56 protein-coding genes (2 of these 56 only partly in view) are annotated in these 56,317 nt (G+C 51.4%); 21 read left to right on the top strand and 35 right to left on the bottom strand.

Annotated features, from left to right (window positions below):
- From ACO08I_RS23640 to ACO08I_RS23610, 7 genes are all read right to left on the bottom strand, one after another.
- Positions 1-97, bottom strand: the 5' end (the start) of a protein-coding gene (locus ACO08I_RS23640) for a hypothetical protein (protein WP_421946934.1). It extends 131 nt beyond the left edge of the window; 97 of the gene's 228 nt are visible here — the first part of the coding sequence; it begins with the start codon at positions 95-97; its stop codon lies beyond the left edge, outside the window.
- A 274-nt stretch (positions 98-371) separates the two neighbouring features.
- A complete protein-coding gene (locus ACO08I_RS23635; RefSeq protein ID WP_421947309.1) occupies positions 372-923 on the bottom strand; it encodes a hypothetical protein in 552 nt (183 codons plus the stop codon).
- Between the two features lie 630 nt (positions 924-1,553).
- A complete protein-coding gene (locus ACO08I_RS23630; protein WP_421947308.1) occupies positions 1,554-2,633 on the bottom strand; it encodes an Rpn family recombination-promoting nuclease/putative transposase in 1,080 nt (359 codons plus the stop codon).
- A gap of 76 nt (positions 2,634-2,709) precedes the next feature.
- The gene (locus ACO08I_RS23625; RefSeq protein WP_421947307.1) at positions 2,710-3,258 is read right to left on the bottom strand and encodes a hypothetical protein; all 549 of its coding nucleotides are present in this window, start codon (positions 3,256-3,258) and stop codon (positions 2,710-2,712) included.
- A gap of 628 nt (positions 3,259-3,886) precedes the next feature.
- Entirely contained in the window at positions 3,887-4,918 is a 1,032-nt protein-coding gene (locus tag ACO08I_RS23620; protein ID WP_421947306.1) for an Rpn family recombination-promoting nuclease/putative transposase, read from the bottom strand.
- Between the two features lie 111 nt (positions 4,919-5,029).
- A complete protein-coding gene (locus tag ACO08I_RS23615) occupies positions 5,030-6,073 on the bottom strand; it encodes an Rpn family recombination-promoting nuclease/putative transposase (RefSeq protein ID WP_421947305.1) in 1,044 nt (347 codons plus the stop codon).
- 154 nt (positions 6,074-6,227) lie between these two features.
- The gene (locus tag ACO08I_RS23610; protein ID WP_421947304.1) at positions 6,228-8,090 is read right to left on the bottom strand and encodes a PQQ-dependent sugar dehydrogenase; all 1,863 of its coding nucleotides are present in this window, start codon (positions 8,088-8,090) and stop codon (positions 6,228-6,230) included.
- 172 nt (positions 8,091-8,262) lie between these two features.
- Here ACO08I_RS23610 and ACO08I_RS23605 point away from each other — a divergent pair, with 172 nt between their 5' ends.
- From ACO08I_RS23605 to ACO08I_RS23590, 4 genes are read left to right on the top strand one after another with little or no spacing between them, the layout of a single operon-like run.
- The gene (locus ACO08I_RS23605) at positions 8,263-9,162 is read left to right on the top strand and encodes a hypothetical protein (RefSeq protein ID WP_421947303.1); all 900 of its coding nucleotides are present in this window, start codon (positions 8,263-8,265) and stop codon (positions 9,160-9,162) included.
- Positions 9,163-9,164: 2 nt separating this feature from the next.
- Positions 9,165-10,079: a glutaminase gene (locus ACO08I_RS23600; RefSeq protein WP_282780159.1), complete on the top strand. Its 915-nt coding sequence runs from the start codon at positions 9,165-9,167 to the stop codon at positions 10,077-10,079.
- A gap of 11 nt (positions 10,080-10,090) precedes the next feature.
- Positions 10,091-10,915: an SDR family oxidoreductase gene (locus ACO08I_RS23595; RefSeq protein ID WP_282780161.1), complete on the top strand. Its 825-nt coding sequence runs from the start codon at positions 10,091-10,093 to the stop codon at positions 10,913-10,915.
- A gap of 4 nt (positions 10,916-10,919) precedes the next feature.
- Positions 10,920-11,909, top strand: coding sequence for a Gfo/Idh/MocA family protein (locus ACO08I_RS23590; protein ID WP_421947302.1), 990 nt, complete (start codon positions 10,920-10,922; stop codon positions 11,907-11,909).
- Here ACO08I_RS23590 and ACO08I_RS23585 read toward each other — a convergent pair.
- From ACO08I_RS23585 to ACO08I_RS23570, 4 genes are all read right to left on the bottom strand, one after another.
- Entirely contained in the window at positions 11,903-12,736 is an 834-nt protein-coding gene (locus ACO08I_RS23585) for a DUF6252 family protein (RefSeq protein ID WP_282780165.1), read from the bottom strand. The two genes, ACO08I_RS23590 and ACO08I_RS23585, sit on opposite strands and share 7 nt — an antisense overlap.
- Before the next feature lie 129 nt (positions 12,737-12,865).
- On the bottom strand, positions 12,866-14,158 hold the full coding sequence (locus ACO08I_RS23580; protein ID WP_421947301.1) for a hypothetical protein: 1,293 nt from the start codon (positions 14,156-14,158) through the stop codon (positions 12,866-12,868).
- A gap of 22 nt (positions 14,159-14,180) precedes the next feature.
- Positions 14,181-14,573, bottom strand: coding sequence for a hypothetical protein (locus ACO08I_RS23575; RefSeq protein WP_044215770.1), 393 nt, complete (start codon positions 14,571-14,573; stop codon positions 14,181-14,183).
- An 83-nt stretch (positions 14,574-14,656) separates the two neighbouring features.
- On the bottom strand, positions 14,657-15,181 hold the full coding sequence (locus ACO08I_RS23570; RefSeq protein WP_282780170.1) for a hypothetical protein: 525 nt from the start codon (positions 15,179-15,181) through the stop codon (positions 14,657-14,659).
- Positions 15,182-15,337: 156 nt separating this feature from the next.
- Here ACO08I_RS23570 and ACO08I_RS23565 point away from each other — a divergent pair, with 156 nt between their 5' ends.
- Both ACO08I_RS23565 and ACO08I_RS23560 read left to right on the top strand, forming a co-directional pair.
- Entirely contained in the window at positions 15,338-15,925 is a 588-nt protein-coding gene (locus tag ACO08I_RS23565; RefSeq protein WP_282780172.1) for a hypothetical protein, read from the top strand.
- Complete coding sequence (locus ACO08I_RS23560; protein WP_282780173.1) at positions 15,922-16,281, top strand: hypothetical protein; 360 nt, start codon at positions 15,922-15,924, stop codon at positions 16,279-16,281. Before ACO08I_RS23565 ends, ACO08I_RS23560 begins: the two co-directional genes overlap by 4 nt.
- A 2-nt stretch (positions 16,282-16,283) precedes the next feature.
- Here ACO08I_RS23560 and ACO08I_RS23555 read toward each other — a convergent pair whose 3' ends face one another.
- Positions 16,284-16,739 (bottom strand): PepSY-like domain-containing protein, encoded by a 456-nt coding sequence (locus ACO08I_RS23555; protein ID WP_282780175.1) that lies wholly within the window; start codon positions 16,737-16,739, stop codon positions 16,284-16,286.
- Between the two features lie 170 nt (positions 16,740-16,909).
- On the opposite strand from ACO08I_RS23555, the gene ACO08I_RS23550 reads away from it, so the two are divergent.
- Positions 16,910-18,073, top strand: coding sequence for a transglutaminase domain-containing protein (locus tag ACO08I_RS23550; protein WP_282780177.1), 1,164 nt, complete (start codon positions 16,910-16,912; stop codon positions 18,071-18,073).
- 189 nt (positions 18,074-18,262) lie between these two features.
- Positions 18,263-19,018, top strand: a complete 756-nt coding sequence (locus ACO08I_RS23545; RefSeq protein ID WP_282780179.1) for a glucose 1-dehydrogenase — start codon at positions 18,263-18,265, stop codon at positions 19,016-19,018.
- On the opposite strand, the gene ACO08I_RS23540 is transcribed toward ACO08I_RS23545, so the two are convergent.
- The 6 genes from ACO08I_RS23540 to ACO08I_RS23515 form a co-directional block, all read right to left on the bottom strand.
- Positions 19,015-20,082: a hypothetical protein gene (locus tag ACO08I_RS23540; protein WP_421947300.1), complete on the bottom strand. Its 1,068-nt coding sequence runs from the start codon at positions 20,080-20,082 to the stop codon at positions 19,015-19,017. The genes ACO08I_RS23545 and ACO08I_RS23540 overlap by 4 nt on opposite strands.
- Before the next feature lie 615 nt (positions 20,083-20,697).
- Positions 20,698-22,362: a PHP domain-containing protein gene (locus ACO08I_RS23535; protein ID WP_421947299.1), complete on the bottom strand. Its 1,665-nt coding sequence runs from the start codon at positions 22,360-22,362 to the stop codon at positions 20,698-20,700.
- Positions 22,363-22,372: 10 nt separating this feature from the next.
- On the bottom strand, positions 22,373-23,620 hold the full coding sequence (locus ACO08I_RS23530) for a M28 family peptidase (RefSeq protein ID WP_421947298.1): 1,248 nt from the start codon (positions 23,618-23,620) through the stop codon (positions 22,373-22,375).
- Between the two features lie 248 nt (positions 23,621-23,868).
- Complete coding sequence (locus ACO08I_RS23525) at positions 23,869-24,723, bottom strand: MBL fold metallo-hydrolase (protein WP_421947297.1); 855 nt, start codon at positions 24,721-24,723, stop codon at positions 23,869-23,871.
- A 35-nt stretch (positions 24,724-24,758) separates the two neighbouring features.
- A complete protein-coding gene (gene ribH / locus ACO08I_RS23520; RefSeq protein ID WP_044215788.1) occupies positions 24,759-25,277 on the bottom strand; it encodes a 6,7-dimethyl-8-ribityllumazine synthase in 519 nt (172 codons plus the stop codon).
- Positions 25,278-25,370: 93 nt separating this feature from the next.
- Positions 25,371-26,063, bottom strand: coding sequence for a tetratricopeptide repeat protein (locus tag ACO08I_RS23515; RefSeq protein ID WP_282780189.1), 693 nt, complete (start codon positions 26,061-26,063; stop codon positions 25,371-25,373).
- Positions 26,064-26,355: 292 nt separating this feature from the next.
- Between ACO08I_RS23515 and ACO08I_RS23510 the strand changes: the two genes are divergently transcribed.
- From ACO08I_RS23510 to purE, 3 genes are read left to right on the top strand one after another with little or no spacing between them, the layout of a single operon-like run.
- On the top strand, positions 26,356-27,072 hold the full coding sequence (locus ACO08I_RS23510; RefSeq protein WP_293568695.1) for an NUDIX hydrolase: 717 nt from the start codon (positions 26,356-26,358) through the stop codon (positions 27,070-27,072).
- A 24-nt stretch (positions 27,073-27,096) separates the two neighbouring features.
- On the top strand, positions 27,097-28,281 hold the full coding sequence (locus ACO08I_RS23505) for a WG repeat-containing protein (RefSeq protein ID WP_421947296.1): 1,185 nt from the start codon (positions 27,097-27,099) through the stop codon (positions 28,279-28,281).
- A gap of 29 nt (positions 28,282-28,310) precedes the next feature.
- Positions 28,311-28,814 carry a 5-(carboxyamino)imidazole ribonucleotide mutase gene (gene purE, locus ACO08I_RS23500; RefSeq protein WP_421947295.1) on the top strand — a complete coding sequence of 168 codons (504 nt, stop codon included), beginning with the start codon at positions 28,311-28,313 and terminating at the stop codon, positions 28,812-28,814.
- Positions 28,815-28,985: 171 nt separating this feature from the next.
- Here purE and ACO08I_RS23495 read toward each other — a convergent pair whose 3' ends face one another.
- The 5 genes from ACO08I_RS23495 to ACO08I_RS23475 all read right to left on the bottom strand — a co-directional run bounded on the left by ACO08I_RS23495 (position 28,986) and on the right by ACO08I_RS23475 (position 33,623).
- Entirely contained in the window at positions 28,986-29,867 is an 882-nt protein-coding gene (locus ACO08I_RS23495; RefSeq protein ID WP_421947294.1) for a T9SS type A sorting domain-containing protein, read from the bottom strand.
- A 115-nt stretch (positions 29,868-29,982) separates the two neighbouring features.
- The gene (locus ACO08I_RS23490) at positions 29,983-31,572 is read right to left on the bottom strand and encodes a T9SS type A sorting domain-containing protein (protein ID WP_421947293.1); all 1,590 of its coding nucleotides are present in this window, start codon (positions 31,570-31,572) and stop codon (positions 29,983-29,985) included.
- Positions 31,573-31,759: 187 nt separating this feature from the next.
- Positions 31,760-32,269 (bottom strand): T9SS type A sorting domain-containing protein, encoded by a 510-nt coding sequence (locus ACO08I_RS23485; RefSeq protein ID WP_421947292.1) that lies wholly within the window; start codon positions 32,267-32,269, stop codon positions 31,760-31,762.
- A 6-nt stretch (positions 32,270-32,275) separates the two neighbouring features.
- Entirely contained in the window at positions 32,276-32,911 is a 636-nt protein-coding gene (locus ACO08I_RS23480; RefSeq protein ID WP_044221961.1) for a hypothetical protein, read from the bottom strand.
- Positions 32,912-32,936: 25 nt separating this feature from the next.
- A complete protein-coding gene (locus tag ACO08I_RS23475) occupies positions 32,937-33,623 on the bottom strand; it encodes a hypothetical protein (RefSeq protein ID WP_421947291.1) in 687 nt (228 codons plus the stop codon).
- A gap of 208 nt (positions 33,624-33,831) precedes the next feature.
- Here ACO08I_RS23475 and ACO08I_RS23470 point away from each other — a divergent pair, with 208 nt between their 5' ends.
- Positions 33,832-33,963 (top strand): hypothetical protein, encoded by a 132-nt coding sequence (locus tag ACO08I_RS23470; RefSeq protein WP_421947290.1) that lies wholly within the window; start codon positions 33,832-33,834, stop codon positions 33,961-33,963.
- Positions 33,964-34,609: 646 nt separating this feature from the next.
- On the opposite strand, the gene ACO08I_RS23465 is transcribed toward ACO08I_RS23470, so the two are convergent.
- Positions 34,610-35,389, bottom strand: coding sequence for a hypothetical protein (locus ACO08I_RS23465; protein WP_421947289.1), 780 nt, complete (start codon positions 35,387-35,389; stop codon positions 34,610-34,612).
- Positions 35,390-35,879: 490 nt separating this feature from the next.
- Here ACO08I_RS23465 and ACO08I_RS23460 point away from each other — a divergent pair, with 490 nt between their 5' ends.
- Entirely contained in the window at positions 35,880-37,019 is a 1,140-nt protein-coding gene (locus ACO08I_RS23460; protein ID WP_421947288.1) for a transposase, read from the top strand.
- On the opposite strand, the gene ACO08I_RS23455 is transcribed toward ACO08I_RS23460, so the two are convergent.
- A complete protein-coding gene (locus tag ACO08I_RS23455; RefSeq protein ID WP_421947287.1) occupies positions 36,963-37,403 on the bottom strand; it encodes a hypothetical protein in 441 nt (146 codons plus the stop codon). The two genes, ACO08I_RS23460 and ACO08I_RS23455, sit on opposite strands and share 57 nt — an antisense overlap.
- 187 nt (positions 37,404-37,590) lie before the next feature.
- On the opposite strand from ACO08I_RS23455, the gene ACO08I_RS23450 reads away from it, so the two are divergent.
- Positions 37,591-37,959, top strand: a complete 369-nt coding sequence (locus ACO08I_RS23450; RefSeq protein WP_421947286.1) for a hypothetical protein — start codon at positions 37,591-37,593, stop codon at positions 37,957-37,959.
- Positions 37,960-38,132: 173 nt separating this feature from the next.
- Here the strand turns inward: ACO08I_RS23450 and ACO08I_RS23445 are convergent, their stop codons facing one another.
- The gene (locus ACO08I_RS23445) at positions 38,133-39,575 is read right to left on the bottom strand and encodes a hypothetical protein (RefSeq protein ID WP_421947285.1); all 1,443 of its coding nucleotides are present in this window, start codon (positions 39,573-39,575) and stop codon (positions 38,133-38,135) included.
- A 193-nt stretch (positions 39,576-39,768) separates the two neighbouring features.
- On the opposite strand from ACO08I_RS23445, the gene ACO08I_RS23440 reads away from it, so the two are divergent.
- Together ACO08I_RS23440 and ACO08I_RS23435 are read left to right on the top strand one after the other, a co-directional pair.
- Positions 39,769-43,530 carry a cohesin domain-containing protein gene (locus ACO08I_RS23440; RefSeq protein ID WP_421947284.1) on the top strand — a complete coding sequence of 1,254 codons (3,762 nt, stop codon included), beginning with the start codon at positions 39,769-39,771 and terminating at the stop codon, positions 43,528-43,530.
- A 74-nt stretch (positions 43,531-43,604) separates the two neighbouring features.
- Positions 43,605-44,195 (top strand): carboxypeptidase regulatory-like domain-containing protein, encoded by a 591-nt coding sequence (locus tag ACO08I_RS23435; RefSeq protein ID WP_421947283.1) that lies wholly within the window; start codon positions 43,605-43,607, stop codon positions 44,193-44,195.
- A 212-nt stretch (positions 44,196-44,407) separates the two neighbouring features.
- Here ACO08I_RS23435 and ACO08I_RS23430 read toward each other — a convergent pair whose 3' ends face one another.
- Positions 44,408-44,848, bottom strand: a complete 441-nt coding sequence (locus tag ACO08I_RS23430) for a winged helix-turn-helix transcriptional regulator (protein ID WP_421947282.1) — start codon at positions 44,846-44,848, stop codon at positions 44,408-44,410.
- Between the two features lie 114 nt (positions 44,849-44,962).
- Between ACO08I_RS23430 and ACO08I_RS23425 the strand changes: the two genes are divergently transcribed.
- The 3 genes from ACO08I_RS23425 to ACO08I_RS23415 are packed head-to-tail and all read left to right on the top strand — an operon-like array spanning position 44,963 to position 47,304.
- Positions 44,963-45,847: a hypothetical protein gene (locus tag ACO08I_RS23425; RefSeq protein WP_421947281.1), complete on the top strand. Its 885-nt coding sequence runs from the start codon at positions 44,963-44,965 to the stop codon at positions 45,845-45,847.
- Positions 45,834-46,409: a hypothetical protein gene (locus ACO08I_RS23420; RefSeq protein WP_421947280.1), complete on the top strand. Its 576-nt coding sequence runs from the start codon at positions 45,834-45,836 to the stop codon at positions 46,407-46,409. Before ACO08I_RS23425 ends, ACO08I_RS23420 begins: the two co-directional genes overlap by 14 nt.
- Positions 46,410-46,434: 25 nt before the next feature.
- Positions 46,435-47,304: an SDR family oxidoreductase gene (locus ACO08I_RS23415; RefSeq protein WP_421947279.1), complete on the top strand. Its 870-nt coding sequence runs from the start codon at positions 46,435-46,437 to the stop codon at positions 47,302-47,304.
- Positions 47,305-47,675: 371 nt separating this feature from the next.
- On the opposite strand, the gene metK is transcribed toward ACO08I_RS23415, so the two are convergent.
- The 3 genes from metK to trpS all read right to left on the bottom strand — a co-directional run bounded on the left by metK (position 47,676) and on the right by trpS (position 50,728).
- Positions 47,676-48,929, bottom strand: a complete 1,254-nt coding sequence (gene metK, locus ACO08I_RS23410; RefSeq protein ID WP_282782025.1) for a methionine adenosyltransferase — start codon at positions 48,927-48,929, stop codon at positions 47,676-47,678.
- A gap of 155 nt (positions 48,930-49,084) precedes the next feature.
- Positions 49,085-49,705 carry a fumarylacetoacetate hydrolase family protein gene (locus ACO08I_RS23405; RefSeq protein WP_293569231.1) on the bottom strand — a complete coding sequence of 207 codons (621 nt, stop codon included), beginning with the start codon at positions 49,703-49,705 and terminating at the stop codon, positions 49,085-49,087.
- A gap of 9 nt (positions 49,706-49,714) precedes the next feature.
- Entirely contained in the window at positions 49,715-50,728 is a 1,014-nt protein-coding gene (gene trpS, locus ACO08I_RS23400; RefSeq protein WP_282782028.1) for a tryptophan--tRNA ligase, read from the bottom strand.
- 183 nt (positions 50,729-50,911) lie between these two features.
- Here trpS and ACO08I_RS23395 point away from each other — a divergent pair, with 183 nt between their 5' ends.
- Positions 50,912-51,283 carry a hypothetical protein gene (locus tag ACO08I_RS23395; protein ID WP_421947278.1) on the top strand — a complete coding sequence of 124 codons (372 nt, stop codon included), beginning with the start codon at positions 50,912-50,914 and terminating at the stop codon, positions 51,281-51,283.
- A 1-nt stretch (position 51,284) separates the two neighbouring features.
- Here ACO08I_RS23395 and ACO08I_RS23390 read toward each other — a convergent pair whose 3' ends face one another.
- Genes ACO08I_RS23390 through ACO08I_RS23380 form a run of 3 tightly spaced genes read right to left on the bottom strand, consistent with a single transcriptional unit; the run spans position 51,285 to position 53,528 of the window.
- Positions 51,285-52,646, bottom strand: a complete 1,362-nt coding sequence (locus ACO08I_RS23390) for a DUF4403 family protein (protein WP_421947277.1) — start codon at positions 52,644-52,646, stop codon at positions 51,285-51,287.
- 40 nt (positions 52,647-52,686) lie between these two features.
- Positions 52,687-53,331: a cytochrome c oxidase subunit 3 gene (locus ACO08I_RS23385; RefSeq protein ID WP_044215828.1), complete on the bottom strand. Its 645-nt coding sequence runs from the start codon at positions 53,329-53,331 to the stop codon at positions 52,687-52,689.
- Positions 53,332-53,372: 41 nt separating this feature from the next.
- Positions 53,373-53,528, bottom strand: a complete 156-nt coding sequence (locus tag ACO08I_RS23380) for a DUF2256 domain-containing protein (protein ID WP_072013636.1) — start codon at positions 53,526-53,528, stop codon at positions 53,373-53,375.
- 129 nt (positions 53,529-53,657) lie between these two features.
- On the opposite strand from ACO08I_RS23380, the gene ACO08I_RS23375 reads away from it, so the two are divergent.
- Positions 53,658-54,395: a hypothetical protein gene (locus ACO08I_RS23375; protein WP_282782036.1), complete on the top strand. Its 738-nt coding sequence runs from the start codon at positions 53,658-53,660 to the stop codon at positions 54,393-54,395.
- Here ACO08I_RS23375 and ACO08I_RS23370 read toward each other — a convergent pair.
- Together ACO08I_RS23370 and ACO08I_RS23365 are read right to left on the bottom strand one after the other, a co-directional pair.
- Positions 54,376-55,233 (bottom strand): zinc ribbon domain-containing protein, encoded by an 858-nt coding sequence (locus tag ACO08I_RS23370; RefSeq protein ID WP_421947276.1) that lies wholly within the window; start codon positions 55,231-55,233, stop codon positions 54,376-54,378. The two genes, ACO08I_RS23375 and ACO08I_RS23370, sit on opposite strands and share 20 nt — an antisense overlap.
- 33 nt (positions 55,234-55,266) lie before the next feature.
- A protein-coding gene (locus ACO08I_RS23365) for a 2Fe-2S iron-sulfur cluster-binding protein (protein WP_421947275.1) crosses the window boundary here: on the bottom strand, positions 55,267-56,317 show its 3' portion. It continues 23 nt past the right edge of the window; the window shows 1,051 of its 1,074 coding nt (coding positions 24-1,074); its start codon lies off the right edge, out of view — the gene reads right to left on this strand; the stop codon is at positions 55,267-55,269.

Below are 56,317 nucleotides of genomic sequence, written 5' to 3'. Positions count from 1 at the left end.
GGAGGGGCGTGGAAACGGTGGTGCTGTCCGGGTCGCCGTTGAAGGCGCTGAGGCGCGTGAAGGGCGTGCCGTGTTCTTGCAGCAAGCCGGTAGACAACCCACTTAAATCGAGGTTAGCAAAGACCCAGTCCGGCGTGTAATATCCGGGGGGGGGACGTATCTATGGTCTGTTGCGCGCAGAGCGCAGGCGCTGTCAGGATGAATACTCCAAGCATCAGGTTGTTGAAAATAGCGGTTATACCGACGACGAAGTAATTTGGTTCCAAACATGACTTCGTGTCGGCATATACGCGTGCGTCGGGTTTGTGCCTTAGGCCCAAACCTCTCCGTTCCGAGTATAGTCGCATGTGATCAAGATTAAAATAGGTTAATTAATTGGCCCAGTCGTAGTCGAAACGGCCATCGGTGATAAAGAGCGTGTCGCCACAGTTATCATCGACCACTGTGCACTGAAAGGTGCCAGAGACGATAAATTCTTCAGTGTCCAGGTTGAGAATTTCTACCCAGTTGTCAGCACCTTCCAACAGACGTGAAGGGTCACTTGACTCTTGACAAGGATGATTTCGATCGTTATAGAATGCATCGTGCAAGCTATATCTACCTACACTATCTACATACGCAGCGATATAAACCGAATCATCAAAGCCCTCACAGCTTCGTCTCATCCCAGAAATCTGAAAAATCTTATAATTCGGAGACCAGTTTCCAAGTATACTACTCTGGAGGAAGCCACCCCCACAGCGCTGCCAGTTCACCCCATTGATTTTGCAGGCGAAGTTGCCCTCCCCGGTCGTGGTGATGGGCGGCAGCTCATCGGGCTGTGCGATGGAACCTCTGTCGGGCTTGAAGAGTGGCTTGTCGCACCCGCCCCACAGCAGGGGCACGGCGAGCAGCCAGGTGAGGAGTAGGAATTTGTTTTTCATAGGTGAAGGTTTTTATGTGTTAAAAAATAGGAATTGACTTGGATCCACCCCCGCCTTTCGGGCACCCCGTGTCACGGCGCTGTAGCCAGTAGCGCTGCCGGAAGCGCCCAGCGGAGTATAGCACAGACAGGGGATTCAGCTACTGACTGTCCCAGGCATATCTGTTTAATGCCAATATCATTGATACCCCTATAGCGCAAGGCTTTAGTGGTGCGGTTATGTTTTTTGTTCAAGTAAGTGTGGCGGTCACACAGGGAGCGCCGGTTTTTGTTGCTGCGCGCAGTGATTCGTGCAATGGATTGGTAATATACGACTTGGCTGTGGTAATGTCAAGGTTGCAGCGTAAAAACATTGTTGTTTTTTGGGGGCTTGGGTGGGGGTAGGTGGAGCGTTGGTCTTGGTTTGGTTGGGAAACATGCGACTTCTACGAAGTCGGGCTGCCATAGGGGCCCTGAGAGACTAGGATGTGACTTCTACGAAGTCGTTTGTCCGTTTTGTCCGGGTTATTAGGCAGGCTACACTTCCTTTGAGTAGCTGAAGGTGTCTGCGCCAGACTCCGGAGGAGGCGCTATAGGTTGTGCTATAAGATTGGGTGTAGAAGATGCGTTGGCAAAGCTTTTCTTCATGGCTTTATCTACCCGCCAACTGTACAACAAGCCGGTCCAGCTTTTCCTCATCTTCCGCGCTCAGTGGGATATTGGCAAGCAGATCCTGACGGACGTACCTGCTTAGCGCTGCCGAATCCCCCTGCGATTTGACAGACAGGAAGGTAGCAACAACCTCCATGCTCAGCTCTGTGAAGTCTGCTAATTTTTTAGCGGGCCAGTCTGGGAAGTGCACAGCGGTTTTGAGCAGGTTGAAGATACTATTTTTGTATACCCCCCTGTCCATACCTTTTTCTATGCCGTTTTCTATGCCCTTCTCCAGCCCTTCTTTTCGGCCTCTCTCCAAAATTTGCTCCAACGTACTCATGACTTCTGGTTTTATCGTGAATGTTGTGTCTTGGATCTGCTTTAAGAACTCTTCTTCCGAACGCTCTGCCACCCCCAGGATGTAGGTCGTCACTGCGCTGACTTTTTCTTTCCCGTCCGTCCCTTCAAAGATAAGCTGAAGGTACTTGAATATCAAGTGCTGCCGGTGGCGGAAAGCCATCGACATCAGTACGCTGCGGAAATAGCTCAGGTCGAGCCGCAATAGCTCCTCCGGGCTAAGGCGCGTAGCATCCTGAAATAAAAAACGGAAATTAGGGATATAGGGTTCCAAAACAGCGTAATGCGGATGCCCCTGAAATAGCTCGCTCAGCGTTTGCGGCATCCATTTTTCCTTACCGTTATAAAAAATGAGGGGAAGCACGGGCTCCAATTCCCGGCCTTGCTTTTTCACCATATTGGACAGGAGTTCCATAAGGTATAGACCAACCTGCACCGCAACATACTTATCGGGCTTGGACTTGTGCTCAAATAGTAAACAGAAATAGAAGTGGTCCTCTGCCTCTCCCTGAAACCGGCAGCGGTAGATGACGTCCGCCTCGAACCGCTTCAGGTTGGGGCGCAGACTGACACTGTTTTCCAGCTTCAAGCTTGCAAGATCTGCAATAGCAGCAATATTAGGATAGAAATGCTGAAGATAAGCTTTGACCACCTCCGGGTCGCTCATAGCCGACTTGAAGAAGCGGTCATCGGGTTGATGGACATTCAGATTTTGGGGCATAGTACAGAGATTAAGCACACCCTAAAGATAAATAGCCTTGTATTGAAACCAAAATAAATTAAACAAATAAATTCAATCAATTGGCCCAATCGTAGTCGAATCGGCCATCGGTGATAAAGAGCGTGTCGCCGCACCCCTCATGTACTAGGGTGCACTGAAAGGTGCCGGAGACAATAAATTCTTTGGTGTCCAGGTTGAGGATTTCTACCCAGTTGTCGGCACCTTCAAGGAGCACGTAAGGATCTAAGACATCTTGGCATTCTAAATTAAAGTCATTAAAATCGGCCATTTCTAAAGGATAAGTACCCGCAGAATCTACTATAGCGTTGATACTAATCGTTTCATCGAAACCACTACATTCTCTTTTAGCTCCCAACTGAAAAATCTTATAATTCGGAGACCAGTTTCCAAGTATGCTACTCTGAAGGAACCCGCCCCCACAGCGCTGCCAGTTCACCCCATTGATTTTGCAGGCGAAGTTGCCCTCGCCGGTCGTGGTGATGGGCGGTAGCTCATTGGGCTGTGCGATGGAACCTCTGTCGGGCTTGAAGAGTGGCTTGTTGCACCCGGCCCACAGCAGGGGCACGGCGAGCAGCCAGGTGAGGAGTAGGAATTTGTTTTTCATAGGTGAAGGTTTTTATGTGTTAAAAAATAGGAATTGACTTGGATCCACCCCCGCCTTTCGGGCACCCCGTGTCACGGCACTATAGCCAGTTGCGCTGCCGGAAGCGCCCGGCGGGGATAGGACGGGCGGTGCCTTCAACTGCCGGCTGGGCGGCTGTTCGGGCATGCCTGTTTAATGCCAATCGGTACCGCTATAGCGCAAGGCTTTAGTGGTGCGGATATGTTTTTTTGTTCAAGTAAGTTTGGCGGTCACACAGGGAGCGCCGGTTTTTGTTGCTGCGCGCAGTGATTCGTTCAATGGATTGGTAATATACTGCTTAGCCTTGGGAATGTCAAGATAAGGGGTGAAAACATTGTTGTTTTTAGGGCTTGGGTGGGGGGTAGGTGGAGCGTTGGTTCTGGCTGGGTTGTATATGCGACTTCTACGAAGTCGGGCTGCCTTGAGTGCCTGAAAGATCAAGATGTGACTTCTACGAAGTCTTTTGTTCGTTTTTTTCGGGTCATTAGGCATGCGACTCGCTCTTTGAGTAGATGAAGGTGACGAAGCCAGACTCCGCAGGGAGCGCGATAAGTTAAGTTCTATCAGAATAGGTAAAGAGGCTGTTGCAGCTAAGTCTTTCTGCCCGGGCTTATCTTTCGGTCAACTGCCCGATCAACCGGTCCAGCTTCTGCTCATCTTCCGCGTTCAGCGGGATGTAAGCCAGCAGGTCCTGAAGGACGTACTTCCTCAACGACGCGGCATCACCTTGTGATTGGACGGACAGGAAAGTCTGGACGGTCTCCAAATCCAGTTCTGTAAAGTCGGATAGTTCACTAGCCGACCAATCCTGAAAACGAACGGTCGCTTTGAGCAGGTTGAAAACACTATTTTTATGTAGGCCTTCTTTCCTACCCATCTCCAATAATTGTTCTAACGTACTCATTACATTCGGTTTTGTCGTGAATTCAGTGTTTTCCAGTTCTTCCAGGAATCTCTTGGGGGAGCGCTCGGCTACGCCCAGAATATAAGTTATAATAGAAAGCACCTGATCGCTGTCTTCCGCCCCTTCAAAGATAACTTCAATATACTCAAAGATCAAGTCTGGCTTGTGCCGCAGCGCCATTGATAGTACAGTGGAGCGGAAATAGCTCAGGTCTAGCTTTAGCAGCTCCTCCGGTGGCAGGCGGTACGCATCTTCAAATAAAAAACGAAAATCAGGCAGATAGGGTTTCAGGACTTCATAACCGGGGTGCCCCTTAAAGATTTCCCGGACGCGTTTGGGTTGCCACTTAGTTTTCCCATTGTAAAACAGCAGGGGCAGCACGGGCTCCAATGGCTGCTTTTTAGCCTTCACTTGCTCACGCAGCAGTAGGAAAATGTACAGCCCTATTTGTACCGCTACATGCTCGTCCGGCTCTGATTTGTGCTCGAATAGCAGGCAGAAATAAAAATGCTCCCCACTTCCGCCTTCCAACTGACACCGGTACACGACATCAGCGCTGAACAGCTTCAAATTAGGGCGCAGGGACTGCACTTTTTGCTGCTGCAGCGTACTAAGGTCAGCAATAGCTGCAATTTTAGGATAGAAATACTCAAGATAGGCTTTTACCACCTCCGGGTCGCTCATAGCCGACTTGAAAAAGCGGTCGTCCGGCTGATGGATATTTAGATTTTGGGGCATGGTACAGAGATGGCGAATTAAAAAACAGAGACTCCTCAAATGAATTGCGCGAAAGAGAGATTACGTACAATAAGATGATGCTGTGCCAAGCTTCTTGCTTTAGCTAAAAAGCTAAGCCACAACCAGCTCCTCGATCAACCGGTCCAGCTTCTCTTCATCTTCATTGTTCAGCGGGATATCGGCCAGCAAGTCCTCAAGGACGTACTTTCTCAACGCAGCAGCATCACCCTGGGATTGGACGGACAGGAAAGTTTGGATGGTCTCCAAATCCAGCTCTGTAAAGTCGGATAGTTCCTCTAAATTAAGAGTTGGGAAACGTATAGCAGTTTTGAGCAGATTGAAGATACTCTTTTTGTAGATACCTTTGTCCAGGCCTTCTCTGCGACCTCTCTCTAAAATTTGCTCTAACGTACTCATAACTTCTGGCTTTATCGTGAATGTTGTGTCTTTAATTTGCTTCAGGAATTCTGCTTCCGAACGCTCTGCCACCCCCAGGATGTAGGTCGTCACTGCGATAATCTTTTCTTTCCCGTCCGTCCCTTCAAAGATAAGCTGAAGGTATTTGAATATCAAGTGCTGCCGGTGCCGGAAAGCCATTGACATCAGTACACTACGGAAGTAGCTCAGGTCAAGCTGCAACAGCGCTGCCGGGCTAAGGCGCGTAACGTCCTGAAATAGAAAACGGAAATCAGGAATGTAGGGTTCCAAAGCAGTGTAATGCGGATGCCCCTGAAATAGCTCGCTTAGCGTTTGCGGCATCCATTTCTCCTTGCCGTTATAAAAAATGAGGGGCAGGACAGGCTCCAGTTCCCTGCCCTGTTTTTTCACCATGCTGGATAAGAGTTCCATGATGTACAGCCCAACCTGCACGGCAACGTACTTATCGGGCTTGGACTTGTGCTCAAATAGCAAACAGAAATAGAAGTGGTCATCTGCCTCTCCCTGAAACCGGCAGCGGTAAATAACATCTGCTTCGAACCGTTTCAGGTTAGGGCGCAGACTGACACCGTTTTGCAGCTTCAGGCTTGCAAGATCTGCAATAGCAGCAATTTTAGGATAGAAATACTCAAGATAGGCTTTTACCACCTCCGGGTCGCTCATAGCCGACTTGAAAAAGCGGTCGTCCGGCTGATGGATATTTAGATTTTGGGGCATGGTACAGAGATTGCTTCAGCCCTAAAATACATAAATTATTTTTAAAATCCAAAACATAAAACATATTAAACAATTTTAAAATTCTGACCTTCCCACAGGAAAAGATCAGGCTGTACTTCCCAAACCCTACCCCGGAAAGTACAGCCTGTTTTGTTTACTCTCCTTTCACCAACTTCCGGGTGTACTGCTGCCCGTCCCGGCTAATCTGAAGCAGGTAAACCCCGCTTGCGGTGCGGCTCAGGTCGACTTGCTGCTGCCAGTCATTTTGTACCATGGCTGCGGTTTCCCAGACCAGCTTACCGTCCAGGGTGAAAATACGTAGCTGATAGGTGTCGGCTACATTAGCTTCCAGGTAAAGATCGAGGGTAGTGCGGAAAGGGTTAGGCGTGGCGCGGACCTCCGCCAGTCCCAGGTCGAGCGTGGTACTGACGATGGTTAGCGCTTCCGATTCGCGGGTACAGCCATTCACATCGGTGATTTCTACGGTGTAGGTACCGCTGGACACTGGCGTGTAGGTAGCTGATGTAGCGCCCGCTATGGGCTCCCCATCAAGGTACCATTGATAACTTTCAAAACCGGGTGCGGCAGACAGGTCGTCGCCTTGCGTGGAAATAAGGTCTTCCGGAAAGTCGGCTGTGGTCACTTCGAAAGCAGCAGATACCAGGGAGTTACAATTGCCCGCTTCGAATCCAGCCAATATAACATGGTAGATGCCTGGCTCAGTAGCCGACAGCGTCCCATTCAGCGTTTCCTGAAGGTAGGTACTGTCGCGGTACCAGCGGTACAGGTAGCCGTCGGGCGTATCTCCTGCATTCAGCACAGCGGGGTCGTTTGGGCCACAGACGATCGCGTCTCCGGAAATAGCGGGAGCAGGCGGCGATTGGTTGCAAGTGGCCTCCACCCTGTACAAACGGCCGTTGATCAGCTCTGCCAGATAAAGCTCCCCATCACTGTCCTCCCCAAAGGTGGCGTACTCTCCTCCGGGGCCGTCAAAGACTTCGGTGTTTACCCAGTTGCCGGCGAAGTCCTGCTCCAGGGTCCAAATTTTACCGGAGCAAAAATCTGCATAGACATACTTTCCGTACAAGGCCGGAAACGCGCTCCCCCGGTAGACAAAGCCGCCGGTAACGGAGCAACCATCACTGCTGCCGGTATTGTAGGTGTGAATGGGGGGCGTATAGGCACTTTCGGGCTCACAGCCCCCGGTATTGTAAGCCTCAAATCCTTCATAACAGCGCCAGCCGTAGTTCTCTCCACCTTCACTGTCGGCGGGCTGAAAGGTAATTTCCTCCCATTCATTCTGGCCTACATCGCCAATCCAGATGTCGCCGGTTTCCCGGTCGAAGCTAAAGCGCCAGGGGTTGCGCAGCCCGATCGCCCAAACTTCGTCCAGGGTGAAGTCGTCCTCCGCGTAAGGGTTATCGGGGGGAATGGCGTAAGGGTTGCCGTTGTCCACATCAATACGAAGCATCTTTCCAAGGAGCGACTGCCGGTTCTGGCTAAAGTTTTGAGGATCACCGCCGGAACCACCATCACCCATGGGAATGTACAAATAGCCATCGGGGCCGAAGGCCAGGTCGCCGGCGTTGTGGTTGCCATAAGGTTGCCCAATGTCGAACAGGATGACTTCGCTGTTGGGGTCGGCGGTGTTCGGATTGCCTGCATTCACCTGGAATCTGGCAATGCGGGTATCGCCGTCATTGGCGGTGTAGTTCACAAAAAAGTAGCCGTTGTCCGCGTAATTGGGGTGGAAAGCCAGGCCCAGCAGCCCCCGTTCGCCGTTAGCAGGACCGACCCGGTCGTTGATATCGAGGAAAGGTTCTGGCAATAATTGCCCGTCCGCATCCAATATCCGGATACGGCCAGCACGTTCTACCACAAACAGGCGGTCATCTCCGGCATTCGTAATGTCTGCGGGCTGCGACAAGTCGTCATTGATCAATTCCAGATTGAAGATGGGCTGAGCTTGCAAGCTGAAGCTGATGGCAGCCAGCAATAAGAGGAGTAGGGTACGCATGGATGTTTTAATTTTGAAGGTACGAAAATACAACTGCCAGTGCAGCAGGTTGTTTTAAAAACTTCGGCTTTGTCTGTGCCCCGGCAATTGATTTTGATGGCGCTACCTGTACGGTAAACTTTGCCATGCCAGCCTTTAGTCCTAACTTTACCAGCAATAATACCGATAAGCAATGCTCAAGCAATTTACGATCATTCTGTTTTTCGTCGCTGTAGCCATTGGCCTGCAGGCTCAGCCGGAGTACCCTAAGTCTAACCTTTACCTCTTCAAAGTCAATCAGGAGGACGATGGCAGCATCAGCTTTACTGAGCCCCGCTACCTGACCGCTTTTAACTCCGAGGGCTTCAACAACGACCCTTTCTTTTTTAGCAATACCGAGCTTTACATTTCCGTAAAGGAGCCGGGTGCAACCCAGTCCGATCTTTACAAGCTTGACCTGGAAAACCAAACCAAGCTGCGTGTGACGGAAACACCGGAGCCGGAATTTGTACCTGCCCGTATGCCGGAGTACTACACCTTCTCGGCTGTGCGTACGGAAAAAGACGGACAGGATGATGTCTACCGACTTTGGCAATTCCCTATTGATCAGCTGACTAACGGGAAGCCCGTCTTTAAATACCTCAGCGGCATCAAGGACTACCTCTGGCTCAACAGCCGGGAAATCGCCATCTACAAGGAAGAAGACCCAACGACGCTTTCCATTGTCAATACCGCGAATGACGACATTCAGACCCTGGCCACCAACGTAGGCCCCTGCATGTTGCGCCTGCCCAATGGCAACCTCGCTTATGTTCAGAAAAGCCGGTACGACGACTGGAAGATCATGGAAAAGAACCTCTACCGTCGCCGGGAGCCGGCCCGTACCCTCATTGAAACCCTGCCTAATGCAGATCATTTTGCCGTACTGCCCAATGGTTCTCTGATTATGGGCAAAGGCAGTAAGCTGTACCAGTACAATAAATTCACTGACGATAACTGGACGGAAGTGGCGGATTTGCGGTTTTACGAAATCCGGAATATCACCAAAGTCATCGTCAGCCCTGACTTTCAGGTGGTGGTTGTAGCGGACTAAGTATGGACTATCAGGGGATTATTGAGGAGATTGCGGAACTGGTGCGGTCAGAATTCGGCAAAGGCAAGGTGGCGGATTATATCCCGGCTTTGGCGAAGGTGCCCGCCAGCAAGTTTGGCATAGCGGTACGTACGCTTAACGGAGACACTTTTCAGGTAGGAGATGCGGAAGAGGCTTTTTCCATACAGAGTATTTCCAAAGTTTTTGCGTTGGCGCAAGCCTACCCGATCTACGGGGAAGCGCTGTGGGAACGTGTGGGCATGGAGCCTTCCGGCAATCCGTTCAACTCCCTGGTACAGCTGGAGTATGAGAAGGGCATTCCCCGCAACCCTTTCATCAATGCCGGGGCGCTGGTCATTACGGATATGCTGATCGAGCATTTCCCAAAGCCCAAAACACAAATGCTGGACTTCATCCGGGAGCTTTCCGGGTCTGATGATGTGTACTATGATTATGAGGTGGCCCGGTCGGAGCGGGAGTTTGGGTTTACGAATGCCGCGCTGGTCAATTTCATGAAAAGCCATTACAACATCAAAGCGCCGGTGGAGCAGGTACTTGATGTCTACTTCCATCAGTGTTCGGTGGCGATGAATTGCAGGGAGCTGGCCAGTGCCTTCCTACTGCTCGCCAATCACGGGGTGCACCCCCGCAATGGTCAGCGCATATTGACCAAAAGCCAGGCCAAACGCATCAACGCCATTATGCTGACCTGTGGCTTTTACGATGAGGCCGGGGAGTTTGCGTTCTGTGTGGGCCTGCCGGGCAAAAGTGGCGTGGGCGGCGGTATCGTTGCGGTAATCCCCAATGAGCTGTCCATCGCCGTATGGAGCCCTGAGCTGAACGAGCACGGCAACTCACAGGCGGGCATCAAAGCCCTGGAGCTCTTCACGACGATGACCGAAATGTCTATTTTTTAAAACGCTTGCCTATGCCTGCCGCCCAAGTTTACGGAAAGTCTTTTATCATTACTGGTGCTGCGAGTGGCATTGGGCGGCAGCTGGCTACAGGATTAGCACAGCAAGGCGCCCGGTTGCTGTTGGCAGACCTGAATTCCGAGGCCCTGCGAGCTGCTTTTAGCGAAAGCGATGACCTGCTGCTCCGGCAAATGGACGTCACCTTGGAGGCAGACTGGGCGAAATTGGTGGAGACGGCAGTGAAGGCTTTCGGGCAGCTTGACTATTGTGTGAATAACGCCGGGGTCATTCGCCCGGGGTTCCTGTTGGACAGCACGCCGGAGCATATCCGCTACCATATGGAAGTCAATGCGCTTGGGGTTATGTACGGCACCCACTTTTCGGCCAGGGTAATGGCGCGACAGGGGCATGGGCACATCATCAATATGGCTTCTCTGGCGAGTATCGCTCCGGTGCAGGGGCTGAGCTTGTATTCCGGGTCGAAATTTGCAGTACGCGGCTTCAGCCTTGCTGCGGGGTATGAGCTGGAAGATAAGGGCGTCCACGTCAGCCTGCTTTCGCCAGACCTGGTGCACACCAATATGCTGGATGTGCAACTGCAATACCCGGAGGAAAGCGCCCTGAGCTTTTCCGGCGGCGCCCAACCGCTTACCGTGCAGGATGTGGAACGGGCTTTCTACCAGGTCTTACGCCAAAAACCGCGCGAATACTGCCTGCCCTCGAGCCGTGGATGGCTGGCGAAAATCGGAAGCGCCTTTCCCGGCCTGGGGGCGAAAATTGGAAAGATTGTTAAGCAAAAGGGACTGAACCGAATCAAAAAGCGCTATCAAAAAAGATAACACCATGAGTAAAACCTGGAATTGGGGCATTATTGGCCCCGGAAAGATCGCCCATAAATTTGCACAGGACATTGCCAAACTGGACAATGCGCGCCTGAGTGCCGTAGCCAGCCGCTCTCAGGACCGGGCCGACCAATTTGCCCGGCAGTACGGTGCCCCCTACGCTTACGATAGCTACGAGGCCTTGCTGAAATGCCCCGAACTAGACGTCGTCTACATTGCCACCCCTCACAGCGAGCACTACCGCAATACCATGGCGTGTATTGAGGCTGGGATACCGGTGCTTTGTGAGAAGGCCTTCGCATTCAATGCCACCGAGGCAAGGGAAATGGCAGAACTGGCGCAGCGCAAAAAGGTTTTCCTTATGGAGGCCCTCTGGACCCGGTTTTTGCCCACCACTCAAAAGATATTGGAGCTCATTCAATCGGATGCCATCGGGCGGGTGGTTTCTGTGAAAGCTGATTTTGGCTTTAAAGCCGATTACAATCCCCAAAGCCGGCTATTCAACCGGGAGCTCGCTGGTGGTGCACTGCTGGATATTGGCATCTATCCGGTCTTCATTGCCTACCTGATGATGGGGCGCCCCGAGCGCATCCAAGCCATTGCCCGCATGGGGCAAACGGGGGTAGACGAAGAGCTGGGCGTACTGTTCCAAATGGGAGACGGACGTATGGCTCATTTGCATGCGACCCTGCTGGCGCACACCAAGACAGAAGCTTTCATCTACGGGGAAAAGGGGACCATTCACATACACACCCGATGGCACGAGCCTACGCACTTCAGCCTGATTGGAGAGGACAGGCGGCCACAGAATTTCCACTTTGACTATGACACCAATGGCTATTCCTACGAAGCACAGGAAGTGATGCGGTGCCTGAACGAAGGGCTAACGGAGAGTCCGCTCTGGCCACTGAGCCGTACCCTGGAACTTATGGAAACGCTGGACCGCATCCGGGCAGAGATTGGGCTGGTATATCCGGGCGAACATCAGTAGTTGATCTCGAAGCGGCCATCGGCAAGGGAGACCACTTGCTGACTGCCGGTAGCTTCGAAGTTGAAGGTGCCTTCCAGCCTGCGCCGGTCTTCATTAAGCAGATCAATACTAATGGTTCCTGATTCGGCACTCAGTGTATCACTCTGCATTGTGATGAAAATAGCGCTGAATGCTCCGGTGGGGTCCAGGTCATAGGTGCCATGGTCTGCATTTTCCGGAATCCGGAAACGGATCTGCCGGCCATTTTCACCCAGTGATTGCACCCGAATTTGCCCATCGCTAAGCGCCGTGGCGACGGAATCGGAAGTCCAGGTTGCCCCATCAATAACTGCCCGCACACCACTACTGAAAATGGGCGGAAGGGTGTCCGTGTAAGGGACTTTAGTGAAAACCCCTTCTGTAATTTCAACGCCACCACCTTCCTGCAGGCGATAGCAGCGGGCTTCGAAGCGGCCACTGATCCATTCCCGGGCAGTGTCTACTGCAGTAATGCGCAGAAAGCCATCGCCACCCGCTGTGTTAGACACATAAGTGCGTGCCCCTCCCACAGAGGTGTACGTCAGGCCATCCGGGCTGCCGGGGAGGAAAGCTACCGTTTGGGGCTGCAAATCGCCGATGGTAGCCCCCATGACGATGGCGCGTTCGTCCAGAGTGCTGCCACTGAGGGTCAGCTCGCCATCTACGTAAGCTGCCTCCAACACATCAGCCTGCCAGGAGCTGCCGTCAATGGCAGCTTTCATACTACCATCGGGGTTCAGGGTGGGTACGTCATCCCGGCATTGTGTAAATAACATGGCTAAAAGCAGCATAGGAAAAATATACTTCATGGATTTATTTTACGATCCTGGAAAAGCGGGGTTTGCCTTTCTTTTTTAACCGGATTTTGAGAGTCATGTTCTGCAAAGGAGAAAATTGGCAGGAGCTTACATACAGACCAATGCCTGCCGGCTAGGCGCTTAGTCCCTTTCAGTTGTAACCAGATAAGGGCGCAGCTCTATGCCCTTGAGATTGCGAAAGCGGCGGGAAAGTTCCAGTTGCTGAATCTTTTCCGGCTTTAGCGTTGCCATAAAGGACAAGCGCTGCCCATCCGGACTGAAACCCAGGTATTGATCAATCCGCAGCACATGCGTTTCTCCCAAAGGGCCATAGTCGAAGCCCCGGTACAGGGTGTCCATGGGCGCTGAGAAATGGACGGTGAAGCGATGGCCATCCTGTTCCACCTTCGTGACGGTTGGGCGGGCTGCTTCGTAGGCCTCTTTGAGCTTTGCTAAGGGTTGTTTGAAGTACCCCATTTGATCTACGAAAGACGCCACGGCAGCGGCAGCGCTGTAATCCAGTTCAATCAGGTCGGCGATGGCTTGTTGTTTGTCAGGGGCTTGGTGGTAGTAGTGCTCAGACAGTGCATAGCCGATGTAGTAGCCCATGTCCCGCTGCCCGAAGGGATTGGGAGCACCCGACCATACCCACCATGCGGGATGCTGATTGAAAAGCTCCTGCTTAAAGCGCTGAAAGACGGTATCGCGGTGATTCTTCCCGTAGGCAATAGCAGGCACCACCGATGGCGACTCCATACAAAGCGATGCGATGAACTCGGCGCTGCCTTCCCGCAGGACGATCGCAAGCAGGCTCGTATTGTAAGCCTCAGCCTGCTGCGTATGCACAAATTCGTGCGCCGCCAGAAATCGGACATTGTGAATGGGGTCGTAATCCCTGATATAGTCTTTGAAATATTGGTAGGAGGGAGGAAACTCGGAAGTATGGACAGTGGAGTCTGTGAAGGCCATCTCCGCCCCAAACAACACCATGGAATCGACGGTAGTACCGTTGGTCCGGAAATTGCCCATGCCGAGATAGATTTTCCCACGCTGCATGGGTGGATACAACTGCCGGAATTTTTCCAAGGCGGCACGGATATCTGCTTCAATAGGCGCACGCTGTTCCAGTAAAGGTCGCAGGGAGGCATAAAACCTGGGGTAAGCCCGGATATTGGCCAGGTACTCCTCCGGGGTATAGTTGCGTATGGCGAACAATTGCTGCTGCCCTTCGCTGGCCGGGCTGATGAATACGTCTTTGAGGATTTGGAGGTGCCGGGCGGTATCGGGTTCTGCCAGAATCTGATCATAAGCAGACCAAAACCGGTCGATATCGGCGGATACCAGGCGCTGTTCCTGATGGATTGGCCCGGGAGTGCTACAGGCGTTAAAGAGCCCTGCCAGGATAATTGCAAGAGCGAGGGGTTGCATTTTCATGTCGTGAGGTTTTAGGTTATTGCTATGCTTCCAGCCATGCTCTGATCTGCTGCATCTTCCCTTCCCGCTCAAAGTCATACACCTGCTGTACCTGATTCAGGTGTTGGTATAGCGACAAGGCTTTGCTTAACCTTGCCCGGGCGGCTTCTGCTTCAGTGGCGCTCATTAGGATTTCCCCTTCCGCCGTGAGCAGATCGGCAAGCAGGGTGAGTTGCCCTTCGTCGTAGCGCTGTGCCAGTACTTCCACCGGGTATTTGACCAGTATTTCACTTTGCTCCTGAAGCTGCTTTTGGTACTGCCCGTCCAGTAATTCCAGAGCAGCTTTGGCGTCGCCGCTATGCGATAATTTGAGCGCCCGGGCGATGACCTGCGTAAGTTGTTGCAGGACTTTGAGGAAGTAATCTTTTCGGATCATAGGGTTAAGCTCGGACTTCTCCCTCAGTTGAGCAGTTTTTTTCGACGAACTTTATCCCTCTATCGGAAAAAGGCACTCCTGAGCTATTTTGCAGCTTTCCGAAACCGCCTCAGCACCTTTCCGCCCCGGTTGCGAAAGCCGGCAGAGCCATATTCCAGCTGGCTTTCAATGGCCAGGCAAACTTCTTCCTGCAATTCAGGAATACCCGCTGCTATTTTGGCGGCAAGCGAGATGGAGAACACACGCACAGCCACGCCAGCTTTGGGGTCGAGTATCCAGCGGATAGCCCGGTCGTAAAGCACGCCCTGATGATCCTCGGGGATATCAGGCAGGCGGTCAAAGCCCTTGAGCAGCATACGGTACACTGCATCGTGCTGTGGCTGTAGCAGGGCAGCTACGGCATCATCCAGGATGGTATTCAGCAACTCCGGTTGGCGCTCCAGCGTGTGGTCCATGGCCCAGGCGGCCCGTTGGGGCAGCGGAGGTTCACCGGTTTTGATGATGTGCCACAGTGCTTCGAAGGGCCAGGCGCCTTGGACTACCTGAGTGGCGATTCGTTCCATCCCGGCTTTGCTGTAGTTTTCGTAAAGGGCGTCCGTGAGTTCCATAAGTACTGCATTTTGCGGGTTTTAAAGTACGGAATTAGCGGAAATCATTTTTGGACTTGTCCTATCCTGCTATTTTAACTCCTGCCGTGACCCGTTTTTCACACAGGGATGTTGGATTTTTTGTATCTTATTTCCGCATTGGTAACCTTATGAGTTATGCATAAATTCTACATTTTCCTGCTTGTTTGCTGTCCGCTCCTTGTGCAAGGCATGCCATGGCCAGGTTACATTGTGAGTAAAAACGGGAAAAAGCTGACTGGCCATATCGGGGTCATGCAGCACCAGTCCAGGACCAGCACCATTGTATTCATCAATGGATTTGGCGATACTTATGAGATTGAAGCCGAACGCATCAAGGGATTTGCGTTTGAAGCCCAGGGCAGGCTGTTTGCCTTTGAGAGCAAAGACCTACAGCACGCGCACCGTTTTTTGCGGATTTTGCATAAGAATGGGCCGATGGAACTGTTTGTACTCACTTATGATTCGGGCGCGACCTGGGAGTACACGCTCCAAACTTTACCGAGTATTCAGCGGTCGTACTGGATCCGGCTGCAGGGAGAAGAGACAATGGTAAAGGTTTCACGCTGGGGGTTCCGGCGCAAGCTTAGGCGGTTGCTCGGCCCAAAAGCGCCTGCACTGGCAGAAAAGATAGGACAGAAAGGCTACAGATTTGATGATATGCCGCGGATTGCCGAAATTTACAATCATTTACTGACCCCAAGGCCAAAGCCAATCGAGTTATGAAGAAAAAGTGTGTGGAGTGTGGAGAGTCCTTCCACGGACGGGCGGACAAGAAATTTTGCTCGGCCCACTGCCGTAGCAGCCATAACAACCGGCTGAACCGCGACTTCAACAACTTCATGCGCAATATCAACAACATTCTGCGCAAGAACCGCCGCATTATGGCAGATTTAAACCCTAATGGAAAGGCGTATGTCCACCGCGACAAGCTGCTGGAGCAGGGGTTTAAGTTTGCCTACTTCACCAATGAGTACGTCACCAGAGCAGGCAAGGTCTACCGCTTTTGCTACGATCAGGGGTATATCGAAAAGGATAATGGGTTTCTCACCCTGGTGGTCAGGCAGGAGTATGTGGAATAGAACTACCAGATATCTAGCCCTTCTGTAAAGGACAAGCGCTTAGATTCCAGTACACCCCCTTCCGGGCTGATTTCTTCAATGTGTACGGCTTCGTAAGTTTCCCACTCGATCCGGTAGGATTCCGAACCATCAGCATACTGTACGCTACCGATGAAGGAAACGTCTTTGTCTTCATGATTCGCTTCGTAGTACAGGCGCACGGGGCGGGGCAACTGAGATGGATAAAGGCGGGTATGGGTCTCCTCCCATTCGCCTTCGGCAGAGAAAAAGGCTTTCGCCAGGCGGTCACGGGCATCAAGGAAGGTCGCTACGAAGTCTTCTTCTTCCACGCCCCAGGTCACTGCAGCAGTCGGCACGTCCATGTACTGACGGCTGAAAGCATCTTTTACCTTGGGAGGAACGGCGTCTCCCGCTACAAAAAGCGAACAGCTAATCAGTACGCTAAGTAAAATGGTCATAAATTACATTTGGCTTTGTTGCACCAATGACAATAAGTACGCTAAGGGGTGACAAATGTTTTGGCTTTAACGCAAAAAATTATTTAAGGAGGTGCACTTTCCAGCAGGCAGGATTATGGACCTTTTTAGCGAGAGGAGTGTTGTTTTCAAAGAATTGAACCTGAACTGCAATGCACACCAGCTTTTCAAGACCACTTTACCGGCTCTTTTTATTGGCTTTCCTTTTGGTTGTTAGCGTTTGGCCAGCCCATGCGCAGTATGGGGCTATTGACCGGCATGCCCGGCAGGCACCGGACAGTCTTAGCCGTGACTTACCGGGCTTGGCGGCATATCTATCGGAAGGCGCTCAAAATGAAACGGAAAAAGCCCGGGCAGTCTACACCTGGATGTCCGGGTATTTGCAGTACGACCATCAGGCTGAGCGCAAGGGGCAGCGCATCAATCAGAACCTGCGGGACATCCTGGACCGGCGGCGGGGCCTGTGTATGGACTACGCTTTATTATATCAGGCCATTTGCCGTTATGCAGGCCTGCAGTGCGAGAAAGTCGATGGCTATGCTGCGCCCAGGCTTGCTGAGGGGCGGCAGGTTCCGGAAAAGGCAGATCATGCCTGGAATGCCGTTTGGGCAGATGGACGATGGCATCTGCTCGATGTTACCTGGGGTGAGGTGCAGGATGAGTCTCATCTGACTTACAGCACGTCCTACTTCTTCACTCCTCCGGAAGTTTTCATACTCACGCATCTTCCCGAGCAGCCGATGTGGCAGCTTCTGCCCTGCCCGGTTTCCGTGGAAGCTTTTGCTCAATCCCACACCATGCTATACCGTCAGGTCACCCAACAGGATACCTGCTGGTCGGCCATGGACTCCATTGCCGCCACCCTTAGCCTGCCTCCTGCCGCGCGCCGGCTTGCCCTTGCCCGTCAGAGTTATGCATTTAACACTACGTCTTACACCAAAAAGCAGTGGGCGGCTGCGCTATTCGATCAGGCAGTGGCTTTTGATGAACAAACCGAAGGCCTCCCCTACCCTGATAGTGCCAATACGATCGTCCGGCTCAGGCAGCAGGCCATTGAAAACGCCGAAACAGCACTGGATCTAAGCGAACCACAGACCTGGCAGCGCGAGCTTTACGCACAGTTGCTGCTCAATCAGGCGATTGGCCGGTATCAACTTCCGGATGGGCATCCTTTGTCTGCTGATGCGGAGGCTACTGTGGATATTTTGGAAACTGCTAAAGCTCAGTTGTTGCTGCTGCCACCTGAGGGGTATTTCCGGGGCTACGCGTTGCAGCAGTGTAATCGTTTGCTGGAGCAGCTCTCGGGTGGAAATTGAAGATTTTCACTACATTTATACTGACGATTAAGTGGTTTGCCACAGCAAACCTACTCAATGTCAGCATTTACGCTGGGAAGTGGCTTGCTCCGATGTCGCAAATCCAAGATCCCAGACGATGAATGTCTGGATCAGTGACCCGACATTTATCGTCGGTGACCACTTCGTATTGCGTATAATCCTAAAAACATGCCCATACAGGACCAATTTCAGCTCAACGGCAAGACCGCCATCATCACCGGTGCCAGCAAAGGCATTGGGGAAGCTATCGCCCATGCCCTGCACGAAGCAGGTGCCAACGTCGTCGTCTCCAGCCGCAAACAGGAAGCCGTGGACCAGGTCGCTCAGACGCTGGGCGAGCGAAGCCTTGCTGTTGCCGCTAATGCCGGAAAGCCCGACGAACTCCAAAACCTGATCGACCGCACCCTTGAAGCGTTTGGGGGGATTGACATCATCGTCAATAATGCCGCTGCCAATCCGGTATTCGGACCGGTGGAAAATACGGAGACCTGGGCGTACGACAAGATTATGGATGTCAACGTCAGGGGCCCGTTTGAGCTGTGCAAGCGGGCACTGCCACATCTGAAAGCTGGCGGGGGCTCCATTATCAATATTAGCAGTGTGGGCGGACTGAGCCCGGAGCATCAGCTGGGCATTTACAGCGTGAGCAAGGCTGCACTGATTTCCCTTACGAAGGTAATGGCTAAAGAATGGGGCCCGCAGGGCGTCCGGGCGAATGTCATCTGCCCCGGGCTGATAAAAACCAAGTTCAGCGAAGCGTTGTGGAGCAACGAGAAAATCCTGAAGTATGCCCTGGCGCAACTGCCTATTCCGCGGGTGGGCTCGGTGGAGGAGGTAGCCGGGCTGGCTCTTTTTCTGGCAGCGCCCGCCAGTAGTTACTGTACCGGCGGGGTGTATACGGCGGATGGTGGGTTTACGATCTAACTCCGGCTATTCACCTCCGCAATCACCTTGCGCACCCGGTCGAGCTGCACCGGGTAGTCCAGAATATTCTGAAACAGGTACTGCTTTTTGAGGTCCGGGTAGGGCTTCAGTACTTCTGCGATCAGCTCGTCAGTCACGATCTGAGGCATGCCAGTCTGCATATCGATGAGGATGCCAACGGTTTTGCCAGAGGGGATACCCGCGTCCACAAAGGTAGATTTGATGGGGAAGTGGACCCGGTCGACCAGGAAAAGGTAGCGCCCTTTCTCCAGCACGCGGGTATAGTAATGAGCGCCTCCGGGGTAGGCATTACCGCGAATAAAAAGCTCATTGCCATCTTTAAGGGCATAAAAATTATGGCGCTCATGCTGATCGCGGTTGCGCAGCCGGTAGCGCTCCAGCCTGCCCATCAATCGCTTAAGCTTGCCAGGGAAGGCGTTCGTCCGCCCCTGCTTGAGGTCCAGGAAGTTGCTGGCTGTTTGCAAGCCCCGGGAATCTGATGCCCAGGCCTCTGTTTGGCTCATTTCACGGAAATCTTGATTCTCCCAACGCTCCTGATAGTACTGCAGGCAACGAAAGAAGGCGTCCTCCATACGTGGGGAGTGCCCTTTGGCTACGGTGAGCTGATCGCCGGAAAGGGTCACCGCCACTTCCTGTGTGGGCTTGCCAGGGGCGTCAAACAACAGGTGCAGGCGGATGTAGCCCTCACCATCCTCCAGCTCGCGGCGTAAGTCCTCCCAAAGGTAAAGTTGCTTTACCCGCAAAACCACAGGTACGGCTTCGGCATCATGCATGAGCCAACCATTCATGCGGGACTTGAGATTGGAGAAAAATTCGGATTCAGCAATCAGCGGACGCTTGATATCACAATCGGCTCCCCGGTTTACGATACCGAGGTTGGCGGTAAAATTGCGCTCATCCTGGATTTCGGCAATGTAAAAATCGCTTTCCATTATCTTATCGATGCGCTGGGCGGCACCGATTACGCGAAATTCGACTTGCGCCTGCAGGGCGGTACATCCGGTCAGCAGGAGGATAAATATGGGTAAAAGTCTGGGCTTCATGAGCAGTCATTTCAGGTATTCATGGAATTGCCAATAAAAAATATGGCACCACGTAAGTTACAAAACAATCTACTTACAAATAGCTGGCTTTCGGTACTTGTTTACCAGAATGTCCGGTATCTAACAGCAAGACCTGCATTTTCATAGGGCAAACGCACCACAATTTGAATGTAATTGGAGCAATTTTGGAACATGTCGCGAAACTCGTAAGAGCGGGTGGCGGCTGCCGAAATTGTATGTTCGACGGAGGAGTCCCGCAAATCGGCCGTGCCCTTGGTAGGCGGCACCTGGGTGCTCAGCCTCGCCCGGCGCTCTCCTTTCGCCGGGCGTGCTTGTTAGGTTGGTCTTGGGTTTCGAGCGTTGCCGGTGGGTTTGGCTTTGGGCAAATCTTCCATTTTCTTTTGCCTTGACGCAAAAGAAACAAAAACTCAAGGCTGTGGCTGCTGAGTGCGGTCCTGGGTTTCGAGCGTTGCCGGTCGGTTTGGCTGGCTCGCCCGGCGCTCTCCTTTCGCCGGGCGTGCTTGTTAGGTTGGTCTTGGGTTTCGAGCGTTGCCGGTCGGTGTGGCGCTATTTTTGGGTAATGAAAACTTAGTTTGGTGCGTTTGCCTTGGTGCCTTATCCCTTTCTAATGGCTGCCGCAAAACCTTCCGTGTCCAGTGCGTTCATACACTCCGCAGCGGTAAGCCCGCCCTTCCTGCCGGCTAAGACGCCGTAACGGATATCGTGCATGCCGCTGGTGCTGTGGGCATCGGGGTTGATGCTGAGCAAGATACCTTTCTCCAGCGCATAGGGCACCCAGGTCCAATCCAGGTCCAGCCGGTAAGGGTTGGCGTTGATTTCCACGCTCACGCCATTGGCCGCGCAGGCATCCAGGACCTTTTGATGGTCGATGGGATAGCCGGGGCGGGACAACAGCAGCCGGCCGGTGGGGTGGCCGAGCATCGTGGTGTATGGATTTTCAATCGCCGTGATGAGGCGCTGTGTGGCCTTGTCTTCGTCCATACGCAAGTTACTGTGGACGGAGGCGATGATAAAATCAAAGGCTCTAAGCACATCCTCCTCGTAGTCCAGGCTGCCATCGTTGAGGATATCACTTTCTATGCCTTTGAAGATGCGGAAGGGTGCCAGTTCCTGATTCAGGGCATCCACTTCCTCCATTTGTTCGAATACACGCTCCGGCTTCAGCCCGTTGGCGTAGAACGCAGACTTGGAGTGGTCGGTCAGGCCGAGGTACTGAAAGCCCCGGGCTTTGGCGTATTCCGCCATTTCCCGTAAGGTGTGGGCGCCATCGCTATAGGTGGTATGGGCATGTACAACCCCCTTGATGTCCGCCTCGGTGATGAGCTCGGGCAGGTCGTTGTTGCGGGCGCGCTCCAGTGCCCAGGCCTGCTCGCGCAGCTCCGGGGCGATGAAGGGTAGTTTCAGGATATTGAAAACGGCGGGCTCGCCGGCTTGCCCGGCCCAGTCTGCAGCGGGGGCTTTTGCAGTTACAGCTTCCAGGAAGGTATCACTGGCGGTAAGCGTGAAGAGCTGAGTGCCAAATTCGGCGGCCGGGCAGGTGTAAACCTTAACGGGTACCTCCGCTTCGGTGGTGGTTTTGGCGGCATGGGCGGCACCTTCGGGGCTCACCTCCTTCAGCACGCCCAGGTCTGACAGTACTTCAGCGGCTCCCTCCTGCCCTACCAGGATCTCTATTTCATCGATGACCACCGCCTTTCGGCGAATCGCACCGCAGCAATCTACAGGCACTTCGGGCAGGACTTTTTGAACGGCTGCGAGCAGTTGCTCTGCTTCCGCCTCGATGGCGGCGTAGTGGAACCGGTTTTTAGACTTTTGGTAGTATTCCAGCTTTTTGCGGAGCTCTTCCTGCGTCTTGGACCCGAAGCCTTTGAGTTCCACAAGGCGGTTTTCGTTGACTGCATAGAGGAGCTCGCCTACGGACTCCACGCCCAGTCCTTCCCAGACCGCCATGATTTTCTTGGGCCCGAAGCCTTTGATGTTAAGCATTTCCTGAATGCCTTCCGGTGTCTTGGCCCGGTATTTTTCCAGGGTAGCCATTTGCCCGGCATCCAACAGCTCCTGAATTTTGCCGCTGATGGCTTTGCCTACGCCCTTGATGCTGCCGATCTCCTCGGGACTGAGCTCAGAGAGGGGTTGCTCATAGGCGCGCAGATTGCGGTAGGCACTCTGATAGGAACGGATTTTGAACGGATTCTCCCCGTGCAGTTCCATCAGCTGCCCGAGCTGCCGAAAGTGTTGTGCGATTTCTTTGTTGGTCATTGGGGTGCTTTTAAAACTCGACTTCCAGTTCCAGGGTCTCTTCGCCCCGCTTGACGACCACATTAGTCTTGTCGCCTTTCTCAAATTGGCCCAGGCCTTCCATGTAGCCGTAGATGTCTTTGACCGCTGTATCACCAATTTTCAGGATGATGTCTCCTTTCTTCATGCCCGCATTATCCGCTGTGCGCCCCTCCATCACACCATCGATGCGCATGCCGGTGCCCTGAAAGACATAGTCCGGCATGACACCGAGCGTCACTTTGTATGCTGCCGGGCGGCGGCTTTCCTGCTCGTCCTTGGTTTTGGTGAATGCAATTTTACCTGCATCGTCCAGTTCCTCGATCAGTGCCAGGATGTAGTCTGTGGTGAGCAACAGGCCTTTGTAGTTGACCAGCTCGGAGTCGTCTTCCGGCTTGTGGTAGTCTTCATGCTGGCCGGTGAAGAAATGCAGCACGGGGATATCCTCCAGGTAGAAGGAAGTGTGATCGCTTGGCCCAATGCCAGACTCTGAAACGACCGTGGAAATACCTCCCACGGATAAATCTGCGAGCGATCCATCCCATTCGGGTGAAGTACCGGCACCGTTGACGGACAGGGTCTTTTCTTCATTAAGGCGGCCCACCATGTCGAGATTGAGCATGTAGTTGACTTTCTTCAGGTTGATGGTGGGGTTTTGGACGTAATATTTCGAGCCAAATAAGCCCATTTCCTCACCTGAAAAAGCGATGAACAGGTAGTTGTTATTGGTGGATTTGCCTTCAGAGAGCACCTCTGCCAGGCGGAAAATCCCGGCTACGCCGCTTGCGTTATCATCTGCCCCATTATGGATGGCCGGGTCGCCTGTGTGGCGGGACCCCATGATGCCGTGCCCCAGGTGGTCGTAGTGCGCGCCGATGACGATGGTGTAATCTGCGCCGTTGTCGAGGTAGCCAATGACGTTGCGGGCGGTGCGCTCTTCCGTTTCTTTAGCATGAGGGTGCGCTTTGTACTGCACCTCAAAATCCTGATACCATTCGCCCCCGTACCCTTTGGGCTCCAGCCCTATTTCTTCGAAGCGATAGGCGATGTAATCGGCGGCCATGCGCTCGCCCTTTTTGCCGGTCTCCCGCCCCTGCAGCAGATCAGAAGCCAGGTAAACGACATCGACCTGCAGTTGGAGGGCAGGGTCGTGCTGCGCGGTTGAAGTCATTGGCGAAAGCCCCAATACAAGGGCTAAAGCGAGGGCGTAACCTATCTTTGAAGTACCGTTCAGAATCATTGGTTGATGTTTTTGTAGCGTTTATTTGGAGTGAACAGCCAAAGCGGTATTCCGGCTGTCACCCGGTTGTCAGAAAATCAAAATTTATTAGACTTGTTCAACTAGAGCCTCAAACAGCTGCAAGTGGCAAATTTTATCTTGCTCGTCGTTAAAAAGCCTCGCCGATGCTTAGGCATCGCCTACGTTTTTTGCCTGGATCAAAATAAAATTTGCTACACTTTCGCTCGTTCAGGCCTAGCTGAACAAGTCTATTGGAATAAAGCCTCCACATCCACATCCGCTCCTTTGGCGATGTGGCTCCGGTCATTGCGCTCTACCTGTGCGCAGGCGGTGAAAGGGTCATGCTCAAAGAACAGATAATGCCCCCGGTCTACGCCATCTTCCAGGATACGCCCCTTTTCCCGCATGGTATCGAGGGGGCGCAGGTCGTAGCTCATCACGTAGGGCATACCAATGTGGAAGGAGGAGGGGATCACATCCGCACAGTAGACGAGGGTATGATCGCCCTGATGGAAAATCGGCACCATCATCGCTTCCGTATGCCCGTAGACGAAGCGGATATCGATACCGGGCAGCCATTCCAGATCATCTTTCTGTACGTCGATGAACTGGAGAACGCCCGCCTTTTTCAGGGGCACAAAATTTTCTTTCAGGAAGGAAGCCTTTTCCCGTGGATTAGGATAATAAGCCCAGTTGTAATGCACCTCGTTAGACCAGTAGGTGGCATTGGGGAAAGCAGGCACAAGGTTCTTATCCGCATCGTACTTCACCGCTCCGCCCACATGGTCAAAGTGCAGGTGGGTCAGCAATACATCGGTGATGGACTCGGGCTCGAAGCCTGCTTTTCGAAGGCTGCCCAGGAGGGAAGCTTCTCCGTGCGGCTCAAAGTGGGAGCGAAATTTCTCGTCCTGCTTATCGCCAATACCGGTGTCTACCAGTATACGGCGCTCCCCGTGCTCAATGAGCAGGCAGCGCATAGACCAGGTGCAAAGGTTATTTTCGTCGGGCTTGTTTTTCTTTTGCCAGAGGGTCTTGGGCACCACGCCGAACATGGCGCCGCCGTCCAACTTGAAATACCCGGTTTCTATGATGTGGATGGTCATTATATGGTGTTTTGGGTGTAATCAGTAAAAGAGCATTAAGAAAAACCAATACGGGACTGCCCAGCTTTCAAAGAGTCCTTCAAAGCCGCCATACGGATAGCGGTTACGGCCGCTTCCACGCCTTTATTGCCGTGCTTACCGCCCGCGCGGTCCCGGGCCTGCTCTTCGGTATTTGGCGTAAGGACCCCAAAAATGAACGGTTTACCGTATACCATGCTTAGGTTGGTGAGCCCGCTGGCCACCGCCTGATTGATGTACTCATTGTGGGAAGTTTCGCCTTTAATGACGCAGCCCAGGCAGATGACGGCATCGAGTTTGTGCTTGTCGATCATCATTTTGGCGCCAGCCGGCAGCTCAAAGGAGCCAGGCACCTGAGCGGTATGGATATTGGCTTCCTTCGCGCCGTGTTTGATAAGGGTGTCGTAGCAGCCCTCGTAGAGCGCGTGGGTAATTTCGGGGTTCCAGTCGGCCACCACGATACCAAAGGCAAACTCCTCTGCGGAGGGCAATTGCGCTTCGTCGTAGGTGGAAAGGTTCTTTAATGCACTTGCCATAATTGATGTGGATTAGGGGACAAATTAGAAAAGGTAAGGCTCTCATCAAAGAAGAACCTTACCTTTCCGATAGTAGTTTAATGCAGCGGGAAATTATCCCTGAGAAGCGCGGACGATATACTTTTCGATATCGCGGCTTACCGGAGAACCAGGGTATTCTTCCTTGATACGCTCGTAGGAAGCCCTGGCATCGGCCATATTGCCGTTGCGCTCGTGCAACATTCCAATCTTCTTCAGGTAGTAGGGCGTCAGCACTTCGTTATCGCCGGCACTGACTGCCTTTTTGTACTGCTTCATTGCCGCATCGAAGTCACCCAGCTCGGAGTACGCATCGCCAAGGGCGCCATGCTTCATGACCGGTGTCACTTCACCCGCCGGGCTGTAGTCCTTCAGGTAGTCGAGTGCAGCCTCGTACTTGCCCAGGTGCAGGTAAGAAACGCCAGCGTAGTACTTAGCCATATTACCGGCATCGGTACCGCCGTAGTTGTCGATTACATCAAGGAAGCCCATGTAGCCGCCACCGGGGTTGGTGAGTGCCAGTGCAAAGGAATCCTGTTCGAAGCGCTGCTGCGCCCGGAACATCTGCTCCACCGCTTCCTGCTGCTTCGGCTTCTGATAAAAATTCTTATAGGCGAGGAAGCCGCCTACGATGAGAACGAGCGCCACCAGGCCACCAAAGATATAATTCTGATTGGCGTCCATGAAGCCCTGCGCCTGATCGCGCACCTCCACAATATCTACCAACGTCTCGTCTGACTGCTTCTGATTTCTTTTTCTTCTTGCCATTATAACTTACAGTTTTTGAAAAGCTGGGCAAAAATAAGGTAAAGTTTGATAGCGGCAAATTAATTTCCTTAATTTCACCCAACGTAATATACCGACGATAAAGTGGTTTGCCATAGCAAACCGACTTGATGTCGGCATTAACGCTGGAAAGTGGCCTGCGCCTGTCCTGACAAGCTACGCTTCGTCAGTGGCCGATGTCGCAAATCATAGATCCCAGACGATGAATGTCTGGACTGTAAGCCCGACATTTATCGTCGGTGACCACTTTGTTAAGCGTAAACAACCCGTTGGCATGGCTTATACTTATGAGTACCCACGGCCGGCCCTGACCGTGGACTGTGTGATTTTCGGACTGGATGAGAGCCATCAGCTGAAAGTGCTGCTGATACAGCGCAAGAATGACCCGTTTGCCGGGCGCTGGGCCCTGCCGGGCGGCTTTGTGGATATGGACGAGAGCCTGGAGGCAGCTGCCCTGCGCGAGCTGGAGGAAGAGACCGGCGTCCGGGATGTGTTCATTGAGCAGCTTTTCACCTTTGGTGCGCCGGAGCGCGACCCCCGGGGCCGGGTGGTCAGCGTGGCTTACTACGCGCTGGTCAACCTGAGCGAGCACCCCGTTGAGGCGGCTTCTGATGCCCGGCAGGTGGAATGGTTCCCGGTGCAGGAGCTCCCGCCACTGGCGTTTGACCATGACAAAATCCTGCAGATGGCGACCAACCGCCTGCGGGCCAAGGTACGCTATCAGCCCATTGGCTTCGAGCTGCTGCCCGAGCAGTTTACCCTTTCTCAGTTGCAGCAATTGTATGAGACGGTACTGGGCGTGGACGAGCTCAACAAGCGCAACTTCCGCACCCGCATTCTCAAAATGGGCGTGCTGCGCGAGGTGGGCAAACAGGAAAACGTGGCCCACCGCCCTGCCAAGTTGTATAGTTTTGACAAGGAAGCCTACGAGCAACTCTTCCGGGAGCGGTACGACGACTTACTCCGCCGGGGAGTAGACTTCGAAATATAAATTGATTCAGCCGAACTGCCTGCTATGCCTGCCGCACGTTTCTTCACCGGTACTTCTACCATGATTTTGCTCAGCAGCCTTTTGCTTTTGCCAGGTTGCAAGGATGACCCGCCACCTGCGGAAAAGCACGCTCAGGATTCGACGGCAACCTTACCCGGCCGGGCGGAGGACTTTGATAGGGCAGAACAGCCCTGGGGCTTTATTGGGCGAAACGGGCGTTTTCGCATCCCGCCCCGCTTCGACGAAGTACGGGCTTTTTCAGAAGGGCTGGCGGCGGTGCGCCTGGGCGGATACTGGGGTTATATTGATCCGGAAGGGCGTATGGCCATTGAACCGCAGTTTCAGGCTGCTTTCCCTTTTCGGGAAGGGCTGGCACGGGTGCTGACCTACCCCGACAGCAAAATGGGTTTCATCAACCGGAGTGGCGAATGGGTGATCGATCCGGGCTACGATCAGCTGAATGACTTTGAAGAAGGGCGGGCCAGGGTGCGCGTTGGAGCACAATATGGTTATCTTAATGGTCAAGGCGCCCTTATCATTGGACCGACCTTTGAGCGGGCTTCCGATTTTCAGAATGGCACAGCCGCAGTGAGGTCAGGAGGCAAATACGGACTTATTGATACCCTGGGGCAATGGATAATACCCGCCGCTTACGCGAAAACGGACCCCATGTCAAACCGGCGTATCCGGGCACGGCAGGAGGGGTATTATGGTTTTCTGCGCCCGGATGGCCAAACCGCAGTCCCCTTTGAATGGCTGGATGCCCGGGACTTTACGAATGACCGGGCGGTAGTCAGCCGGGATAGCCTGTACCAACTCATTGGCCCCAACGGACAGCTCATCACGGGCAACGCTTACCAGCAACTCTGGTACGTAGGTGAAAACTTCTGGGCCTTTGAGCAGGAAGGGCATTACGGCTTCATCGACCGGAACGGCGAGGAGATCGTGCCGGCACAGTTTGACCAGCTGATGTCCTTTAGCGAAGGGCTCATCCCCTACCGGATGGGGCGGCGCTGGGGGTACCTGCATCAGGACGGGCGGGTCATTACCCCTCCTGAGTTCTTTCTGGCCTGGGGCTTTTCGGAGGGGCTGGCACGGGTCGCCACCCGCAACGGCATGGCCTTCATCGACACGACCGGAGCGATTGCGATCCCCACCAACTTTCAGGATGTAAGAGATTTCTCCGAGGGGCTGGCACCGGGACGATAATTTTGACAGGAAAAAACAAAATAAAAGATATGATTAGCATTATTATGGGATCAGACTCCGACTTGCCCGTTATGCGGCAGGCCGCCGATGTGCTAAAGGAACTGGACATCCCCTTTGAAGTTACCATCGTTTCGGCCCACCGGACGCCGGAGCGGATGTTTGAGTTTGCCAAACAGGCCCACGGCAGGGGCATCAAAGCCATTATTGCCGGAGCGGGCGGGGCTGCTCACCTGCCGGGCATGGTCGCCTCCCTGTCGCCACTACCCGTGATTGGCGTACCGGTGAAATCCTCCAATTCTATTGACGGTTGGGACTCGGTCCTGTCTATCCTCCAAATGCCCAATGGCGTGCCAGTAGCTACGGTAGCCCTCAATGCTGCTAAGAATGCGGGCATACTCGCGGCTCAGATCATCGGTGCGCAGGATGAGGTGGTACAGGGGCGTATTTTGGCCTACAAGCAGGGCCTCGCTGAAGGGGTCAAGGTGAAATATACACGCCTTGAAGCGGAGGGGTATGAGGATTACCGGAAATGAGTTGGGCTGGAAGATAGGCTTCATTATTTGAAGTCCGGTGGCGGCTTTGGAGCTGCGACCGGACGCCCGTTCTACTCGGGCTGCGATTCCACAATCACCGCCTGAGTAGGTGCCGCACGGTAACCATACTTCGAGCCTAATCACAGCCTGGCACTTTCCCCTTTCTGTACACTACTGTTTCACGAACCTTGCCCGTCCAGTAGACCCATCTTCAAAAATAATGGCGACGACATATATCCCCTTTGAAAGCTCCCGCACAGATAGGGGTTGGCCACCCTGCAATATAGTTTCTGCAACAGGCCTCCCATCCAGGTTAAAAATGGCCACCCGGTCGATAAGGTGATCACGGGGAGTCGAAAGAAAAAGCGCATCGGTAGCTGGGTTGGGATAACATGTAATCGCCTCCGCAGGTACCTCTTCAGTTTTGGTATTCGTCAACATACAATCCCCCAGCTGCCATTCCACCATGTCGTCCTGATGGAAGCAGTTCAATTCCACCCAGGTGTCTAAGAAAAAGGTATATATAGGGTTCATTGGCGACGATGCACCCCCCACGCCTTCAATCCAGTAGGTGGTGCGGGGGGGAGATATTGCAAATGCCATTTCCAGCCTTTTCCGCTTTTCCCCGGAAATGAGGGTCACCGAATCTATGGACAAGACCTCCAGTTCTATGCTGTTATTGGAATCGTCAATGAGGAACAGGTCGCCTACTTCCAGATTGAAGTCATAGATGGCAAATTCTTCTGTGTTGTCATCCATTTTCATGAAAACAACACCGGCTTCCTCCCGGTAGTAGGCCCCCACTTCAAAGACAGGATCGGGATCATTGGTTCGCAGCTCATAGTAAACCGTTGAATCGATGGTCACAGTGTCTTCAAACCAATAGCTTTTTGTATCGCAAATAGTCGTCATCTGTAAAGGAGCGACATAACAGTCGTCTATGTACCATTTATTGGAAGGGCTAACGAATGTCTGCCCCATCACCTGATTAGGTGCGATAAGTACAAAAAGAAGCAGGGTCGATAGCGAGTAGGCGTATGTTGTCTTTTTCATATTTTATGTTTAAATGGTCTGATGATAAACGACAATGTCAATTTAGCTCATGCGGTGCAGGATTCCTAAATGTGCCCTGCGGTAGTAGGTAAGGTAAACTGCAAAACGATTTTTTCTACCGCACCACCACCCGCTCCGCCGCCAAAACCTGACCGTCCGCTATATAGCGCAGCACGTAGGCGCCGGCAGGCAGGCCCCGAACCGGCAGTATGCTGGTCACCTCATCAATGCGGCCGACGGGGTGCGACTGCAGGATGCGCCCCTGCAGGTCTAGCAGTTGCAGAGTAGCGCCCCGGCGGTGGACAATGCCCGCATCCCGGAGCAGCACATAGAGGTACTCCTGCGCCGGGTTGGGATAGAGGTGGAGCGACAGGGCCGGGGCAGCAGCCTCCTCCTCCGTACTGACCAGGTGGCAGCCGGGCACAAGGCAGCCTTCTTCATCCACCCGCAGCAGCCAGCCGCGCTGTATGGGCCCGGAAGGCTCATTGCCGTATATGGTCTGCCCGCCCATGATGTAGCCGCCGCCGGGCATTTCTTTTAATTCAAATATTTCGTGTGTTTCTCCATCCACTCCTTCCTCAAAGAAACGGTAGTGGCGACTCCAAAGGCTATCGCCCTCTGGAGAAACCTTAACCAACCACCCGTCTGAATCGGCATTAGGGGGCTGAAATGAAATTACACGGTGGATATTCCCGGCAGCTAGGTACCCAGTCCCATCTGAAGCTTTAATGATTTTCGTGAGGCTGCTACCGAACATAGTTGGAAAAGGCTCATGAAACTCCACTTCCCACTCCAACTGATGCTGCGGGTTGAGCTTGTAGATGTAGGCCGGGCTCCAGTTGATCGCCCCCGAAACCGCATTCACAGAAAACTCTTCGCCTTTGAAGCAGGCGGCAATGACGCTGCCGTCCGGCTCCGCGTGGATCGCCATTTGTTCGCTCAGCAGCTCATCAACCGGGCTGAGGTAGTTCCATTGGACGTTACCGAGGGTGTCGATGGCGTAGATGTGGTGTTGGTAAGTATAATTCTTGTTGACTTTATTAAAATTGGCATGTAACTCTCCTATTACAAAAAAACTGTCTACAGCACTTGCAGAAACTGGCGCATCCCACAAATCAAAAGCACCAAAATTATTCCGCCAAATTAATTCCCCCTCTTTACTAAACAATTGGAGTACCGTTTCTGTGTTATTAATTCCCTGAGGATTACGGTCATAGGTAGGCAATAGTATTGTAGAATTGACGCCAATTATGGGTTCATAGGTAGTTAAGAAAGATTGGTCATGTGGAGGAAAAAAGCTCTGAAAATCAATTACATTAGCAATTTGCCCTGTTGAATTTAAGAAAAGCAAAGCAGCCCTAAAATTGGTATCTCTTATCATAGCGCTGGTAAGGAAACCTTCACCAAATGCCTTCAGCCCACCTCTCCAGTTTTCAATAATCTGCCCTTCCGGATGGGCAAAAGCTGTATGTTCGACTTCCCCATTCAGGTCCAGCTTAGCAAAAAACAAGCCTGAAGGATAAAAGGGCGGTATAGTATCAGCGGCCAGCCCCGTGATGTAAATGCAGCTGTCTGTAGGGTAGACCCCATTGATAATGGCCGCAGCATAACCAAAGTAATAGCGCTTATTGAAAGACTCCTCCTGTGCAGGCAGCAAGGAAGCGCTGCTGAGGATCAATAAAATCAGGAGTATTCTTAGTAGCATAGGGCAATTTTCAGCAAAATAATGAACATTGAGGGCTTTGAGCGCCTGACAATGTGATGAATATGTACAGCAGATTGCATTTGTCAAACCAGAGTACCCCCGGCGAAAGTACCGACTTCCCATACGGGCCAGTACTGGCGTTGTATAACTATGTCGGACAGTGCTTGCGCCGGGGGGATGCTCTAACCTACCGTAAGATAACCAATTTTTGGGTCGCTAAACGATGATTGGGCAGGTGAAGGGTATAAAAGTACAGCCCGGCGGGGTAAAGCCGGCTGTCCCAGGAGGCCGTCGCCTGTCCCGGCACGATGGGCAGCACGGCTATTGTCTGCCCGTTTACGTCTTGTATGCTAAGCTCCGCCTGTTCCGTGCCTTCCGGCAAAGTACACCGGAAGGTGACCGACTGCCGGGCAGGGTTAGGAAATGCCTGTACCTGAGCCGGCACTTTGGGCGCTTTCGTGGTTTCAGCCCGGTTACTGCCCGGTGTGGATAGAGCTTGTAGGCCAGTAGGGAGAATGGGCTCGTGGTAGTGCCCCGACCCGTAAAAGGCATTCAGGATGTTCTGGGCGCGGACTCCTGCCCCAGTGCTCCCGTAGTAAGCGATGCCCTCCAGGGCTTTCAGCTCTGCTTCGCCCAGTTCATGCCACCCTTTGCCCTGACTGATCCGGGCAATATCCACCTCCTTGTGGGTTTTCATCAGTTTCTATTCCTCAAAACGGTCCAGCACCCACATTTCTCCCTCCCAGCCTTCGAAGCCTACGACACCCAGCTCTATCGTGTAGTATAGCCGGGAAAAAGAGGTGACATCCTCCAAAACCACCCCGCTGGTGTAAACGTCTGCGAAAGTCTTGCCCAGAATATCGACTGATGGCAACAAGTCACACATCAAGGGCGACTTGTCGGCTGATATGGATATCGAAGATAAAGCAGTAGAAAGACCATTATTAACTGTTGTGTTTATCAAGCTCGTGACGAACTCATTGGCTCCTCCTTCCGTATAGTTTGCTGATGCAATGGTTTTCAATTGGTAAGTCCGGTCACTTTCGTCCAAATACCAGATGGCAATGTGCTCTGATTCGTAAGTACGGTTGCCGTATGCCTTCTCCTTTTCTTCTTCCAGCCAGTGAATCTGAAGCTTTTTTTCTTCTCCATCGGCATTCTTAAAGACTACTGTGCTGTTTTGCCTGACCAAATCCAACGGCAGGTAATCTCTCACAATGCCGATCGTCAGATTTGCCAGTTCACCGTTGGAGTTGTTCCCAGCAGTATTCACGGTGTCCTTTTCACAAGCGGCAAGCATCAGTATGGCGAGTGCTGCCAGAAGTGTTATCTTTTTCATGTTTTGTGGGTTTTAAATTAGTAAATTAACCAATAGATACGCACTCTGCATTGATGAAGTGACAGCAGGTGCCATCGTCGTAGGAGATTTCCAAGAATGTGAAGTAACAATAACTATAACTTCCTGATGGAGTATTCATCAAAGATACACTTATTGTTTCCGGAGGAGCGCCGTTATTTTCACTTTGAAATATTTCGTCAGGATCCCCAGTAAATGAAGGTACGAATCCAGTGGCATACCATACACCTATCCGATATTCATATTCTACAGGGCGCCTCAACTGACTATAGTTACCACAGTCTGATAAACAGTCATAATAATCCTGAAAAGGCAATTCATCACAATAACCTAAACAATGGTGATATGAATTAGGATCATTAGGGAACTCATCTGCACAATCTTCGATACAATCATTTTGTATTTCATCAATAAGACTTTCCGGGGGAATCATGCGCTTACAATCCTCCCGGCAGATGCATCTGTTGCGGTTCTCGCCAACTCCAACCCGGCAAGGTTCACAACTTATCTCAGATATGGATAGCGTCGAATTAGCGCTATTCAAATTGGCGGTTAAAAGATTAGGGTATACACTGCACTGGGTGTAACCTTTTTGGGAAGTGGCCAGCAACACGAGACCTACCATGCAAAATCCGCACAAAATCTTTTGACATGCTAAACGAAGGTAGAGCAAATTCAACAGTGATTTTTTCATACTACATGATATTTTGGTTTGAAATAGCTACGCTTAACGTTTTCATTCAAAACTGACTTTTTTGCACTTCCGGCGCACCGGTGACGGTATTCAATACAACAACAGCGGCCATCACCATTAGGCATAGAACGGCCAGGTACTAATCTGTACACAGGATACATAACCATCTTTTAATGCCGGACTTGTAGCCGGTTAGTCGTGCAAAAACATGAATAAAAAACCTGGTGCAATTAATCAAAATGAACGGAGCGCCCCAACGGCACAGCGTGCTGCAAGCAACACAAATACTGCAAAAAATTCAATTCTTGTTTTATTATGTGCTTTTATATTTGAGCGATGATCAAATTTACCCCCCCCGCAATATTTCCAAATTTTTGAGCTTTTTTATCAAAAAAACATTGTAAGTAGTACAAAGCTTGGTGATTCAGGGACGCGGGTTACAATGGGTTTGCTGTGACCGTGCAGAAGGTGCGGGGCTACTGAGCACGGCCCGGGGGAGCGGCTGGTTAACATTTTGCAGGTAGACTACCTCTGGGCAAGGGCTCCTGTCGGGTCCCGGGTTTTACCGGGATCCGGCAGGTTTCCCAGGATGAAGCTGGGGCAGAGCTCTTAGCATGGGTTCTGGATTAAGCGCTACACCAGCAGGGCTCGGCGAAGCTGGGGCAAAGCTCCTGGAAATGACCTGGCTGAAGCTCTACACCAGCAAGCCAAGAGCTCCTGTCGGGAAGCTTTCTCCCGGTCTTTCCCGGGATCCGGCAGGTTCTCCCATAAAGGGATAAAGGGGCTATCAGACTTTTTGAGGATGCCCTATCTATTGCCCGTTTTATTTTCGGGTAGTACCAGTTCATGCGCAACTTCCTCGTGCGACTAGACTGAAATATTTGATAGTCCTTTCACGACTGACCTCTTAACGGCCCGGTTACCTGCCGTGCCAACGAATGGAGGCATAGGCAAGTAGGCTTTGTTGGGCGAGTACCACAAGTTCATCATTCAACTTTCAAACCTGGATAATTCGACCATTGCACCCGAATTACCCCAATATTTATTCCATTTGATTGCTCAATTATACTGCCAATCCCTCTTCCCATATATAGAAAAACTCTTTCTCCACTAAGGAAATTAGAGAATTCTTCGCTTGGAATTGTAGCGCTGCCAGTATCCTTGAATTCTTTGATAATGCAAGGTAGTCCCGGTGTGCAAATAGAGACATACAGTACATCAGTCTTTTCATCAGTTTCCCATGTTAAAACTAAATCGCTGTTTTTGGATAAAGTCTCGCTGTCTCCAATAGAAGATTCGGCGCATAAACTTGAAGGGAAACTAAATGATTCCGAGAACGAAGCATATTTGCTTGGTATTTCAGATTCTAAAACACAAAGTATGGATTCTGTATCAGTTATTTGATTGATATCAAAGCTTGAGCCTGAAACCGTTTTAAGGTAACGAACACTTTCTCCATCCTCCACTTTGTCTAGCCCCAAACCTTCTACAAAAAGATTTCCCGCTTCATCAGTTTTATTATCAAAACTTCCAAAAAAAGTCAACTCGCTGTGATCACATGAGCCTATTCGGCCTATCAATTCAACAACTAAATATCCTTCTACATCATCAATAGAGATGTCCTCAATTGATCTGAATTCAACTTCAGCAGGGTCTATTATTTGACCGATTTCTACTTGTCGCTCAGTAGGTTTGTTGCAGGAAATCATCACTAATGTCACAAGTAATGCGGCAACAACAGTTGAATTTGATATAAAATTATTCATGATTTTTTAATTTTTGGTTAACAAATTAGCAATCTACATCACAGCCACAAATACATTGTCTCACTACAAAACCAGAAGTCTCAAGTTCGAAATTAAAGTTTGGAGGTGGTCTGTTTTCGGTTGTAAAAACCCTTTCATATTGCAGTCTAGGTAAGCCTGCCTCGCATTTTCCGTTACTCTTATCGTCGCCACACTGTTTATCTGAAGTACCATGGCAACAAATTGAACATTGGCTAAGTTCCACCTCATAAAAAAGAGCATATCCTCCTGTTTCAGGTACAGATATTTCTATTTGCGTTCCATCATTAAAACCCGTGTTGTTAAAAACAATAGTCCGTGGGGAAAATGACGCATAGGCATAAAAAAGGGGAAAGTTGTAATTTGGGAGTTCCTACACACTCAAACCAACTTTGCCCCTATGAGCGTCAAAGCACTCACGGAACAAATATTACGAAAAATTTCTACAAATAACCGTTGGCAATACCGATTTATGCTGCACTTGTTTCCATTATGGCTAGCTGTGCGAGGCCGGTACAACTTCACCAACCTTTCGCGCTGGGGCGAATACGGGGAAGATACCTACCGTCAGAACTTCGCCCGCCCCTTCGGTTGGCTGGAGTTCAATGCTGAGCTGGCTTCGCAGCAGCTTGGGCAGCACTTGGCTATTGCTTTTGACCCTTGCTTTGTACCAAAGAGCGGCAAGCATACAGCGGGTATAGGCTACTTCTACTCTGGCTGCGCCGGCCGCGAGCTGCGCGGCCTGGAGTTTTCGGGTATAGCTGCTGTGGACCTGGCGGACAAAGCAGCCCTCCATCTCGAAGCCGTCCAGACAGTAGGCCTGAAAGAGGGGGAATCGCAGCTTGCTTTCTATGCCCGTATCCTTTGTGAGCGCAAAGAAGCCCTGTTGAGGCTTTCCAAGTATGTCACTGCGGATGCCTATTTCGCCAGGGAGCCTTTCGTGGATACGCTGCTTGGCGAAGGTTTCCAACTGATCACCCGCCTGCGCAAGGATGCAAGGCTGCGCTACCTTTATAATGGGCCAAGGCTGAAAAGAAGAAGGGGGCGCCCTAAAACATATGACGGCCGGATCAATCCTTATGCCCTTCGCGAAGACCATTTCACGCCATGCGCACAAGCAGAAGACGGTTCGTGGGTTGCTTACCAGGCCACTGTAAATGTACAGTCTTGGAAGCGCAACGCTAAAGTTGTCATCGTACATCACTTGGACGATCAGGGGCAAGTAAAATCCGCGAAGATTTATGCCTGCACCGATACGGGCATGGATGGCGCAGAGGTACTGCACGCTTATCAGTGCCGCTTTCAGATTGAGTTCCTGTACAGGGATGGCAAGCAACATGCAGGGCTGGCCCACTGCCAGGCACGCAGTCCGCAAAAGCTGCACTTCCATCTCAACACGGCCCTCACAGCCGTATCGCTTGCTAAAGCAGCATACTACCTCAGCGCCCCGCCGCAGGAACGCAAAGCGTTTTCTATGGCAGACGTTAAAACCCAGTATGCCAACGATTTATTGCTGGACCGATTTATTGCCACGTTCGGCATCGGCGCACAGCTTTCAAAAATTAATTCCATCCGCGAGCGCTTCAGGGCTATAGGCAAAATTGCAGCCTGATTTGCCACGGACTATTGTAAAAAATGAAACGTTAAGAAAGATGTCGTCAAAATACGGAGTAGGGTCAACAATTATTTGCTCGTTCACTAAGGAAGCCGTTCGTACCTCAATGTTTACCCGTGCTACAAAGTTAGAACTTCCTAAGCAATCATAACCAAATCCACGCGATACAGAGGCTGCACTCGAAGAAAGCGCATTTCTCACTTCTGTCCCCCAGGTCTCTATAATCAAAATCTCTGGATCATCGTTTCCATTGTCTAGGTTCTCGGCAATCTGTTCTGGAGTACATCCTTTACATCCTCCAACTAATAGAAGGATTGTAGAGAAAATAATCCACAACGCCATCCTTGGTGTTAAATCAATTACTTTTTTGATACATAGCATAGTTTTAATTTGATACCTACTCTTTTTGGGATTTTCGGTATCTACAGATTTTTCTCCCTGGAATAGCAGTTTTCTAAAGCGAGTACTTTCCTAATCTCCCGCTGAATAAAATGGTTTATCTATGTTTCGCCCAACTGGTGCTATGCGTTAACCGTTAAGCATCTACGGCTCAATCCACTAGACAAGCATGACCGGTGCAACTTCAATTTTGAACGCTGAAATCGTAGCCTTTACCCGTACAAAAACTTTAAAAACCCTAGTGCAATTAGTCGAAATGAACGGAGCGCCCGAACAACAGAGCGTGCTGCAAGCAACACTAATACTGCAAAAAATCCAATTCCCGTTTTATTATGTGCTTTTATATTTGAGCGATGATCAAATTTACCCCCCCCCGCAATATTTCCAAATTTTTGAGCTTTTTTATCAAAAAAACATTGTAAGTAGTACAAAGCTTGGTGATTCAGGGACGCGGGTTACAATGGGTTTGCTGTGGCTGCGCAGAAGGTGTGGGGCTGTTGAGCAAGGCTCGGAGGAGCGGCTGGTTAACATTTTGTAGGTAGGCTACCTCTGGGCAAGGGCTCATGTCGGGTCCCGGTTTTTACCGGGATTTGGCGGGGTTGCTCAAGAAAAGCTGGAGCAAGGCTCTTGGAGAAGCCCTGGCTTAAGCTCTACACCAGCAGGGCTCGGCGAAGCTTAGGCAGAGCGCCTGGAAAGGCCCGGGCTCAAGCGCTACGCCAGCAAGCTCACCTTCCGCCGCAGCCAGCTCCGGTTTGCCAGCTCGGGCTGAGCATCGATGCGGTGCAGCAGGTCATTCAGGTTGTCCGGGGGGGCGCTGCCGTACTGTGCCTGACGGCTGCGCAGTTTTTGCAGTCGGGCGATCATCTTGAGGAAGTTGCCGTTGGATTGTTTCTGATAGGTGGAAAGCTGCCGGTTGCGCTTGATGTACTTGCGGGACGCTTCCAACAGGGCGTAGAGCGCTTCCTCCTCCTGTAGTTCGTAGTAGCTTTTGAGCTGTATCATCTTGGCGGCCATGTGGTAGAAAGCGTCAGAAAACTCGACACCCTGAAGGGTTTGCAGGGCTTCCTGATACTGAGCACGTTCAAACTGCAGGGCGGCCAGGTTGTAGGTGAAGACGTTTTCCTGTACCTCCGGCGCCAGCTGAGACCGGTAAGTGTAGATGAAATCTTCGGTCCACTTGAATTCCTTGAGGCGGATACCGGCAGTGACGATGTTGATGTAGCTCCACTGCGTGAGGTAGCCCTGCCGCAGGAGCACTCTGCGGTCCAGCATTTCCTTGTAAAGGTCCAAAATATCCCGGTAGAAAGCGGCTTCTCCGGAGTTGATGCGCTTGACGCAGTAGTTCTGGGCGTAGTCGTATAAATCCTGCAGCTCTTCCAGCGTAAAAACGCTATGATGCTGACTGAGCAGTTGCCGCAGCGACCGATAGTGGGCTTCCTCTTCCGAACTCAGCATCATAAGCGCCTGATAGTAGGTCTGCAGGGCCGGTGATTCTGCCAGTAACGGCGGTTGTTGCCGGAATAAACTCAATAGCTCGTCCAGAAAATGGCAGGTGTAGGTTGCATTAATCGCCCGGTTGCGGCTGGCCATATCGCAAGCCAGGCGGAGTTTGTTGCACCAGTAGTAGCGGTCAAGAGCATCGCTTTGGTGCTGCAGGTGGGGCGTAAAGCGTCGGGGGTTACGCTGCAGCGCAAAGCGGTCCAGCAACTGTGCCATCTCATAGCGCTCGTGCTGATAGTGATGGGACCGGTGGGGCAGGCGCTCGGTAAGCTGTTGCAGCCGCTGCGTACTGTGCCGCAAGTGCTTTTCGGCCCGCCGGTCAAGCAGGGCCTCTAGCTCCAGGCGCTTTTGAAAAGGGCTCCGGGCTTCCAGTTCCAGTTGGGCCAGTAACTGATAGCCTAGCTGTAGGGTGTCCGACAGTAGGTTGTTGATGCGTAGCTCCTCATATTCTTCCTGCTTGTAAATATGGCGGTAGGCGGCCCGCTTGTCCAGCTCTTCTGCATCGTAATCCGGCCCAAAGTCCAGGCAAAAGTCCAGCAAAGCCCGTATCTTTTGGTTCTTATTGAAAAATGGAGAGGCTGCCAGCTCCCGAAAACGGGCCGTTTCTCTGGCATCAAAGCTCCGTAGCAGATCGATTAACTTAGATTGCTGCATCTTAAAATCTATATTTCACTAACGCTAAGCTAGTAAAAACAAGCACTTTAATATCTATGACCAGCCTCAAAAATCTATAATTGAAGAATAATGTACTTTTTTCCGGGGTAGGGTACCGCTACATTTGTATCGTAATAATTCCAGGAACGCCCGCGGGATACTCCTGCGGAAAAAAGACAAAACTAGTATCTCCATGAAAAAAATGATCTTAGGCATAGCCGCGCTTGTGCTCAGCACCTTTGCCCTCAATGCCCAGCAAAACTGCTTTAACCTGCTCATCGACAGTCAGACCGCCACGCCTGGCGATACGGTCTGTTTGTCCGTGCGCGTGAATAACTTTGAAGACATCCTGGCCGTACAAACGGCTTTCGAATGGGACACCACCCGACTTGACTTTATAGAAATTTCTAATTTTAACCTGCCTGGGCTAATCCCTGAGGACTTTAACCTGGAAGGCGAACTTATTGGGGAAGGCCGAGCTACTTTTGCCTGGTTCAATACGGACTTTACCGGTCTGAATTTGATGGACGGCACCGCAATATTCGATTTTTGCTTCGAAGTCATCGGAGACGATGGCTATGGTGGATTTCAATTCGTTTCGGCCAGTGATATCACCAACACAGAAATCGTATTGGGCAATTCTGAAATATTGCCCAGCTTCAGCCTGCTGGGAGGCGGAGTGTCCATAGAAGATGGTTTCTCCGAGCCGGTTAGGTTTGCCAGTGCCTGCCAGGACCTGGGCGACTGCACTACCGGCAGTAACCTTTCAGTTGTTGTAGCTGGTGGCACGCCGCCCTACACCTATTCCTGGATGCAGGGCAATGCCACGGTTGGCAGTGGCGCCGATTTCACGAATGCCCCTGCCGGATTATACGAACTCATCGTATCTGATATGAACGGCGATGAAGTTTCCGGCTTATTCAACGTGACCCCTGAGGAGGGCATCAGCGTCAGCAATGTCGTTCTGACCCCACCTACCTGTAGCAACAGTGACGGCGCTATTCAGGTACTGGTGGCAGGCGGCTCCGGAGCTTATGATTTCATTTGGAGTACCGGGCAGACGGACGCTCACAGCATTTCTAACTTACCAGCAGGCAGCTATAGCCTTACCGTTACGGATGCCAATACCGGCTGCGATTTTGCGATAGGTATTGCCCTTGAGGACGAAGAGCTGATTACCAGCTACGCCTATGAATGCACCATAATGCCGGATGGCAGCACGATTGTGGATATTTCCTGCGCCGTGTGGTCAGACGGTCAAACGCCTTACACGTTTGAGTGGAACACCGGCTTTACAGAGACCACCGATGAAATCATTAGTACGCTTGCCGGCGTGAGCCCCGATCAGTCCTATTCCGTAACGATTACAGATGCGAACGGCTGTACGAGTATTCCGGGGCCGGCTACGCCCGATTGCCCGGGCACGGGAGGAGACCCCACCATTTACGTTGGCAATGAAACGGTAGCCGAGGGCGGTTCCATCTGTATCCCGGTCAAAGCGAGCGAGGTCCCGCCCATTTCCCGGCTGGATTTTGCACTGACCTGGTCGACTGATGTCCTGTCCTTTACAGGCGTCAATGAAGGAGCACTGACCGCCCTGCTCGACGATGGGCTTGACCTTTCTCAAACCGGCAACGGACACCTGACCGTGCAGTGGGATATCGACATCCCGGAAGGCCTGCCGGTACAGGAGGATGCTACGCTCTTTGAAATCTGCTTCGATGCGGTAGGCCCTGAAGGCAGCCAAACTGATATTGCTTTTGATGACAGCATCTTGGTCAGCTACCTGGAAAGCGGTACTGAGGTAGCGGCTACCTTTGAGGATGGCAGTTGCGCGGTTACGGGTGAATTTCTAACCGGCCATTCCATCAGTTGCACCGGATTCCCGGATGGTTCTTTTTTGGCTTCCATATCCTGTGCCGTATGGAGTGGTGGGGTACCGCCCTACACTTTTGAATGGAGTACGGGATTCGTGGAGCAGGACTCTCTCTTTTCAACTTTAGAAAATGTACCGGATAATCTTGCCTACAGCCTCACGATCACAGATGCAGCAGGTGCAACCTACAGCCCCGCTCCGATAACACCGAATTGCGGCGGTTCAGGAAATTCCGCTACCGTGACGATTGGCGAAGCGGTAGTGAATACCAATACTAACTTCTGCGTACCGGTAACCGTCTCAGGTACAGCTGAAGTCACTAGTTTTGAGGCTGGAGTGGCTTGGCTGCCAGGTATACTCAGCTATACCGGGGTTACAGGTGGCGTTCTTGGCGATGCGGCCACCTTCACCATTGATGACAGCGATTCGGATATTGGGCAACTGAGCCTGATTTGGAATGCTACCGCACCTGATGCCATTTTTGTTGAAGACGGAGATGTGCTCTTTGAATTGTGTTTCGATGCAACTGGCGATCCGGGCAGCTCCACCGGAATTAGCTTCAATGCGTCCATTCACCCTTTCCTGCTGGAGAATGTAGAAGGTATTGAATTCACACCGGTCAACGGCGGGGCTTTCATACAGGGCTCCGGTGGGCTGGATGATGTGACCCTGCAGATCGGTAGCGCTATGGTGGACACTGGTGAGGTGGTTTGCCTTGACGTGACCGTTGAAAATTTCACGGAAGTTGGCACTGTACAGCTATCCATCAACTGGGACGAAGACCGGCTCAGCTTTGACACTCTGATATTAGCCGGCAACCTACCCGGGCTGAATCCGGCAACAGACTTCAACCTTAATCTTACAGACGAAGGTATTATTGCCATGTCCTGGTTCGACCTTGGACTCAATACGGTAACCCTTCCGGATGGCGCACCGCTATTCACCCTTTGCCTGCGGGCCGACACCTTGCAGGGGCCCACTCCGGTGACCTTCTCCCCCACCCCGGTCAATATTGAAGTGACAGACCTTGAGAACATCCTTCCCGTTGTCCTCCAAAACGGCACCGTGGATGTGCTGCAGCCCGAAGTCTGGCCCGGCGACACCGATGTAGATGGACTGGTGACCCACTTCGACCTGCTCAATATCGGGCTTGGCTTTGGTACGGGCGGCCCGGAGCGGACCAATCCAACGATTGTATGGGAAGCCCAGGTAGCACCAGGCTGGCAAAACGCCACACCAACCTCCAACGTCAACTACAAGCACCTGGATACCAACGGCGACGGCTTCATTGATGCGGCAGATACCCTGGCGCTGGTGAACAACTGGGGCGAGGAGGTGAACTTCCTGCCGGAAGATGAAAACCGCAGCATGGCGGGCGTCATCTATATCGAACCGGACACAGTGGTCCTCGGCATCCCGGCTACCTTCAATATTATGCTCGGCGAGCCTGGCACGACCGTACCCGAAGTCTATGGCCTGGCGTTCACCATTGTGTACGACACTTCCGCGGTAGCGCCCGGCAGCGCCTCCGCTTCCTTCCTGGAATCGTGGATTGGCAATACCAACGAAGACCTGATCGGGCTTTCTAAAGACCGCTACGACGACGGCCGCATTGATGTAGCCCTGACCCGTACCGATGGCCTCAACGCAGAAGGCAGCGGTGCCATTGGCCAACTGCACATTACCATTCAGGACGTCATTTTCATGCGGGGCAATGACTATCCACTCGACTTTGACATTGAGAATATACGGCTGATCAACGCTGCAGAGCTAGACTTCCAAGTGGAAGGGCTGCCTACTTCAGGAGTGGTCAAGGATGGGCTGGTGAATGTACAGGAAACTGCTCAGGCGTTTAATGTACGTGCATTCCCTAATCCAGCCAGTGGTCAGATCAGAATCCTTGTGGAGGGTGCGCAACTGGAAAGCGCCCGCCTGATGGCCACTGATGGCCGTACCGTACAACAAATCCAGGGCGGACAGTCTGAGGTCAATCTGCAGCATTTGCCGGAAGGCTTGTACCTGCTACAGGTGTTGACCAGCGAGGGGGCGACCACTCATCGCATTCTGATTGCACGATAGTTTTAATTTCCTTTCGATGAATTAGTGGTGCTGCCTGCTTACGGGCGGGCAGCCCCTTTTAAAACCCGACTATTATGAAAAATGTCATAACTCTGGTAGTGCTATGTTTATGCTCAGCTACCGTCTATGCTCAAACGGCTACGATTAGTGGCCAAATCACCCGACTGAATGACAGCCCGGTAAGCGGTATCGTGGTGCATCTCCTCAACTGGAATGAGGGGCTTATCGCAGTGGATACAACCGATACACAAGGTGCATATGCCTTCAGTGACCTCACGACCGGGCAGGAATACACCGTTGTGCCTCAGGACAATCAGGAAGTCAGCTACCTGCAGGACGTTTCCACCTTGGATGTGGTAATCGCGGCACGAATTATTCTGGGAATACAGCCACCAGAAACACCATTTGTTTACGCGGCGGGGGATGTCAACAACAGTGGTAGCCTGACCACACTTGACCTGGTCCTGATGCGCCGGCTGATCCTTGGTATTGATAACAGTTTCCAGAACAGCCCTTCGGTACGGTACCTGCGTACAAACGCCAGTTTTATCAATCCTGACACCCCATTTTCAGGCATCAACTATGGCAATTCGACCCTGCTTTTAGACACCGATACCCCTGCTTTCGACTTTTACCAGGTAAAAACAGGCAACCTTGCCCCATAAGGGCCTCTACCCCATTATTATAATCCCATTAATCCCTCAGGGGCAAGCTGGCACTGAACTGCGCGGCTTGCCCTTATTTTTTTAGGATTTGCCGACTGTGCCCGGCTGTTTTTGCTGTAAATCAGGATGGAGCAGCTCTTAAATTGAACGAATTAACGTTAATTCCTTCAACTAACGGTCCGTATATGCGTAGTGCGACCGCTTAGGTAGCATTATCGCATATACATTGTTGTAGCCAGTTTTTCTCGGTATTTTTTCTCCAAGGCACTCGCAAAAGCCATTTTATCTTTCCGTAGTAATTCCATTGCTTCTCCATTTACAATGGTCGGATGAACATCCCTGAGGTAACTATCGCTCCAAGTTGCAAGTTCTACAAGTATGGGGGTTAAAGCTAAGCCCTTCTCGGTCAACAGATAAAGATTGGTCTTTTTATTATCAGGTCGTTTTGTTTTCATAACAATCCCTAACTCTTCCAGCAATTTGAGTCTGGTTGAAAGAATATTGGTAGCAATAGCTTCATCACTTTCAACAAAGTCCTTAAAGGTTTCCATGTCCTCTACCAGCATCTGCTTTATGATAACCAATGTCCATTTGTCACCTAAGATATCCAAGGCTGAAGTAAACGGACAATTACAGCGAAATTTATGTTCCATGTTAAGTATATGTTAATTTTTACTTGCAAAATGCAATTTATTGAATTTTTACTTGCAAATCAAAAGTAATTTATATAATTTTGCTTGCAAATCAAAAGTAATTAATTTTTAATCATGAAGCAAATTTTTTCAATCCTATTGTTTGCAGGCTTAATCACAGCTTGTAATTCGACGAAACCGGCAAGCGATGATATTCAACAATCTAAAAATTCAACAATGAGTAAAAAAGAAACTGTAGGCACTTTTTTAGGTGCTGTAATGAAAGGGGACACCACCACCATGCGTGAATTGGCAAATGCCGATTACATCCAGCACAATCCATTTATCCCAACAGGTTTAGAGCCATTTATTCAAATGCTTCCTGTTTTACAAGAAAATGGAACAACTGCTGAAAATATCCGAATGTTCCAGGATGGCAATTATGTATTCATGCACAACATTTGGAGAAATGCCAAGCCGTTTGGTGCCGATGAGATGGTATCGTTCGATATTATTCGATTGGATGATAATGGCAAAGTAGCCGAACATTGGGATGCCATGACTCCATTAGTAAAAGAAACTGCGAGTGGAAGGACACAGACAGACGGACCAACAACGCCAACAGATTTAGATAAAACGGATGCCAATAAGGCATTGGCAAAAGCTATGGTTGAAGATATTCTCATGGGTAAAAATCCACAGAAGATTACCGATTATATAAGCACCGAACAGTACGACCAACACAATCCTGGTATCAAAGATGGATTGTCGGGAATCGTCGAAGCCGTAGAATACCTCACTTCAAAAAATAATATGTTCCAATACACTAAAATTCACAAAGTGTTGGGCGAAGGGAATTTTGTACTCACCATAAGTGAAGGAAAATGGAACGGAACGACCAATGTTTTCTATGATTTACTACGCTTTGAGAATGGAAAAGCTGTGGAGCATTGGGATGTCATTCAGCCAGTTCCGACAACTGGTCTGGCGAATAATAATGGAATGTTTGGAGGATTTTAATCTTGTCAGCAACGAAAAAACAATCATGACTGAAAATTCAATTTCTATACTTGCCTTGGCGTTGGGTTTTGCACCCGGCATTCTTCACTCGGTGGAAGTGGCGTATCCCTTGCTGGCGCGCTGGATAGCTAATTATGTACTTCCTTTATTTGGACCTGGTTTGCCGAAAGGCAGCGGTCATAATCTGACTTCTAAAGATCAAATAGCAATGTTGGATGCAGCGATTTCAGCCGCACCAAAAGCAAAACGAACAGCAGCGGAGGATTACATTTTTGTGTTGCTGTTTGAACAGCGACAGGGATCTTTGGCTTTTCTATCCGTTATAGTCGGTGCAGTTTATGGCATGCAATTACCGTTGGATGACCGTGCTGTTCTGCACTTGTTGCTACTGGTGATGTCGGTAATGTTCATGTTGGTCAATGCCAACCATGCAGGTATTCCTTTCTTAGGCAAACATCCTAAAGTATCGAGAAATGGCAGAAATGTCGGCATCGTATTTTCTGTATTCTGGCTCGCAGCATCGGTACTTAATTATTTGGCGTTTACGTATGCCTCAATTTAATTTTTAAACTTTAAACATTTCAAATATGAAAAATATAATCATCACAGGAAGCAGCAACGGATTTGGTCTGAAAGCTGCAAAAGATTTTGCCGATAAAGGCAATAAAGTATACGCAACAATGCGTAATCCAAATGGTAAAAATGCCAATGCAAAAGCGGATTTGGAAAGCCATTCTACCAATATAAAAGTAGTAGATATGGATGTTACCGATGAAGCTTCAGTAAAAGAAGCTATGGCAACTATTCTTGCAGAAGCAGGAAGTGTTGATATTCTCATCAACAATGCAGGTATTATGTATTTGGGGATTACCGAAGCATTCAGCGTTGAGCAAGCAAAATTTCAAATGGAAACCAATTATTTTGGAGCTATTAGAGTGATGCAAGCTGTATTACCTTCTATGCGTAAAGCAGGTTCAGGTTTAATTATCAATACTTCTTCGTTGGTTGGTCGTATGTCGCCACCATTTTTTGGTACATATACTGCAACCAAACACGCCTTAGAGGGCTACTCGCAAGCATTACGTTATGAGGTTTCACCTTTTGGTGTAGATGTGGTCATGGTAGAACCAGGACCTTTTGGAACAGGACTTTTAGCATCTGGTCAAGCTCCTGCACATTCCGAAGTACTTGATTCTTATGGAGAATTGGCAGGAGTCCCAACAGCTATGGGCGAAAACTTTGCTCAAATGTTACAGAGCGAAGATGCTCCAGACCCACAATGGGTAGTGGATGCCTATTTGAAGTTAGCCGAAATGCCTTTTGGCAAACGTCCTACACGAACTGTAGTTGGAATTACTTGGGGTGTTGACAAAATAAATGAATTGACGCAACCCATTCAAGATAGTGTCCTCAAAGAAATGCAATTGGATTCCATTCTTGCCGGTGCTTCTGCCTAATCGTTGAAAATTCGATTAATTGTATAAAATCAAAAGGGTTACGGCTCTTGTGATTTTTTTTGTTTTCGATATTCTAATTGGCTACAACTGAATGAATTAACGCGAATTCGTTCTCAAAATACAACCCTGGCAATATTTCTTCGTATTCCCATTAACCACACAGCGCCATCCCGTCGCAACAGGCTGGCGCTGTGAATTTCCATTATTGAGTAGCCTTTGGGAAAGCGTAAGACAAACGGTATTAGCTGCACGACTTCATAGAAGTCGTATGTTAGTATCAACAGCACACCACGGGAAGCCGACTTCGTAGAAGTCGCATGTTAAACCACCAAGGGGCAGCCCCCTGACTGCCTCATCTCTTCCCTCACTCCCTACAGCCCAAATGCCGCTTTCACCTTATCCACGTAGTCAAGTTTCTCCCAGGTGAAGGTCTCCACCTGCATTTCCTTTACGCGGCCGGCACCATCGACGAACTTCACCGTCTTTTGCTCTGGTGTACGGCCCATGTGGCCATAAGCGGCAGACTCGGAGTAGATCGGGGTGCGGAGCTTCAGGCGCTGCTCAATCGCATAGGGGCGCATGTCAAACACCTCCTCTACTTTCTTCGCAATCTCGCCATCACTCATTTTCACGTTAGCGGTGCCGTAAGTGTTGACGTAAATGTTGGTAGGCGCCGCCACACCGATCGCGTAGGACACCTGCACCAGGACTTCATCACAAACACCGGCAGCCACGAGGTTCTTCGCAATGTGGCGGGTCGCATAGGCCGCAGAACGGTCTACCTTGGAAGGGTCTTTGCCGGAAAAGGCACCACCACCGTGGGCACCCTTGCCGCCGTAGGTATCTACGATGATCTTGCGGCCCGTTAGCCCGGCGTCTCCGTGCGGGCCACCGATGACGAACTTGCCGGTGGGGTTGATGTGGTAGGTAATATTATCATCAAACAGCTTCTGAAGTTCAGGCTTGAGCTGAGCTTTGACCCGTGGGATAACAATCTTGATGATGTCCTCGCGGATTTTATTCAGCATGCGCTCATCCTCATCGAAGTCATCGTGCTGTGTGGATACCACGATGGTATCGATGCGCTGAGGCGTGTTGTCGTCTGCATACTCGATCGTCACCTGCGACTTAGAGTCCGGGCGGAGGTAAGTCATCTGCTCCCCTCCCTTGCGGATAGCAGCCAGTTCCTGCAGGATTTTGTGAGAAATGGCCAAGGCCAGCGGCATGTAGCTCTCCGTTTCATTGGAGGCATAACCGAACATCATGCCCTGATCGCCGGCGCCCTGCTCTTCCGGGCTTTCGCGCTCCACGCCCTGATTGATGTCAGGCGATTGCTCGTGGATGGCAGAAAGGACACCGCAGGAGTGGGCCTCAAACATGTATTCAGACTTGGTATACCCAATGCGCTCGATCACATCGCGGGCAATTTGCTGCACATCGAGGTAAACATCAGACTTGACCTCACCGGCAAGCACCACCTGACCGGTTGTTACCAGCGTTTCACAGGCGACCTTTGAAGAAGGGTCAAAAGCAATGAAATGATCAACGAGGGCATCGCTAATCTGATCAGCGATTTTGTCAGGGTGCCCTTCGGAAACAGACTCAGAGGTGAATAAGTATGGCATAAATTCGGTTTATTTCGGATTAACGCCGGGAAATAGCCCCGGCAAAATCGCTGCAAAAATAGGAATAAAGCACAAAATGGCTCGCTTTTCGGGGCTTCTCGACAAATAAAATACACAACTGGGTTTGCCCCAATACTAAGGCACTTGTTGCGCCCTTACTTGATTTCGCAGCGGAACATGGATTTGACTTCCGTCTTCGTGTGCAGGAAGCCTTCCAGCTGATCGCCAATTTGCACCGGCCCTACGCCGGCAGGCGTGCCCGTGTAAATCAGGTCGCCCATTTGCAATTTGAAGAACTTCGATACGTAAACAATGATGGCATCAAAGGAGAAGAGAAGGTCTTTGGTGTTGCCGTGCTGCACCGTCTCCCCGTTTTTCTTCAGCTCAAATTCTATGGCGCCCCGGTTGCACTGCTCAATGGGCAGAAAATCACTGATCACTGCCGAGCCGTCGAAGCCCTTGGCTATTTCCCAGGGATGGCCTTTGTCTTTCAGGCGCTGCTGCACATCGCGGGCCGTAAAGTCGATGCCCAAACCAATTTCCGGGTAGTACTCAGCGGCAAACTCCGGCTGTACGTGGCGGCCGTTTTTCCCGATTTTCAGCACCACCTCTATTTCATGGTGGAGATCTTTGGTGAATTCCGGGTAGTAGAAGGGCTTGTTGTTAACCAGCAGCGCAGAAGGCGGCTTCATGAATACGACCGGGCTGCCCGGCACCGGATTATTGAGCTCTTTGGCGTGTTCGGCGTAGTTGCGGCCGATGCAGATGATCTTCATAATGGTGATTTAAAACTTCACATTGGACAGCCCTGCCATTTCCTTTACGGCACGGACGGTCTCCTGTGCTTTCTTGCGGATTTCAGCGGAAGACGCCTTGATTTGGTTCTTGATCTCCTTCTTATCGGCCTTCAGGGCTTCCTTACGGGCTTTAAAATCAGCGCTCAGCCCCACAAGGGCATCGGCTACGGCATCTTTTAGGTCCACATACTTTAATTCGCCGGCCTCGTAGTCCTTCATCAGGCTTTCGTAGGCTCCAATAGACTCAGCGGCCTTAAGCAGGGTGAAGAGGTTGTCCACGCCCGGGCTCATTTCGCCGGCAGGCGTATCTCCGGTATCGGTCACTGCGGAGCGGATTTGCTTGCGGATGCGGTTATCGTCACCAAACACGTCAATGTAGTGCTTCTCGCCTGCACTTTTGCTCATCTTACGGGTGGGGTCTGCGGTAGAGCGAACCTTAGGCACTTCTGTATACAGGGGCTCCGGCAGGACGAAGTATTCTTTGCCCATCTGATTATTAAAGCGTTGGGCGATGTTGCGGGTGAGCTCCAAATGCTGCTCCTGATCTTTGCCTACAGGCACGTAATCCGCCCGGTAGATCAGGATATCAGCGGCCTGTAGCACGGGATAGTCCAGCAAGCCAGCGGAGATAAAGCTGTCGGTAGCGGTTTCAGCCACCTGCGCGCTTTTGTCCTTGAACTGCGTCATACGGGTCAGCTGCCCGTAGGAGGTGAAGCAATTGAAAATCCAGCACAATTCTGCATGCTCCGGCACCAGGGACTGAATAAACAGGGACTCCGGCTTAACGCCAACCGCCATCAGGTTAAAGAGCAGTTCCCAGGTATTTTCCCGAAGTTTTTTCGGATTGTAGGGCATCGTCATGGCATGGTAATCCACCACCCCGTAGATGCAATCGTACTTTTCCTGCAGGGCGACCCAGTTCTTCACTGCCCCGAAGTAGTTGCCAAAGTGCATTTGCCCGGTGGGCTGAATAGCAGAAAGGACTTGTTTGCGTTGCTCCATGGTCATTTTTTTGGACAGCGCGAATATACTTGTTCCATTGGTTTTGGAGCAATAAAAACGGGGAATTCCCATCAGAAGCCGGGTTTTGGCCAGCCCGGCAGTCACACCACTGGAAAATCCAAGTTGGGCAGGCCAGCCGCAGTTCGTACTTTTGCTGCGGATTCAAACAATACCGAATTGCGAATGAGAATACTGATTGTTGTTTTTGCACTGCTCACCATCCTCCCTGCCTGCCAGTCGGGCTATCAGCCTGCCGACCTGCAGGGAAACTGGCAAGCTGTGGCTATCACGGAAGAAGGCACGCCTTTGGCGGTTGACCCCAGTCAGATTGAGCTTCAATTCACGCCCGCAGACCGCTATACCTACCGGAGTACGCTCAATTACCGGGAAGCCGGTAGCTTTTACGTGGATGGCACTTATCTGTTCACCCGCGACACCCTCAACCAGGCCAGTACCGAAAAGGCAGTCGAAATTCTCAAGCTTGCTAATGACACGCTTCAGCTCAAAATGATGGATGGGGATAAGGAGCGGCTCTTAACGATGGTCCGACAGTAGTTTATTTATTCAACCCCTTCACCCGCACATTGACGTTGCCCGTAAGGGCCAGGTCAACGACCATGCCATCCACCGTGAGGTAAGCATTGCGGAGGTCGAGGGCTTCCAGGTTGCCGTTCAGCACCACGCCGGTAGCCAGCTCATACTCCTGTAGCTGCTCCTGAAATTGCGCCTGCATGTCCTTCATGTTGTAGTCGAGCAGGAAATTGAGGTTTTCGGCAATCTTATTTTTGATGGTACTTTTCATCAGCCAGCCGGCAGACCGGAACAGGTAGTTTTTGGTATCGAGCGTATACTCCAGGTCTTCGATATCGATGGTATTCTTTTTGGGGTTGAAGACCGGGCGGCCGACCAGGTAAATGCTGCCGTTGTAGGTGCCGCTCAGGGTGGTGTTGACTACGATGTTGCTGCCTTTTCCAAAAAACTCCAGGTCCTGTATCGTCACGGAGCGGCGGCCGTAGGAGAAGGTTTCGCCAACGAGCTGGGTTTTGGCGAGGCGTTCGGCTTCATCATAGGAAATCTCGGCATTGATGTGCAGGGTAAAGTCTTCGGCTTCCACCGGGCTGATGCGCAGGGGCGGCAGGGGCTGTATATACTTGGGGTCCGGGCGCTCACCGATCTTAACGGAGGGTTTGCCCTCCACGTAGATGGTGGTCGCGATCCTCCCCCGCTCGGTGGAGACCGGGCTCATACCGATATACTGTGGGTTCACGGTAAGCCAGGTATTGTATTCTTCAGAAACCAGGGCCGGCTGAAACATCTCCCGCCAGGCTTCCTCCACGGTCTTGCGCAGGTCGAACTGCTCCCGGACCAGGTCATCTATCGCTTTGGAAATCTGCCGGGTACTGTTGCGCAGGACGATGTCTGCAATAAAACCCACCGGCAGGTCCACAAAGCCCATTTTTACCCGCGGTTTTTGTTGCCATTGATGGCCTTCCAGCGTGGTCGTGGTAAAGATGCTCCAGTCTGTATTCACTCCAAAGCCGGTTTTGAAATCCAGCGAAATCTGCCCATTGGCCTCAACGGTACTGATGCCGAGGTCGTACTTGATCCAAAGGTCGAGTGGGATACGGTAGGTAATAGCTTGGGAGTCAAGCCCCAGGAGGATATCATCCTGTTTGACGGCCCGGACCATCATTTTATCGCCATCCCGGAGGTTGTTGTCTTCGTAGAGGATGCCGCTCAGTTGTTTGTTGAGCACAGCCTCCAGGTCCCGCACCGGTACATCCACGGGGATGTTGATGATGGAAACCTGATCTCGGTACAGCTCTTCGTATTCTTCCATAGGGCGAACGGGCTTCGTCACTTTGCAGCTGCTAAGCAGTAGCATCAATATAGCGCAGGCAGGCAGTAGATGTTTCATCTTAGGGTAGTTCTTTGCCCCGAAATTAGCAGAAAGAAAACTACCGAAGCAAATAATTAAGGTAGAAAAAGATGACCAGATAAATCCATAGCCCGTCCAAAAAATGCCAGTAGATGGTCAGCAGGCGGAGCTTGAGCCGCTTTTCGGGGTCAGAAAAATAAACCAGCACGCTCACCGGCTCTTTCATGCGCTTGCGGGCTGTCCAGAGGAACAACCCCAGAAATGGGAGACCAGCTATAACGTGAGCAAAATGCAGAGCTGAAATCACATAAAGGTATCCGGCAGAATTATCGCTGTGGATGTAAATCTGATTGCTAAACAACTGATACCAGCCTACGCCCTGCAGGATCATAAATATGAAGGAAATCGCCATGGTAGCGATGAGCGCCCGCTGATAGTTTTCCGTATCATCAGATTTGTAGCAGCGCTTTGCCCAGACCATTGCGCCACTACTTGCCAGTAAGACCAGCGTATTGAAAATAAAAATATTCGGCAGCCTGATCGGCGGCAGGTCACTTTGCACCCGGGTGTACACAAAGGCGGCCGTAAACGCAAGGAACATAGCGGTAATGCCCAGCAGGGACAAGATCAGCAATACGTTGTAAGGGTGAAAGGCAAAGTTGCCATATTCGTTGTACCCTTCCTCTGCGGGGTCTCTTTGCTGTGATGGTGGATTTTCAGACATATTATTTGGCTGCTTACCAGCTGAAATTTTGAGTGAACAGTTTAGTTTCGGTCCCGTTTGGCCTCCCGCCGGCAACGCTCGCTACAGTATTTGACCTCCTCCCAGACCTTTTCCCATTTTTTTCTCCAGGTGAAGGGGCGGCCGCATTGTACGCAGTCTTTGGTGGGGAGGTCTCCCTTTTTGCGTTGCTTTGGCATTAGATTTTCTGAAGGAAACGGCAATTCGCTCTTTTTGTTTTCAGGATATTTTGGGGCAGTGGAATGTTAAAATATTTCCTGCCACCTCAAGGATAAGGATTTCACGTTTAATCAAAAAATCAATCACCCATGCGCACGACTATTCTCCTGTTTTTTGCCCTATTGATGCTGCAATGCGCTGCTCAGGCTCAGTCTGATACGCTGCCCACTTCCCCAACCTTTGGGCCTTACTACAACCAAATTGGCGTGGATCTTCTGCCTGCCATCATTACAGGGGGAGGCGGAAGGCTCGGGCACTACCAAATAGAAGCCCTGTACCGCGAACACCAGCCCAATGGCGATTTACGGATCAAAATCGAGGTCAACAACAGAAATTACTTTGAAGGCTTTATTCCGTATCCGGACCAGCTGCTGCCGGGCAGCACGCTGGAAGAGCAGCTCTACCAGCAGAACGACCTTTTCCCGCGCGCCAGCCTCCTGTTCAGCATAGGGCGTTCTACCTACCGGTTGAGCCAAAAGCTGCCCGTCTACCTCGGCGTGGATGCTCAGGCCGGTGTGATTTTTACGGAACGTATCACCTACGTCAACGACCGCCCGCTCGAAGGCATGCCTTCAGGTTTCAGCAGTATTGTCGGCTCTGCCAACCACACCCATTTTCTTGGAGGGCTGACGCCATTCATCGGGACCAATATCCCCATCACCGACCGCTTGTCCTTCAGTGTGGAGTTTGGGCTCCCTATTTTATACCATACCGGCACCTCCAGCTATATCACGGAAAACGGGGACCGCTTTGATGTGAACATTTCGGAATTCACGCTATTTGACGGCCGCCCGATTAATGACCTTGCTATTTTTTACCGGCTCTGAAACGTTGCTGCAGCCGCTTGAGCAACTTGAGCATCTTGATATTGAATCGGAGGTTGATGTTGAAAAACTTTTCATCGATGAGCAGCCAGTCCTTTTCGCGCTTTACATTGCCCAGGGTTTCGTAAAGCACGTAGTGTGGCGTTTGCAACTGCGCTTTCCAGTACAGGCCCCGCTCGGTCATAGCAAAGCCTTCTTTGCAGGAGCCCAGCAGGCTTTGATCGCAGATAAAGTAAATCCGCTCGTCCCGGCGCTCCGGCTTCAGGAAGAACTTGCCGGCATTGCGCAGTTTCTGTACAGGCATTTTGACAAAGTCCGTGTATACCGTTTCGTCGGGCTCGCTGCCGAAATCGAGGTAATCAAAGATGAGTGTTTCCAGCGGGTGATCATCGGCGCCGGGGCCCTGATGCCGGAGTATGGCTTCGGGAAGGGGAACGGAATTCAGGTCCTTTGCATAATGAATGAGGAAATAATCGGTGAGTTCTTCCAGGTGGCGCTTTACCCTGACATTTTGCAAAGCAACCGGCTCGCCTTTTCCATGCAGATACATTAGCTGATCGGCCAGCTGAGTCTCCCGCCGGTGAAGCATATCCCGAAAACCGGATTCGTACAATAATTCCCGGTAGGCTTCCACTTCTGTGCCGGGCTGTTCTTCTTCAACTTTTTGGCGCATTAGGCGGAAAAACGCTTCTGTCAACTGTTTGCTTACGTTGCCATTCAGATCAATAATTGGCTGAGCATCCGCCTCCACAGCACCCTGCTCCTGCGGTTGCGGCGTACCGCACTGATGGCAAAACCTTGCATGATCAGGCAATTCGGTATGGCAATTGATACACTTCAACAGACGTCAGTATTTGCTCCAAAGTTAACAAACTTATCTTATGGTCAGCTGCACCTGAGGTGTTACCGGGTAGGCCACGCAGGTGAAAATATGACCGTTGGTAGCATCGCTGTCTACCCGGCTGTTGTGGGTATACATTTCGACACGCCCTCCGGTCAGTTGAGCGGAGCAGGTTGTGCAACTCCCGCTCCGGCAACTGTAAGGCAATTCTATGCCCGCAGCCAACGCCCCTTCCAGCAAAGTCTGCCCCGGCGTTACCGGAAAAGACAGGGTCTTGTTTTTGAACTGTAATGCTATTGTGGCATGCGGCAACTGACTGGCTTCCGGCCGGAAAGGCGTGTGTATGATAAAATCTTCCTGATGCAGCCGGTCGTCTCCAAAACCAAGAAACCGCAAGGTCATAGACGCTTTGAGCATGAGCCCCGGCGGGCCGCAGACATAGGCATGAGCCTCCGGCATTTGTTTGCCCAAAACCTGCTCCGCCCAGAACTCCAGCCACGCGTTGCTCATCCGCCCCTGCCGGATTTCAGTGTGGCCCGTTGCTTTTAACTCGTCTTCGCAGGTGGCTGATGCCTGGCTTAGAAGGTGGAAAACCTTCAGACGGTCAGGGTGGCGGCCTTCCAGTTCCTTCAGTTCCTCCCTGAAAAAGACAGACTCGGCATTCCGGTTGGCTAGCAGCAGTTGGATTTTTTCAGTTCCCGGCCTATTCAGCGCGGCTTTGAGCAGGGCAAACACCGGTACAAACCCACTGCCCCCGGCAATGAGCAGCAAAGGACGGGGAGTTTCGGGCAGCACAAACTGCCCAGCGGGCGGCAAAGCCTGAAGGGTATCCCCCACCTGTAGCTTTTGAGTCAGGTAAGCCGAAGCCTGCCCATTGACAGTCCGCTTGACGCAAATCGACAACTGAGGGTCCACCCCCGGAGTGGAAGCAAGGGAATAAGACCGCCGAAATGGCACAGGGCCCAAATCAGGAAAGAGCAGGGTCAAAAACTGCCCGGCCTGATAATCCGGCACTGGCTGCTCCTGCATATCAAAAAAAATATGCGCACTCCCCGGCACCGGCCGGTTAATGTGCGTGACAATG

The organism is Phaeodactylibacter xiamenensis, assembly GCF_965229835.1.
Classification (GTDB): domain Bacteria; phylum Bacteroidota; class Bacteroidia; order Chitinophagales; family Saprospiraceae; genus Phaeodactylibacter; species Phaeodactylibacter xiamenensis.
The sequence above is the reverse complement of the archived record's forward strand: the minus strand, read 5'-3'. Positions and strand labels throughout refer to the sequence as shown.

Coding starts and splice junctions, on each gene's coding strand:
- trpS (WP_282782028.1), bottom strand. CDS start 50,728: ATGGAGCAACGCAAACAAGTCCTTTCTGCTATTCAGCCCACCGGGCAA.
- ACO08I_RS23535 (WP_421947299.1), bottom strand. CDS start 22,362: ATGACCAACAAAGAAATCGCACAACACTTTCGGCAGCTCGGGCAGCTG.
- ACO08I_RS23565 (WP_282780172.1), top strand. CDS start 15,338: ATGCATAAATTCTACATTTTCCTGCTTGTTTGCTGTCCGCTCCTTGTG.
- ACO08I_RS23435 (WP_421947283.1), top strand. CDS start 43,605: ATGAAAAATGTCATAACTCTGGTAGTGCTATGTTTATGCTCAGCTACC.
- ACO08I_RS23580 (WP_421947301.1), bottom strand. CDS start 14,158: ATGAAAATGCAACCCCTCGCTCTTGCAATTATCCTGGCAGGGCTCTTT.
- ACO08I_RS23450 (WP_421947286.1), top strand. CDS start 37,591: ATGACCGGTGCAACTTCAATTTTGAACGCTGAAATCGTAGCCTTTACC.
- ACO08I_RS23540 (WP_421947300.1), bottom strand. CDS start 20,082: ATGAAGCCCAGACTTTTACCCATATTTATCCTCCTGCTGACCGGATGT.
- ACO08I_RS23485 (WP_421947292.1), bottom strand. CDS start 32,269: ATGAAAACCCACAAGGAGGTGGATATTGCCCGGATCAGTCAGGGCAAA.
- ACO08I_RS23380 (WP_072013636.1), bottom strand. CDS start 53,528: ATGCCAAAGCAACGCAAAAAGGGAGACCTCCCCACCAAAGACTGCGTA.
- metK (WP_282782025.1), bottom strand. CDS start 48,929: ATGCCATACTTATTCACCTCTGAGTCTGTTTCCGAAGGGCACCCTGAC.
- ACO08I_RS23515 (WP_282780189.1), bottom strand. CDS start 26,063: ATGGCAAGAAGAAAAAGAAATCAGAAGCAGTCAGACGAGACGTTGGTA.
- ACO08I_RS23375 (WP_282782036.1), top strand. CDS start 53,658: ATGCGCACGACTATTCTCCTGTTTTTTGCCCTATTGATGCTGCAATGC.
- ACO08I_RS23530 (WP_421947298.1), bottom strand. CDS start 23,620: ATGATTCTGAACGGTACTTCAAAGATAGGTTACGCCCTCGCTTTAGCC.
- ACO08I_RS23575 (WP_044215770.1), bottom strand. CDS start 14,573: ATGATCCGAAAAGATTACTTCCTCAAAGTCCTGCAACAACTTACGCAG.
- ACO08I_RS23445 (WP_421947285.1), bottom strand. CDS start 39,575: ATGCAGCAATCTAAGTTAATCGATCTGCTACGGAGCTTTGATGCCAGA.
- ACO08I_RS23625 (WP_421947307.1), bottom strand. CDS start 3,258: ATGAAAAACAAATTCCTACTCCTCACCTGGCTGCTCGCCGTGCCCCTG.
- ACO08I_RS23550 (WP_282780177.1), top strand. CDS start 16,910: ATGCACACCAGCTTTTCAAGACCACTTTACCGGCTCTTTTTATTGGCT.
- ACO08I_RS23590 (WP_421947302.1), top strand. CDS start 10,920: ATGAGTAAAACCTGGAATTGGGGCATTATTGGCCCCGGAAAGATCGCC.
- ACO08I_RS23385 (WP_044215828.1), bottom strand. CDS start 53,331: ATGTCTGAAAATCCACCATCACAGCAAAGAGACCCCGCAGAGGAAGGG.
- ACO08I_RS23455 (WP_421947287.1), bottom strand. CDS start 37,403: ATGCTATGTATCAAAAAAGTAATTGATTTAACACCAAGGATGGCGTTG.
- ACO08I_RS23440 (WP_421947284.1), top strand. CDS start 39,769: ATGAAAAAAATGATCTTAGGCATAGCCGCGCTTGTGCTCAGCACCTTT.
- ACO08I_RS23470 (WP_421947290.1), top strand. CDS start 33,832: ATGAATAAAAAACCTGGTGCAATTAATCAAAATGAACGGAGCGCCCCA.
- ACO08I_RS23595 (WP_282780161.1), top strand. CDS start 10,091: ATGCCTGCCGCCCAAGTTTACGGAAAGTCTTTTATCATTACTGGTGCT.
- ACO08I_RS23390 (WP_421947277.1), bottom strand. CDS start 52,646: ATGAAACATCTACTGCCTGCCTGCGCTATATTGATGCTACTGCTTAGC.
- ACO08I_RS23495 (WP_421947294.1), bottom strand. CDS start 29,867: ATGAAAAAGACAACATACGCCTACTCGCTATCGACCCTGCTTCTTTTT.
- ACO08I_RS23570 (WP_282780170.1), bottom strand. CDS start 15,181: ATGGAACTCACGGACGCCCTTTACGAAAACTACAGCAAAGCCGGGATG.
- ACO08I_RS23490 (WP_421947293.1), bottom strand. CDS start 31,572: ATGCTACTAAGAATACTCCTGATTTTATTGATCCTCAGCAGCGCTTCC.
- ACO08I_RS23610 (WP_421947304.1), bottom strand. CDS start 8,090: ATGCGTACCCTACTCCTCTTATTGCTGGCTGCCATCAGCTTCAGCTTG.
- ACO08I_RS23405 (WP_293569231.1), bottom strand. CDS start 49,705: ATGAAGATCATCTGCATCGGCCGCAACTACGCCGAACACGCCAAAGAG.
- purE (WP_421947295.1), top strand. CDS start 28,311: ATGATTAGCATTATTATGGGATCAGACTCCGACTTGCCCGTTATGCGG.
- ACO08I_RS23475 (WP_421947291.1), bottom strand. CDS start 33,623: ATGAAAAAATCACTGTTGAATTTGCTCTACCTTCGTTTAGCATGTCAA.
- ACO08I_RS23555 (WP_282780175.1), bottom strand. CDS start 16,739: ATGACCATTTTACTTAGCGTACTGATTAGCTGTTCGCTTTTTGTAGCG.
- ACO08I_RS23605 (WP_421947303.1), top strand. CDS start 8,263: ATGCTCAAGCAATTTACGATCATTCTGTTTTTCGTCGCTGTAGCCATT.
- ACO08I_RS23545 (WP_282780179.1), top strand. CDS start 18,263: ATGCCCATACAGGACCAATTTCAGCTCAACGGCAAGACCGCCATCATC.
- ACO08I_RS23425 (WP_421947281.1), top strand. CDS start 44,963: ATGAAGCAAATTTTTTCAATCCTATTGTTTGCAGGCTTAATCACAGCT.
- ACO08I_RS23510 (WP_293568695.1), top strand. CDS start 26,356: ATGGCTTATACTTATGAGTACCCACGGCCGGCCCTGACCGTGGACTGT.
- ACO08I_RS23395 (WP_421947278.1), top strand. CDS start 50,912: ATGAGAATACTGATTGTTGTTTTTGCACTGCTCACCATCCTCCCTGCC.
- ACO08I_RS23600 (WP_282780159.1), top strand. CDS start 9,165: ATGGACTATCAGGGGATTATTGAGGAGATTGCGGAACTGGTGCGGTCA.
- ACO08I_RS23560 (WP_282780173.1), top strand. CDS start 15,922: ATGAAGAAAAAGTGTGTGGAGTGTGGAGAGTCCTTCCACGGACGGGCG.
- ACO08I_RS23415 (WP_421947279.1), top strand. CDS start 46,435: ATGAAAAATATAATCATCACAGGAAGCAGCAACGGATTTGGTCTGAAA.
- ACO08I_RS23585 (WP_282780165.1), bottom strand. CDS start 12,736: ATGAAGTATATTTTTCCTATGCTGCTTTTAGCCATGTTATTTACACAA.
- ACO08I_RS23630 (WP_421947308.1), bottom strand. CDS start 2,633: ATGCCCCAAAATCTGAATGTCCATCAACCCGATGACCGCTTCTTCAAG.
- ACO08I_RS23635 (WP_421947309.1), bottom strand. CDS start 923: ATGAAAAACAAATTCCTACTCCTCACCTGGCTGCTCGCCGTGCCCCTG.
- ACO08I_RS23505 (WP_421947296.1), top strand. CDS start 27,097: ATGCCTGCCGCACGTTTCTTCACCGGTACTTCTACCATGATTTTGCTC.
- ACO08I_RS23480 (WP_044221961.1), bottom strand. CDS start 32,911: ATGAAAAAGATAACACTTCTGGCAGCACTCGCCATACTGATGCTTGCC.
- ACO08I_RS23460 (WP_421947288.1), top strand. CDS start 35,880: ATGCTGCACTTGTTTCCATTATGGCTAGCTGTGCGAGGCCGGTACAAC.
- ribH (WP_044215788.1), bottom strand. CDS start 25,277: ATGGCAAGTGCATTAAAGAACCTTTCCACCTACGACGAAGCGCAATTG.
- ACO08I_RS23465 (WP_421947289.1), bottom strand. CDS start 35,389: ATGAATAATTTTATATCAAATTCAACTGTTGTTGCCGCATTACTTGTG.
- ACO08I_RS23525 (WP_421947297.1), bottom strand. CDS start 24,723: ATGACCATCCACATCATAGAAACCGGGTATTTCAAGTTGGACGGCGGC.
- ACO08I_RS23620 (WP_421947306.1), bottom strand. CDS start 4,918: ATGCCCCAAAATCTAAATATCCATCAGCCGGACGACCGCTTTTTCAAG.
- ACO08I_RS23615 (WP_421947305.1), bottom strand. CDS start 6,073: ATGCCCCAAAATCTAAATATCCATCAGCCGGACGACCGCTTTTTCAAG.
- ACO08I_RS23430 (WP_421947282.1), bottom strand. CDS start 44,848: ATGGAACATAAATTTCGCTGTAATTGTCCGTTTACTTCAGCCTTGGAT.